This window comes from Ruegeria sp. HKCCD9138 (genome assembly GCF_057220975.1).
Genome location: NZ_JBWVAZ010000002.1, coordinates 396,319 through 453,148, shown reverse-complemented (window position 1 = coordinate 453,148; position 56,830 = coordinate 396,319). Strand labels below are relative to the sequence as shown.

At 58.5% G+C, this 56,830-nt stretch carries 54 protein-coding genes and 1 riboswitch (2 of these 55 running past the window's edge); of the genes, 19 read left to right on the top strand and 35 right to left on the bottom strand.

Annotated features, from left to right (window positions below):
- The 3 genes from AC2TEL_RS05475 to AC2TEL_RS05465 all read left to right on the top strand — a co-directional run.
- Window positions 1-894, top strand: the 3' portion of a protein-coding gene (locus AC2TEL_RS05475) for a glycosyltransferase family 4 protein (RefSeq protein WP_480902424.1). 144 nt of this gene lie to the left of the window's left edge; only the last 894 of its 1,038 coding nucleotides appear in the window; its start codon lies beyond the left edge, outside the window; it ends in the stop codon at window positions 892-894.
- Between the two features lie 112 nt (window positions 895-1,006).
- Window positions 1,007-2,029 carry an aspartate-semialdehyde dehydrogenase gene (locus AC2TEL_RS05470; RefSeq protein ID WP_480902423.1) on the top strand — a complete coding sequence of 341 codons (1,023 nt, stop codon included), beginning with the start codon at window positions 1,007-1,009 and terminating at the stop codon, window positions 2,027-2,029.
- Window positions 2,030-2,441: 412 nt separating this feature from the next.
- Window positions 2,442-3,359 carry an endonuclease/exonuclease/phosphatase family protein gene (locus AC2TEL_RS05465; protein WP_480902422.1) on the top strand — a complete coding sequence of 306 codons (918 nt, stop codon included), beginning with the start codon at window positions 2,442-2,444 and terminating at the stop codon, window positions 3,357-3,359.
- Window positions 3,360-3,389: 30 nt separating this feature from the next.
- Here the strand turns inward: AC2TEL_RS05465 and AC2TEL_RS05460 are convergent, their stop codons facing one another.
- Together AC2TEL_RS05460 and AC2TEL_RS05455 are read right to left on the bottom strand one after the other, a co-directional pair.
- On the bottom strand, window positions 3,390-3,926 hold the full coding sequence (locus AC2TEL_RS05460) for an SRPBCC family protein (RefSeq protein ID WP_480902421.1): 537 nt from the start codon (window positions 3,924-3,926) through the stop codon (window positions 3,390-3,392).
- A gap of 81 nt (window positions 3,927-4,007) precedes the next feature.
- Complete coding sequence (locus AC2TEL_RS05455) at window positions 4,008-4,658, bottom strand: carbonic anhydrase (protein WP_480902418.1); 651 nt, start codon at window positions 4,656-4,658, stop codon at window positions 4,008-4,010.
- Between the two features lie 144 nt (window positions 4,659-4,802).
- Here AC2TEL_RS05455 and AC2TEL_RS05450 point away from each other — a divergent pair, with 144 nt between their 5' ends.
- The 3 genes from AC2TEL_RS05450 (at window position 4,803) to AC2TEL_RS05440 (ending at window position 7,371) form a co-directional block, all read left to right on the top strand.
- Window positions 4,803-5,192 carry a hypothetical protein gene (locus AC2TEL_RS05450; RefSeq protein WP_480902416.1) on the top strand — a complete coding sequence of 130 codons (390 nt, stop codon included), beginning with the start codon at window positions 4,803-4,805 and terminating at the stop codon, window positions 5,190-5,192.
- Between the two features lie 62 nt (window positions 5,193-5,254).
- Window positions 5,255-6,637, top strand: a complete 1,383-nt coding sequence (locus AC2TEL_RS05445) for a leucyl aminopeptidase family protein (protein ID WP_480902414.1) — start codon at window positions 5,255-5,257, stop codon at window positions 6,635-6,637.
- On the top strand, window positions 6,634-7,371 hold the full coding sequence (locus AC2TEL_RS05440) for a C40 family peptidase (RefSeq protein ID WP_480861991.1): 738 nt from the start codon (window positions 6,634-6,636) through the stop codon (window positions 7,369-7,371). Before AC2TEL_RS05445 ends, AC2TEL_RS05440 begins: the two co-directional genes overlap by 4 nt.
- Here AC2TEL_RS05440 and AC2TEL_RS05435 read toward each other — a convergent pair.
- The 3 genes from AC2TEL_RS05435 to AC2TEL_RS05425 form a co-directional block, all read right to left on the bottom strand.
- Window positions 7,368-7,718 carry a DUF2794 domain-containing protein gene (locus AC2TEL_RS05435; RefSeq protein ID WP_480838752.1) on the bottom strand — a complete coding sequence of 117 codons (351 nt, stop codon included), beginning with the start codon at window positions 7,716-7,718 and terminating at the stop codon, window positions 7,368-7,370. The genes AC2TEL_RS05440 and AC2TEL_RS05435 overlap by 4 nt on opposite strands.
- Before the next feature lie 72 nt (window positions 7,719-7,790).
- Complete coding sequence (locus AC2TEL_RS05430) at window positions 7,791-9,455, bottom strand: ABC transporter permease (RefSeq protein ID WP_480861990.1); 1,665 nt, start codon at window positions 9,453-9,455, stop codon at window positions 7,791-7,793.
- A 116-nt stretch (window positions 9,456-9,571) separates the two neighbouring features.
- Window positions 9,572-10,792 (bottom strand): phenylacetate--CoA ligase family protein, encoded by a 1,221-nt coding sequence (locus AC2TEL_RS05425; protein WP_480861989.1) that lies wholly within the window; start codon window positions 10,790-10,792, stop codon window positions 9,572-9,574.
- 110 nt (window positions 10,793-10,902) lie between these two features.
- On the opposite strand from AC2TEL_RS05425, the gene AC2TEL_RS05420 reads away from it, so the two are divergent.
- Window positions 10,903-11,751, top strand: coding sequence for a hypothetical protein (locus AC2TEL_RS05420; RefSeq protein WP_480902412.1), 849 nt, complete (start codon window positions 10,903-10,905; stop codon window positions 11,749-11,751).
- A gap of 4 nt (window positions 11,752-11,755) precedes the next feature.
- Here the strand turns inward: AC2TEL_RS05420 and AC2TEL_RS05415 are convergent, their stop codons facing one another.
- From AC2TEL_RS05415 to AC2TEL_RS05385, 7 genes are all read right to left on the bottom strand, one after another.
- The gene (locus AC2TEL_RS05415; protein WP_480838745.1) at window positions 11,756-12,589 is read right to left on the bottom strand and encodes an ABC transporter ATP-binding protein; all 834 of its coding nucleotides are present in this window, start codon (window positions 12,587-12,589) and stop codon (window positions 11,756-11,758) included.
- A gap of 71 nt (window positions 12,590-12,660) precedes the next feature.
- Window positions 12,661-13,944 carry an ABC transporter substrate-binding protein gene (locus AC2TEL_RS05410; RefSeq protein WP_480838743.1) on the bottom strand — a complete coding sequence of 428 codons (1,284 nt, stop codon included), beginning with the start codon at window positions 13,942-13,944 and terminating at the stop codon, window positions 12,661-12,663.
- Between the two features lie 74 nt (window positions 13,945-14,018).
- Entirely contained in the window at window positions 14,019-15,095 is a 1,077-nt protein-coding gene (locus tag AC2TEL_RS05405; protein WP_480838741.1) for a branched-chain amino acid ABC transporter permease, read from the bottom strand.
- 4 nt (window positions 15,096-15,099) lie between these two features.
- Window positions 15,100-15,357, bottom strand: a complete 258-nt coding sequence (locus tag AC2TEL_RS05400; RefSeq protein WP_480838739.1) for a hypothetical protein — start codon at window positions 15,355-15,357, stop codon at window positions 15,100-15,102.
- A gap of 4 nt (window positions 15,358-15,361) precedes the next feature.
- Window positions 15,362-16,348, bottom strand: coding sequence for a branched-chain amino acid ABC transporter permease (locus AC2TEL_RS05395; RefSeq protein WP_480838737.1), 987 nt, complete (start codon window positions 16,346-16,348; stop codon window positions 15,362-15,364).
- 29 nt (window positions 16,349-16,377) lie between these two features.
- Window positions 16,378-17,196 (bottom strand): ABC transporter ATP-binding protein, encoded by an 819-nt coding sequence (locus AC2TEL_RS05390; protein WP_480838735.1) that lies wholly within the window; start codon window positions 17,194-17,196, stop codon window positions 16,378-16,380.
- 78 nt (window positions 17,197-17,274) lie between these two features.
- Complete coding sequence (locus AC2TEL_RS05385) at window positions 17,275-19,266, bottom strand: AMP-binding protein (protein WP_480902410.1); 1,992 nt, start codon at window positions 19,264-19,266, stop codon at window positions 17,275-17,277.
- A gap of 482 nt (window positions 19,267-19,748) precedes the next feature.
- On the opposite strand from AC2TEL_RS05385, the gene AC2TEL_RS05380 reads away from it, so the two are divergent.
- Window positions 19,749-20,531, top strand: a complete 783-nt coding sequence (locus AC2TEL_RS05380; RefSeq protein ID WP_480902407.1) for an FkbM family methyltransferase — start codon at window positions 19,749-19,751, stop codon at window positions 20,529-20,531.
- A 207-nt stretch (window positions 20,532-20,738) separates the two neighbouring features.
- Here AC2TEL_RS05380 and mutT read toward each other — a convergent pair whose 3' ends face one another.
- Genes mutT through AC2TEL_RS05365 form a run of 3 tightly spaced genes read right to left on the bottom strand, consistent with a single transcriptional unit; the run spans window position 20,739 to window position 23,215 of the window.
- Window positions 20,739-21,137, bottom strand: coding sequence for an 8-oxo-dGTP diphosphatase MutT (gene mutT / locus AC2TEL_RS05375; RefSeq protein ID WP_480838729.1), 399 nt, complete (start codon window positions 21,135-21,137; stop codon window positions 20,739-20,741).
- The gene (argJ, locus tag AC2TEL_RS05370; RefSeq protein WP_480902404.1) at window positions 21,134-22,360 is read right to left on the bottom strand and encodes a bifunctional glutamate N-acetyltransferase/amino-acid acetyltransferase ArgJ; all 1,227 of its coding nucleotides are present in this window, start codon (window positions 22,358-22,360) and stop codon (window positions 21,134-21,136) included. Before argJ ends, mutT begins: the two co-directional genes overlap by 4 nt.
- 6 nt (window positions 22,361-22,366) lie before the next feature.
- On the bottom strand, window positions 22,367-23,215 hold the full coding sequence (locus AC2TEL_RS05365; protein ID WP_480838725.1) for a peptidylprolyl isomerase: 849 nt from the start codon (window positions 23,213-23,215) through the stop codon (window positions 22,367-22,369).
- 176 nt (window positions 23,216-23,391) lie between these two features.
- On the opposite strand from AC2TEL_RS05365, the gene secA reads away from it, so the two are divergent.
- The 3 genes from secA to AC2TEL_RS05350 all read left to right on the top strand — a co-directional run bounded on the left by secA (window position 23,392) and on the right by AC2TEL_RS05350 (window position 28,714).
- Window positions 23,392-26,109 carry a preprotein translocase subunit SecA gene (secA, locus tag AC2TEL_RS05360; RefSeq protein ID WP_480902403.1) on the top strand — a complete coding sequence of 906 codons (2,718 nt, stop codon included), beginning with the start codon at window positions 23,392-23,394 and terminating at the stop codon, window positions 26,107-26,109.
- A gap of 100 nt (window positions 26,110-26,209) precedes the next feature.
- Window positions 26,210-27,133, top strand: a complete 924-nt coding sequence (locus AC2TEL_RS05355) for a hypothetical protein (RefSeq protein ID WP_480902401.1) — start codon at window positions 26,210-26,212, stop codon at window positions 27,131-27,133.
- Between the two features lie 24 nt (window positions 27,134-27,157).
- Window positions 27,158-28,714 carry a substrate-binding domain-containing protein gene (locus AC2TEL_RS05350; RefSeq protein WP_480902399.1) on the top strand — a complete coding sequence of 519 codons (1,557 nt, stop codon included), beginning with the start codon at window positions 27,158-27,160 and terminating at the stop codon, window positions 28,712-28,714.
- 3 nt (window positions 28,715-28,717) lie between these two features.
- On the opposite strand, the gene radC is transcribed toward AC2TEL_RS05350, so the two are convergent.
- The 14 genes from radC to dnaK form a co-directional block, all read right to left on the bottom strand.
- Complete coding sequence (gene radC, locus AC2TEL_RS05345; RefSeq protein ID WP_480902397.1) at window positions 28,718-29,473, bottom strand: RadC family protein; 756 nt, start codon at window positions 29,471-29,473, stop codon at window positions 28,718-28,720.
- Window positions 29,474-29,508: 35 nt separating this feature from the next.
- A complete protein-coding gene (locus AC2TEL_RS05340) occupies window positions 29,509-30,243 on the bottom strand; it encodes an ABC transporter permease (RefSeq protein ID WP_480902395.1) in 735 nt (244 codons plus the stop codon).
- Window positions 30,240-30,968: an ABC transporter ATP-binding protein gene (locus tag AC2TEL_RS05335; protein ID WP_480902394.1), complete on the bottom strand. Its 729-nt coding sequence runs from the start codon at window positions 30,966-30,968 to the stop codon at window positions 30,240-30,242. Before AC2TEL_RS05335 ends, AC2TEL_RS05340 begins: the two co-directional genes overlap by 4 nt.
- A complete protein-coding gene (tenA, locus tag AC2TEL_RS05330) occupies window positions 30,965-31,639 on the bottom strand; it encodes a thiaminase II (protein WP_480838711.1) in 675 nt (224 codons plus the stop codon). The genes AC2TEL_RS05335 and tenA overlap by 4 nt, the downstream gene beginning before the upstream one ends.
- Complete coding sequence (locus AC2TEL_RS05325; RefSeq protein ID WP_480902391.1) at window positions 31,636-32,571, bottom strand: ABC transporter substrate-binding protein; 936 nt, start codon at window positions 32,569-32,571, stop codon at window positions 31,636-31,638. Before AC2TEL_RS05325 ends, tenA begins: the two co-directional genes overlap by 4 nt.
- A gap of 19 nt (window positions 32,572-32,590) precedes the next feature.
- Window positions 32,591-33,556: a ThiF family adenylyltransferase gene (locus tag AC2TEL_RS05320; RefSeq protein ID WP_480902390.1), complete on the bottom strand. Its 966-nt coding sequence runs from the start codon at window positions 33,554-33,556 to the stop codon at window positions 32,591-32,593.
- Complete coding sequence (locus AC2TEL_RS05315) at window positions 33,553-34,149, bottom strand: thiamine phosphate synthase (protein ID WP_480902388.1); 597 nt, start codon at window positions 34,147-34,149, stop codon at window positions 33,553-33,555. The genes AC2TEL_RS05320 and AC2TEL_RS05315 overlap by 4 nt, the downstream gene beginning before the upstream one ends.
- Entirely contained in the window at window positions 34,146-34,910 is a 765-nt protein-coding gene (locus AC2TEL_RS05310) for a thiazole synthase (RefSeq protein ID WP_480902386.1), read from the bottom strand. Before AC2TEL_RS05310 ends, AC2TEL_RS05315 begins: the two co-directional genes overlap by 4 nt.
- 2 nt (window positions 34,911-34,912) lie before the next feature.
- A complete protein-coding gene (gene thiS, locus AC2TEL_RS05305; RefSeq protein ID WP_480902385.1) occupies window positions 34,913-35,107 on the bottom strand; it encodes a sulfur carrier protein ThiS in 195 nt (64 codons plus the stop codon).
- Complete coding sequence (locus tag AC2TEL_RS05300; protein ID WP_480902517.1) at window positions 35,091-36,068, bottom strand: FAD-dependent oxidoreductase; 978 nt, start codon at window positions 36,066-36,068, stop codon at window positions 35,091-35,093. Before AC2TEL_RS05300 ends, thiS begins: the two co-directional genes overlap by 17 nt.
- Window positions 36,065-36,868: a bifunctional hydroxymethylpyrimidine kinase/phosphomethylpyrimidine kinase gene (thiD, locus tag AC2TEL_RS05295; protein ID WP_480902384.1), complete on the bottom strand. Its 804-nt coding sequence runs from the start codon at window positions 36,866-36,868 to the stop codon at window positions 36,065-36,067. The genes AC2TEL_RS05300 and thiD overlap by 4 nt, the downstream gene beginning before the upstream one ends.
- Before the next feature lie 56 nt (window positions 36,869-36,924).
- Window positions 36,925-37,030: riboswitch (TPP riboswitch) on the bottom strand.
- A gap of 127 nt (window positions 37,031-37,157) precedes the next feature.
- Entirely contained in the window at window positions 37,158-38,306 is a 1,149-nt protein-coding gene (dnaJ, locus tag AC2TEL_RS05290; RefSeq protein WP_480902382.1) for a molecular chaperone DnaJ, read from the bottom strand.
- Window positions 38,307-38,309: 3 nt separating this feature from the next.
- Complete coding sequence (locus tag AC2TEL_RS05285; RefSeq protein WP_480902380.1) at window positions 38,310-39,035, bottom strand: FkbM family methyltransferase; 726 nt, start codon at window positions 39,033-39,035, stop codon at window positions 38,310-38,312.
- Between the two features lie 180 nt (window positions 39,036-39,215).
- Window positions 39,216-41,123: a molecular chaperone DnaK gene (gene dnaK, locus AC2TEL_RS05280; RefSeq protein ID WP_480902378.1), complete on the bottom strand. Its 1,908-nt coding sequence runs from the start codon at window positions 41,121-41,123 to the stop codon at window positions 39,216-39,218.
- 213 nt (window positions 41,124-41,336) lie between these two features.
- Between dnaK and AC2TEL_RS05275 the strand changes: the two genes are divergently transcribed.
- Entirely contained in the window at window positions 41,337-41,939 is a 603-nt protein-coding gene (locus AC2TEL_RS05275; protein WP_480902376.1) for an alpha-ketoglutarate-dependent dioxygenase AlkB family protein, read from the top strand.
- Here AC2TEL_RS05275 and AC2TEL_RS05270 read toward each other — a convergent pair.
- On the bottom strand, window positions 41,936-42,757 hold the full coding sequence (locus AC2TEL_RS05270) for an ABC transporter permease (RefSeq protein ID WP_480861988.1): 822 nt from the start codon (window positions 42,755-42,757) through the stop codon (window positions 41,936-41,938). The genes AC2TEL_RS05275 and AC2TEL_RS05270 overlap by 4 nt on opposite strands.
- A gap of 121 nt (window positions 42,758-42,878) precedes the next feature.
- Here AC2TEL_RS05270 and cysQ point away from each other — a divergent pair, with 121 nt between their 5' ends.
- The 7 genes from cysQ (at window position 42,879) to AC2TEL_RS05235 (ending at window position 50,814) form a co-directional block, all read left to right on the top strand.
- Entirely contained in the window at window positions 42,879-43,676 is a 798-nt protein-coding gene (cysQ, locus tag AC2TEL_RS05265) for a 3'(2'),5'-bisphosphate nucleotidase CysQ (RefSeq protein ID WP_480902514.1), read from the top strand.
- Window positions 43,676-44,476 carry a 3-deoxy-manno-octulosonate cytidylyltransferase gene (locus tag AC2TEL_RS05260; RefSeq protein WP_480838688.1) on the top strand — a complete coding sequence of 267 codons (801 nt, stop codon included), beginning with the start codon at window positions 43,676-43,678 and terminating at the stop codon, window positions 44,474-44,476. The genes cysQ and AC2TEL_RS05260 overlap by 1 nt, the downstream gene beginning before the upstream one ends.
- Complete coding sequence (gene galE / locus AC2TEL_RS05255) at window positions 44,473-45,456, top strand: UDP-glucose 4-epimerase GalE (RefSeq protein ID WP_480902374.1); 984 nt, start codon at window positions 44,473-44,475, stop codon at window positions 45,454-45,456. Before AC2TEL_RS05260 ends, galE begins: the two co-directional genes overlap by 4 nt.
- A gap of 7 nt (window positions 45,457-45,463) precedes the next feature.
- On the top strand, window positions 45,464-46,546 hold the full coding sequence (locus AC2TEL_RS05250) for a glycosyltransferase family 2 protein (protein ID WP_480902372.1): 1,083 nt from the start codon (window positions 45,464-45,466) through the stop codon (window positions 46,544-46,546).
- A gap of 144 nt (window positions 46,547-46,690) precedes the next feature.
- Window positions 46,691-47,677, top strand: coding sequence for a glycosyltransferase family 2 protein (locus AC2TEL_RS05245; protein WP_480902512.1), 987 nt, complete (start codon window positions 46,691-46,693; stop codon window positions 47,675-47,677).
- Window positions 47,674-49,374, top strand: coding sequence for a DUF5927 domain-containing protein (locus AC2TEL_RS05240; protein ID WP_480902370.1), 1,701 nt, complete (start codon window positions 47,674-47,676; stop codon window positions 49,372-49,374). The genes AC2TEL_RS05245 and AC2TEL_RS05240 overlap by 4 nt, the downstream gene beginning before the upstream one ends.
- 6 nt (window positions 49,375-49,380) lie before the next feature.
- Complete coding sequence (locus AC2TEL_RS05235; RefSeq protein WP_480902369.1) at window positions 49,381-50,814, top strand: nodulation protein NodH; 1,434 nt, start codon at window positions 49,381-49,383, stop codon at window positions 50,812-50,814.
- 6 nt (window positions 50,815-50,820) lie between these two features.
- On the opposite strand, the gene AC2TEL_RS05230 is transcribed toward AC2TEL_RS05235, so the two are convergent.
- The 5 genes in view from AC2TEL_RS05230 to AC2TEL_RS05210 are tightly spaced (at most 57 nt apart) and all read right to left on the bottom strand, a layout consistent with a single transcriptional unit that may run on beyond the window.
- Window positions 50,821-51,339, bottom strand: coding sequence for a L,D-transpeptidase family protein (locus AC2TEL_RS05230; RefSeq protein WP_480838679.1), 519 nt, complete (start codon window positions 51,337-51,339; stop codon window positions 50,821-50,823).
- A 57-nt stretch (window positions 51,340-51,396) separates the two neighbouring features.
- Entirely contained in the window at window positions 51,397-52,182 is a 786-nt protein-coding gene (locus AC2TEL_RS05225; protein WP_480902366.1) for an ion transporter, read from the bottom strand.
- A 23-nt stretch (window positions 52,183-52,205) separates the two neighbouring features.
- A complete protein-coding gene (locus AC2TEL_RS05220; RefSeq protein ID WP_480902364.1) occupies window positions 52,206-53,435 on the bottom strand; it encodes a class I SAM-dependent RNA methyltransferase in 1,230 nt (409 codons plus the stop codon).
- Window positions 53,436-53,474: 39 nt separating this feature from the next.
- The gene (locus AC2TEL_RS05215) at window positions 53,475-55,307 is read right to left on the bottom strand and encodes an ABC transporter ATP-binding protein (protein ID WP_480902362.1); all 1,833 of its coding nucleotides are present in this window, start codon (window positions 55,305-55,307) and stop codon (window positions 53,475-53,477) included.
- Window positions 55,304-56,830, bottom strand: the 3' portion of a protein-coding gene (locus tag AC2TEL_RS05210; RefSeq protein ID WP_480902360.1) for an ABC transporter ATP-binding protein. 324 nt of this gene lie beyond the right edge of the window; the window shows 1,527 of its 1,851 coding nt (coding positions 325-1,851); its start codon lies beyond the right edge, outside the window; its stop codon occupies window positions 55,304-55,306. Before AC2TEL_RS05210 ends, AC2TEL_RS05215 begins: the two co-directional genes overlap by 4 nt.

The following is a 56,830-nucleotide window of genomic DNA, read 5'->3' as shown; positions in this document are numbered from 1 at the left end:
GTCCGTTTGTGGAAGACGCTGTTTCTGCCGAACCGTAAGCCCATGGTCTGGCACGCCCGCCGGAACACGGAAATGCTGATGGGGCTTTTTCTGCGGACTGTACTGCGGCGGAACTACAGGCTGCTATTTACCTCGGCCGCCCAGCGCAATCATTCCGGTTTCACAAAAAGCCTTATCGCAAGAATGGACGCGGTGATCGCGACGACACCGCAGGCCGCATCATTCCTCGAACGGCCCTCCACGGTAATCATGCACGGCGTGAACACAGAGATCTTTCACCCAAGCGACGACAAGGCAGCGCTGCGCGAGAAGCTTGGATTGCCCTCGGGCGTTCTGATCGGCTGTTTCGGGCGTATTCGTCCGCAGAAGGGCGTCGACCTGCTGGTGGATGCCGCGATCAAGGTACTTCCTTCGTTTCCGGACGCGAAGATCATATTCACGGGCAACGCAACAAAAGAGTTCGAATCCTTTCAACACGAGCAGGAAGACAAGCTGAAACAGGCCGGATTGGCCGATCGCGTCAGTTTTCTGGGCGAACGCCCGTGGGAAGAGATCGTCGAAATCTATCGGGCTCTGGACCTGTTCGTTGCGCCCGCGCGTCACGAGGGGTTCGGACTGACACCGCTTGAGGCGATGGCCTCTGGTGTTCCCGCCATTGCCTGCCACGGTGTCGGCGCGTTCAGCGCACAGATTCAGGACGGTGTTACCGGGCGTCTGGTGGAAAAAGACAACGCCGCCGCGCTGGCCGAGGCTCTGACAGAGATGCTGACAGATCCGGCGAACATGGCCACTGCCGGAATTGCCGCCCGTCGCCATGTTGAAGAAAACTTTCGAATCGAGCGCGAGGCCGAAGAGATCGTCAAAGTCTACCGTTCTCTGCTGGACGAAAGCTGAGCGAAGGAAATTGCCTCAATTCGCCGTCATCGCAATATTATTGCCCAGAATCCCCTTTTTTCTTTGCTGCAACGCGGCTATGAACGCGCGTCCTTAACTTTGGAGACATGAAATGGGCTATCGCGTCGTTGTCGCCGGCGCCACGGGTAACGTGGGCCGCGAAATGCTGAACATCCTGGCGGAACGCCAGTTCCCGGTCGATGAAATTGCCGCACTGGCAAGCCGTCGTTCGCTGGGAACAGAAGTCAGCTTTGGCGACAAGACACTGACGACCCAGGACATCGACACCTTCGACTTCACCGGCTGGGACATGGCCCTGTTCGCCATCGGCTCGGACGCAACCAAGACCTATGGCCCCAAGGCGGCCGCGGCGGGTTGTGTGGTCATCGATAACTCGTCGCTCTATCGCTATGACCCGGACATTCCGCTGATTGTACCGGAATGCAACCCGCAGGCGATCCACGACTACAAGAACAAGAACATCATCGCCAACCCCAACTGCTCGACCGCGCAGATGGTTGTCGCGCTGAAGCCGCTGCATGACCGCGCCAAAATCAAGCGCGTTGTCGTGTCGACCTATCAGTCGGTCTCGGGCGCAGGCAAAGAAGGGATGGATGAGCTGTGGGATCAGACAAAGGCCATCTACAACCCGACGACCGAAGTTGAGCCGAAGAAGTTCCAGAAACAGATCGCCTTCAACGTCATTCCGCAGATCGACGTCTTCATGGAAGACGGCTCGACCAAGGAAGAGTGGAAGATGGTTGTCGAAACCAAGAAGATCGTCGATCCGTCGATCAAGGTCACAGCCACCTGCGTTCGCGTTCCGGTGTTCGTCGGTCATTCCGAGGCCGTGAATATCGAGTTCGAGGAATTCCTGGACGAAGACGAAGCCCGCGACATCCTGCGCGAGGCTCCGGGCATCATGGTGATCGACAAACGCGAGGCCGGTGGCTACGTCTCGCCTGTAGAATGTGCAGGCGATTTCGCCACCTTCATCAGCCGCATCCGTCAGGATTCGACGGTGGAAAACGGCATCAACCTGTGGTGCGTTTCCGATAACCTGCGCAAGGGTGCCGCCTTGAACGCGGTACAGATTGCCGAGCTGCTGGGCCGCGAGGTTCTGAAAAAGGGTTGAGTTTTTGCACAACGACCGCCCCGGACAACAGGCCCCGCCGTCTCAGGCGGGGTTTTTTGTGACAAACGCATTGTGCGGCAGTCGGTAAATAAGCCCGATCGTAGAACCTCGAACCCATTCCGAAGCGACCTTTCGACAATTGTCCGCGAGACGTTGCTGATACTGAATCCCATAGCATTGAAAATACAAGACGGAGTCCCGATAGCCCGCCCCTCGCTCGGGGACGTTGGGCGCGTTGTTCAAGCCTTTGTGTTGCCCAAGCAACTAAACGCCGAAGAGAATCCAGGTCCCTCGGAATGAGGGCGCATGTTGACAAAGCCGGTTGGGCTTGCCACCTGACAAATGACTATTCCCAATGGCGCGACAGCGCTGGCCGCGCTCAGCCTTCCCGGCGCGGCAATCGAGGCAGAGTATGCAGGTTCTGACCAACAAAAGGCTGGGGCGAACCCTGATCCGAGGATGCGCGGCCATCCTGATCGGGCTGGTTGTTTTTGGGTTCACCGGACATTATTTTGCCGCCGGGGACTCGATTGCACTGTTGCGACCGCAGGCCGGTGTCCTGCTTCTGGTCTTTGCGCTCATTCTCTTGCTCATGCGGTCCAAGTATCTTGCCCTGACTGCCCTGGCCTCTGCCACCATTGCCATCGGCTCAATCGCGGCGGGGTTTTCGGCGCCCGTGGACGATTGCAACGGAGCCTGCCTGACGCTGTATCAGAAGAACCTCATGAGCCGAGCCTGGCCCCGCAACACGCTGGCTGACGACATCATCGCATCAGATGCGGAAATCGTGACCTTGCAGGAAGTGTCCGCTCATAACCGCAAATTCATGAGCAACATGTACGACCACTATCCAACCAAGGTGTTCTGTACCTTTCGCCCGTATCAGGACGTGGCGGTCCTGACGCGATTGCCAATTGTCGAAGGGTCTGAATTCTGCATGCCCGGTTATGGGGTCACCGGTGTTCAGGTTGTCACGCCGGATGGTAACCCGGTCTGGGCCGTTTCGGTTCATTTGAATTGGCCATTCCCGTTCGATCAATCCGAACAAAGCAGCAAAATCGCTGCGCGTATTGCAGAACTCGACGGGCCGGTTCTGATCGGCGGCGATTTCAACATGGTACCGTGGGGTGCCAGCGTAAGCCGGATCGGCGCGGCAGCAGGTAACGAGGTGTTCGGGACCGCCGAGAACACGCATTCGCTGGGCAGCTGGACTTTGCCCTTATCGATCGACAATCTCCTGTTTCCCAAAGGTACGACGGGAACGGTCGAGCTGCGGCCCTATTTAGGGTCTGATCACTTGGGCAAACTCGCCCGTTTCCAGCTTCAATAAACGGTTCCGAACCGCAACGTGCGATGACGACTAACTTGCGTTCTCGACCAGAGACTTCAGGTTGTCCAATCCCCGCTCATAGTCTCCGCCGACCCAATCATCCATCATCAACCCCATCCAGCGCGACATGGGGTTCAGGCCCAGATCGGATTCGAACCCCCAGGTGACCTTCGTTTCCGATCCCTCTGGTTGCAGAACAAATGACGCCGTCGCCGTACCCATGGGGCCGAAATCAAGCGCTGTTTTCACGATCTGGTTTTCGACGCTTTCGACGATTTCCTGCGACCCCGAACCAACTTGCGGATGCTCCGAGCTCCAATTCAGCGTGTTCCCGACCCCGGCCTCCGGGCCGCTATAGGCCAGTTTGGTTTCCGGATCGCGTGACAGCCAGGGCGACCACTTCTCGGTTTCCTGCATCGAGTTCACGTATGGGAAAACCGCCTCAGCCGGTGCATTGATCGTGATGCTGCGGGATACTTCTGCCTTGCCCGGCAGCAGGTAGGAAATGCCGACCAGCGTCACGATGACAATCAGTAACGCTACGAATATTCGTTTAATCAATCTCATGATACGCTCCGACTCCCGATTGGATGTCGTCAGCTTATCAAAAAATGGCGCGAAATCAGAGCACTGTTCCGCACCACATCATCAGATCGCGGTGAACACCTTATCCTTGGGGTCATAGCATTCCAGACCGCCTTCGCCGATATCGGTCCACAGGCCGTGCAGGCTTAGCGTACCGTCTTTGACCGCCGTCTCGATGAAAGGGAAAGTCATCAGGTTTTCCAACGAAGCCACAACAGCCTGCCGTTCAAACTGCCTTGCCTGTTCCGCGCTGTCTTCCACATCAGCGACCAGTTCGAATTTCGGCTTGAGGATACCCATCCATCGACCGACAAAGCTGTCCTTGGCTTCAAGCTGCGGCGCGTTGCCCTTGCACATGTCTATGCATCCCTGAACGCCGCCGCATTGGGAATGGCCCAGTACGATCAGATGCGCCACTTTCAAAGCGGTGACGGCATATTCGATGGCTGCGCTGGTACCGTGAAGATCACCATCCGGCTGATACGGCGGCACGAGGTTGGCGATGTTGCGATGAATAAAAAAATCGCCCTGATCCGCGCCAAACATCGAAGTCACGTGCACCCTGCTGTCGCAGCACGAAATGACCATTGCCCGCGGTCTCTGACCTTCTGTCGCCAGCCGCTTGTACCAAACCTGATTTTCGGCATAGGTTGTCGCTTTCCACCCGTGATACCGTTTGACCAGATAGGTCGGCAGAGGTTTGGCAAAGTCCATTCTTCAAGTCCCTGTCTTGTCGTTTGATGGATGCTGTAACCCGAATTCGCACAAAATTCGAGACATTATCCTGTTTGCGGGCAAGGATTTGCAAAGAGAATTCGCCTCAGTATCGGCCCACGCCGTGGGGGCGTACTGAATGGGGTGAATGTGGTGGATAAAATAATCACACTGGAACAAAAGGAATCCGTGCGCCTGGATTCGGACCGTCTGAGCGGTCTGTGCGGCCAGTTGGGCGATACCAATGCGATTGACGTGTTGTGCCGAACTGTCGAGGAACTGGCATTGCGACTGTCAAACTGCGAACGCTTCTGGCGGCAGCGCGACTGGGCGGGCCTTCGCAAATGTGCCAAATCCCTGGTGGCAATCTCGGATCAGGTCGGAATGACGGGATTGGCCCGCGTGGCCGATGATGTTGCGCAAACGGTCGATGCGGGGGATGCCGTGGCCACCAGTGCTACGCTCAGTCGACTGATCCGCGTCGGAGAACGGTCTTTGACCGCCGTCTGGGATCAGCAGGATCTTTCGGTTTGACGGGGGTTGCGGGCCGGGTGTGGGCGGATAGTCTGGGCGCAACAGAACCAGCCGAGACGTCCATGACCCTGTCCTTTGCTTCCCCCGCCGATCCGGCCCTTGCCCTTCACGTTGTTGCCCAACCGGATTTGGAGGGCTGGCTGCAAGATCAACCCGGGCAGGTACAGTCCTGGGTCGTGTCCAACGGGTTTTCCGGTGCTCTGGGACAGGTTTTGCTGGTCCCCGGAGCGGACGGTTCGCCGGACTTCGCGCTGGCAGGATATGGCACCGAAGCGAAACGTGCGCGAAAGCGGTTTCCGCTGGCCGCGGCAGCCGAGGCGTTGCCAAAGGGCACCTATCGCATTGCTTCAGGACTACCCGCCGCAGTCGCACAAATGGAATGCCTGGGCTGGCTTCTGACAGGCTACGCGTTTGACCGCTATGCCACGCAAAGCGCTGCCAAAGCGAGGCTGATCCCGCCGGATGGGGTCGATGCGGCACGCATCGAGGTCATGGCCAACGCCGAAACTCTGACCCGCGATCTGGTAAATACACCTGCGTCAGATATGGGGCCCGCTCAGCTACAGGCAGCGTCTGAGGCGCTGGCGCGCGCATTTGAAGCCTCCTGCGATGTTATCAGCGGCGAGGCACTTTTGCAGAAGAATTTCCCCATGATTCACGCCGTTGGCCGGGCGGCGGAACAAACGCCACGCCTGATCGAAATGAACTGGGGCAGCGCCGGGCCAAAGCTGACTCTTGTCGGGAAAGGAGTTTGCTTCGACACAGGCGGATTGGATCTGAAACCGGCTTCGGCCATGGGGCTGATGAAAAAGGATATGGGCGGGGCTGCCAATGTTCTGGGTCTGGCCCGAATGATCATGGCGTTGCGCTTGCCGCTGCAACTGCGGGTGCTGATCCCGGCAGTCGAGAATTCGGTCGCGGGCAACGCATTCCGCCCGGGTGATATCCTGACCGCGCGCAACGGTCTGACGGTTGAAATCAACAACACCGATGCCGAAGGACGCCTGGTTCTGGCAGATGCGTTGGCCTTGGCGCATGAAGGCGATCCGGATCTGGTGGTCTCGATGGCGACGCTGACGGGTGCGGCGCGCGTTGCAGTGGGGGCCGATCTGGCGCCTTACTTTACTGATGACGATCAGGCGGCGGCAGCTCTGGCAAGCGCGGCACGACAGGCTGCCGATCCCGTGTGGCGGATGCCGTTCCACGACCCTTACGAGGCACTGATCGAACCCGGGATCGCTGATCTGGACAATGCGCCTTCGGGCGGTTTTGCCGGATCGATCACCGCCGCGCTGTTCCTGCGTCGCTTTGTTGGCGACAGTCGCTATGTGCATTTCGATATCTATTCCTGGCAACGCAGCAAGGAGCCAGGGCGCAGCAAAGGCGGACTGGGACAAGGCCCACGCGCCCTGCTGACCGCCCTGCCGGAGATTTTGGACCTGTGACCCAGATGCGCGTGATCCAACCTGTCGTCGACCTGTTACGCCACCCGGACGGCGCGCGGGATCGGCAATTGCTGTACGGGGATACGGTGGCCATTGCCGACACATTCGAAGGATACAGCAGGGTCACGGCAGACAAGGATGGATATACCGGATGGGTGGCCTCGGACCAGCTGGGACAGATTGAGCCGCAGACTCATTGGATCGTGGCCGCCGCAACACATGCCTACGCGCATGCCGATATGAAAAGTGCGGATCAAACCTCGCTGAGTTTTGGCAGCAAAATACGCGCATTGTCGGAGAAGGGCGGATTTCTGGAAACTTCCCTTGGGTTCATACCTGCCGTTCATGCGGTGCCTGCCTATTCCCGCCTGACCGATCCGGTCGCAGCCGCCGAGCTGTTTTTGGGCACGCCTTACCTATGGGGTGGCAACAGCCGGTTCGGGCTGGACTGTTCCGGGTTGGTGCAAACCTGCTTGCTGGCTTGCGGCATTCCCTGCCCGGGCGACAGCGGAGATCAGGAGCGAATGTTAGGTAAGCCGGTTCCAGAAGGGGCCCAAGTAAAACGTGGTGACCTGATATTCTGGAAAGGGCACGTCGCCTGGGTTGCGGCGGATAATCTGCTGTTGCACGCCAATGCCTACCATATGGCCGTGGCGCTGGAGCCAATGGATCAGGCCATCACCCGAATCGCCGATCAGGGCGGTGGACCGGTTACCGCCCGAAAAAGGCTCTAATCCGGGTCAACCGATCGAATAAGCTTGCGTTCCAGCACGCGAAGAACCGCACGCAGATCGTGCCCGCGTTTCAGGATGCGCCCATCCATGCCAACCACCGAATACATGCCCTGCCTCACACGCAGGCGCGGATGCTTTTCCACACGATAGATCGGGTGTTCCGCAGACCTTCGGAAAATTGAAAACACGGCTGTCTCTCGCAGGTTGGAAATACCGTAGTCTCGCCATTCTCCGGCGGCGACCATCCGGCCATAGACGGACAGGATCTGAGACATCTCTCGCCGGTCAAAGGCCACCGGCATCTGCGCCGATTGTGAGGGAAACCGGCTGGGAGGCTGCATGTTCATAAGACCAGCCTTGCCGGAAATCGCATGTGAATCAAGCCCGAAGCAAACCGGTGTGGCACTTTTGAAGCACCTTTATCGGCGTCCAACCTGCCGGCAGATCAGAATAACCGGCAGCAAACCCACGGCCAGAATGACCAGCGAGGGGACTGCCGCGCCCTCAAGCCGTTCGTCCGAGGCCAACCGGAACGCCTGCACAGCCAGCGTGTCGAAATTGAAGGGCCGCATGATCAGGGTCGCGGGCAATTCCTTCATGACATCGACAAATACGATCAGCAGCGCGGTCAGCAGGGATGGTGTCAAAATCGGCAAATGCACCCGGCGCAAAGTTCCCAACGGCGTCTGACCCAGGGACCGGGCTGCGGCATCCATATTGGCATGCACTGTGCTTTGCCCGCCTTCATATGCGCTCAGTGCGGCGGCCAGAAACCGGACCATATAGGCTGCAACCAGCAGCCAGATCGAACCGGTGACCAGCAGGCCGGTCGAGATGTCGAAATTATCCCGCATCCAGGCGTCCAGAGCATTGTCGAAGCCGGCAAACGGCACGATCAACCCCACTGCTATCACGCCGCCCGGTACGGCATATCCCAACCTGGCCAGATAAGCGGCAGTGGCAGAGACGCGCCCGGGTCTGAGGCGCTGATAGAAACCAACGGAAATGGCGGCGCAGACCGTCAACACGGCCGCTGTTCCGGCCAAAGTCAGCGAGTTTTGGATAAAACCGACATAGCGGCGCGACAGCAGGTTTTGCTCTGATTCCAGCCCCATCTGAACAAGGATCACCACTGGCAGCAGAAATCCGAACAGAACCGGAATTGCGCATAGCAGGAACGCGGCAAGGGATTGCCAGCCCTTCAGCTTGGCAGCGGGCATAACGGTATGCCGTTTCCCGGCCTGATAGTATTTTGCCTTACCGCGCTGCGTGCGCTCACTCACGGCCATGACAAGGGCAAATGCCAGCAGGCACAGCGCAAGCTGTGCGGCGGCTGCCCTGTCGGCCATGGAAAACCAGCTAGTGTAGATCCCGGTGGCAAACGTCTGCACGCCAAAATAGGCGACGGTGCCAAAATCGGCGATCGTCTCCATCACCGCCAACAGTACACCGCCCGCAATTGCAGGCCGCGCCATTGGCAGCGAGACGCGCCAAAAGGCCGACCAAGGGCCGTTACCCAGCGCGCGCGCGGCCAAAAAGGCCGTAGCGCTTTGTTGCAGGAACGCGGCGCGGGCCAGAAGATAGACGTAAGGATACAGAACAAGGACAAGCATCAATGCAGCGCCCTCGGTCGAGCGGATCTCGGGGAACCAGTAATCGCGCGGACCCCATCCGGTCACATCCCGCAGCGTTGATTGCACGATACCGGGATGATCCAGAATGAACGTATAGGCATAGGCCAGAACGTAGGCCGGAAAGGCCAGGGGCAGCACAAGAGCGATTTCCAGCACCCGAACACCGGGAAAACGGGTCATCGTGACCAGCCAGGCGGCCCCTACACCGATTGAGAATGTGCCGATCGACACCAGGATGACAAGGATGGCTGTTGTCACCATGTATCCGGGTAGAACAGTCTCTAACAAGTGGGATATTGTATCCGTCCCACCGGTTACCGCCGCCAAGATCACGGCCACCATCGGCAACAGACAAGCCGCCGCGACGGCATAGGCGATCCCGCCGACCAGCCGGGTGCCCAGCACGCCACGATTGCGCGTTCCGTGTTCTGAGTATTCGATTTCGGCCATGGCTTGTGACTGACAATCCCGAAGGTTCTGCCTTTAATCGACCAAATTGCTCGGAAACACCAGTGCGGAGGCTTACAAATCTGCGGCACAAACTGCCGCAGACGCCAATCGGCACGTTATTCGTAGACGCGCTGGTCCTCGATCACCAACCCGTCTTTGGGCAGGGATCCCGGGGCTACCACCTCAATAGCGCCCTTCAGCTTCAGAACTTCGACCACTGATTTAGCATATGCATCGCCATTGCTGCAGGGGCTTTCGATCTGAACGGTCATTGTATCCATCTCACCCTGTCGTGCGGCGATGACCCGGGCCTTGACGATCTCGTCATGTTTTTCGACCAGCGCGGCCACCTGTTCGGGGCGGACGAACATGCCCTTGATCTTGGTGGTTTGGTCTGCGCGCCCCATCCAGCCCTTGATTCGCATATTGGTACGACCACAGGGTGATACGCCGGGCATGATCGCAGACAGGTCGCCGGTGGCAAACCGGATCAGCGGATAATCGGGATTGAGGGTGGTTACCACGACCTCGCCCACCTCGCCCGGCGCCACCGGGGTGCCAGTACCGGGCGTGACAATTTCGACGATTACATGCTCGTCGATGATCATCCCCTCCATCGCCGGGCTTTCGTAGGCGATATTGCCCAGATCCGCGGTGGCGTAACATTGCAGACATGCGATTCCACGATCGGCATAATCCTGACGCAGGCTGGGGAACAACGCTCCGCCGCCGACAACCGCCTTCGAGAAGTTCAGCGCGACGCCCATCTCCTCGGCCTTGTCCAGAATGACCTTCAGATAATCGGGTGTCCCGGCATAGGCCGTGCACCCAACGTCGCGTGCGGCGGTAACCTGCAATTCCGTCTGGCCGGTTCCGGCTGGCAAAACGGCAGCGCCGACAGCACGCGCGCCATTCTCAAAGATCATTCCAGCCGGTGTCAGATGGTAGCCAAAGCAGTTATGGACAATATCACCGGGTCCGACCCCTGCTGCATGAATGAACCGACCCATGCGCCACCAGTCGTGATCGGTGCCGCCGGGTTCGTATATCGGTCCTGGCGATTGGAACACATGATGGAAATGTCGTGCTGGTTTTACCGTAAAACCGCCGAAAGGGGGTCGTGATGCCTGAGCCCGGGTCAGGTCGGATTTGCGCAGCACGGGCAGCATTGGCAGGTCGGCAATCGAGGCGACCGTATCCGTATCGACGCCAGTCAGATGTGCGACAAACCCGGGCGCGGATTTTGCCCGCTCGATCTGGATACGCAGCGCCTTGGCCTGGTCGGCAGCACGCTGGTCGGCCGAGCGCGTTTCAAGCGCATCAAAATGCTGAGTCATGGAACGGTCCTCCATGCGCCGCGCAAGGCGCGACAGCTTGACTGATTGAGATTGGACTCACAAACGGGCACAAGTCTGCATGCAATTGCATACCGAACGATGCTGCTGTCATGAGAAAGGATGCAACCGTGGCCGAATTCGAAACCGCTGAACTGGATCGCAGGATCACGTTTCACGATGAAATCCAGACGATGGAAGCCGATTTTTCCGGGTTTCATTTCGACGATACCGAAACGGTCAACCGGTTCTACGACAGGCTTGAGGAACGCATCGCGCAAACCGGTGAAGAAAAATGGTTTTTCCTTGTGAACCTGAACGGTACGCGCATCGACCCCGAGGCGTGGGTGGCCTATTCCCGGCGGGGCAAGGCGCTCAACCTGTCTCATTCGATGGGATCGGTTCGCTTTGACGCTTCTGACGAGACCAAGGCCCAGATCAAGCGCGCGGCCAACACCGAATCGTTCGACCCGAATCTGTTCGCCACCCGCGACGAAGCGCTGAAACGAATCGCCCAGTTGCCCAGCAAACGCCGCAAGCGCGTGCAGTACGATCCGAACTATGTTCTGGCCGACTTTGTGCGCCGCATCCGCTTTGACGACGAAACCAAGGTCATGGAGGCGGATTTTTCGCATTTCGTGTTTTATAACTCGCGCGATGTGAATGAATTTTACGACCATATCGAAGAGCGGATCGAGGCAACCGGTCGCAAATGGTACTTTCTGGTCAACCTCAACAGCTGCCAGATTCTGCCAGCTGCCTGGGTGCAATACGCCGCGCGCGGCAAAAGGCTGAACAAGACGCATTCGCTGGGCTCGGTCCGTTACGCCGCCGGGTCTGAAACCGAAGCGGACATCCGCATGCGGGCCGAAACGCAGGGGTTTCGCCCCAATATCCGCAACACGCGCGAAGAGGCGCTGGAGCGGATCGCCGAGATGAAAGCGGAAACCGAGCACGTCTGAGACCTCACAGCCACCTCTTGCGGCGGCGATAAGAGCGCACGTCGCGGAAACTTTTGCGGCCTTCTTCCGACATACCAAGGTAGAATTCCTTGACGTCCGGATTCTCGCGCAGATCGGCGGCGGGGCCGTCCATCACCACCCGGCCCGATTCAAGGATGTAGCCGTAATGCGCAAACCTTAGAGCCACATTCGTATTTTGCTCGGCCAACAGGAACGACACGCCTTCCTGTTCGTTCAGGTCCTTCACGATGCCGAAAATCTCTTCCACCAGTTGCGGTGCCAGACCCATCGAAGGTTCGTCCAGCAAGATCGTTTCGGGCCGCGACATCAATGCGCGCCCCATTGCCACCATCTGCTGTTCACCGCCCGAGGTATAACCGGCCTGAGAACGGCGGCGTTCTTTCAGGCGGGGGAAATAATTGTAAACCAGTTCAAGATCCTGCTGGATCGCACCCTTGCCGTCCTTGCGGGTATAAGCGCCGGTCAGAAGGTTTTCCTCGACCGTCAGATGTTCGAAGCAATGGCGGCCTTCCATCACCTGGATGACGCCCTTTTCAACCAGATCGGCCGGATCGCGTTCATGCACGCTTTCGCCCCGGTACTTTATCGAGCCCTTGGTAACCTCTCCGCGTTCCGAATGAAGCAGGTTCGACACCGCCTTGAGCGTGGTCGTCTTGCCAGCGCCATTGCCGCCCAGCAACGCAGTGATCCCGCCTTTGGGCACGGTCAGGCTGACGCCTTTCAGCACGAGGATAACGTGATTGTAAATCACTTCGATATTATTGACCTCAAGCAGGGTTTCCGCCTGAACTTCAGTGGTTTGAGCCGCATCCAGCATCTGCGCGTGTCCTCGTGCGAGTGTGGGGTTCGGGACGGCGTCGGACCGCCGCCCCGGTGTGTCAAAGCGCCTTAGTTACAGCGCGGATCGATATTGTTTTCCGACGCGTAGGCGGTCGAGTCAGCTTCGATCAGCGGTCCGATCACATCGCCATCGGTGGGTTTGAATTCGGAAATCAGGCTCCAGGTCTTGCTTGCCGCATCCCACTGGGTCACACCCACCAGGGCGTCACCGCCATGGTTACCGCAGGAAACCGAGAAGGTCGGACCAAAGTTCGGAAGGCCCAGCGAGGCCATCTTTTCTTCTGTCATTTCAAGTGCTTCCATACCGTCGCGCATCATCGCGGGGGTGATATCGGCTGTGCCGTGGATTTCCTGTGCTGTCTTGATGGCTTCGGCTGCCAGAACCGCCGCATAGAGACCACGGTTGTACAGAACAGTACCAACCTGATCGCCTGCACCGGCGGCCTTACCTGCATCAACAACATACTTCTGAATGTCGTCGAAAACCGGGAAATCCGTGCCCACATTGTGGAAGGTCAGCGCCTTGTAACCGTTGGCAGCTTCGCCGGCGGGCATCACGTCATGCTCAGCGCCGGACCACCAGATCCCAATGAAGTTCTCCATCGGGAAGCGGATGTTGGCGGCCTCTTGCACCGCGACCTGGTTCATCACGCCCCAGCCCCACATCAGGACATAATCCGGGCGATCACGACGGATCTGCAGCCACTGCGACTTCTGCTCCTGTCCCGGGTGATCAACCGGCAGGGCGACCAGTTCGAAGCCGTGTTTCTTGGACAGTTCCTCCAGCGTGCGGATCGGTTCCTTACCATAGGCCGAGTTGTGATAGACCAGCGCGATTTTCTTGCCGCTCAGATCGCCGCCGTTTTCCTCAAGCAGATAGTTGATCGCACCCGAGGCACCATCCCAGTAGTTGGCTGGGTAGTTGAACGTATGGCTGAACACGTTGCCGTTTTTGGCCGAGGTCCGGCCATATCCCATCGTGTGCATGGGAATGTCGTCCGCGGTGGTTTTGGGAATCAGCTGATACGTGATGCCGGTTGACAGTGGCTGATAGACCAATGCGCCTTCGCCCTTGGTCGATTCATAGCATTCAACACCTTTCTCGGTGTTATAGCCGGTTTCGCATTCGACCATCCGGACAGGAACGCCACCGATACCACCGTCGCGCTCGTTCAGCAGTGTGAAATAGTCGTTATAGCCGTCCGAGAACGGGATTCCGCCAGCAGCATATGGCCCGGTACGATAGCTGAGATCGGGGATCACCAGATCCGCCAGTGCCGGTCCTGCGGCCATCAGGGCTCCCAGCGCCAGGGTTGCGATTTTCTTGTTCATCGGGTGTCTCCTCCCTTGATTGATCCGATGGTGAATTCGGGCTTTGCACCCGTCTTTTTGATTGGGCCTGCCCCTTAGTGCGGGAACGGCCAGAGTCTGAGTTTCTCCTTTGCCACGCGCCAAAGCTGCGCAAGGCCATGTGGTTCGAGGATCAGGAACATAATGATCAGCGCGCCCACGATCACCAACTGCAGATGCGCCACGATATCCGTGGGCCAGTCCAGCACATCAACGCCGACGACTTTCAGAACAACGGGCAGTAGGACAAGAAAAGCAGCACCGGCAAAGGAGCCAAAAATCGAGCCTAATCCGCCGATAATGACCATGAACAGCACCAGGAACGATTTTTGGATACCGAACACCTCGCCCACTTCCACGGCGCCCAGATAGACGGCAAAGAACAGCGCGCCGGCGATGCCGACAAAGAACGAGCTGACGGCAAACGCGGTCAGTTTCGCCTTGAGCGGGTTAACTCCTATGATCTCGGCTGCGATATCCATGTCACGGATCGCCATCCATGTTCGTCCGGTAGTGCCGCGCGTCAGGTTGCGCGCGATCAGCGCGCAAACCGTCAGGAAGATCAGGCAGAACAGGTAGGTCGCCCAGGCCGGCGCGTTCGGTCCGGTGATGATGATACCGAACACATCCCGCTCGGGCGCGTTGATCTGGCCCGAGGCCGAGTAGTTGTAGAACCACGGCACCCGGTTGAAGAGCCAGACCAGAAAGAACTGCGCCGCCAGTGTCGCCACCGCCAGATAAAAGCCTTTGATCCGAAGGGACGGCAGGCCGAACAGGACGCCGACAATAGCCGTAATCCCACCGGCCAGGATCACATGGATGAACATGCTGACATCGGGAAAGGCGGTCATCAGCTTGTAGCAGGCGTAGGCCCCTACGGCCATGAAGCCGCCGGTTCCCAAAGATACCTGACCGCAATAGCCGACCAGAATGTTCAGCCCGATTGCAGCAATTGCATAGATCAGGAACGGCAACAGCAGTGCGTTAGCCCAGTAGTCGTTGATGATGAACGGGATGATCCCGAACGCCACCAACAGAACGGCATAGTATCGATACCGGTCGAACTTGATCGGGAAAGTCTGGCTGTCATCCACGTAAGAGACTTTGAAATCTCCGGCCTCACGATAGAACATCGTCTTACCTTCCCCATTCTTCCTGTGCCCGGTTGCGGGTCGCCGCATCCAGTTGTTTCGACGATTTGGCGTAACCGCTTTGCTCGGTTACGCGCACCAGTTTCATGTAGGCCACAACCCCCGTCACCAGCCCGGCAAATGCCAGGATCGCAGCGATCGTCAATTGGCCTTTGGTCAAACCTTCGGCCGTCAGCGCGAGATAGCCAAAAGCCCAGAACCCGGCCCACGCGATCACGTTGATGATGGCGATCAGCTTGGTCATCGGGCTACACCCTCTCGATGATCTTCTCACCGAACAGGCCCTGCGGCCGGAACACGAGGAAGATCAGCGCCAGCACATAGGCGAACCAGTTTTCGGTCGCGCCGCCGACCAGTGGACCGATGGCAAACTCGAACAGTTTCTCACCGACGCCGATGATCAACCCGCCTACGATGGCGCCCGGGATCGAGGTGAACCCTCCCAGCATCAGCACCGGCAGAGCCTTGAGCGCGATCAGCGACAGCGAGAACTGCACACCCGACTTGGTGCCCCACATGATGCCGGCGACCAGCGCCACGAAGCCTGCAACCGACCAGACCATGATCCAGATGAAGTTCAGCGAGATACCAACAGACAGCGCGGCCTGATGGTCATCCGCCACGGCCCGCATGGCGCGACCTTGCTTGGTGTACTGGCTGAACGCGACCAGAGCCGCCACCAACAGCGCCGCGATAATTGTCGCCACGATATCAAGGTTGTCGATAAAGAAGCCGTAGTCGAAGATCTTGAACGTCGCCTCATCAATCCACAGGTTGATGCCCTGCGGCAGGCCCACGTCCAATGTCTTGATCTCGGACCCCCACATCAGGTCCGCCACGCCTTCAAGGAAATAGGCCAGACCGATGGTGGCCATGAACAGGATGATCGGCTCCTGCCCCACCAGATGCCGCATAACAAAGCGCTGCACCGCCCAGGCCAGCAAGACCATAACTCCCATCGTCAGAATGATCGCCAGCAGGGCGGGGACATTCCAACCGAAATAGTGCACATGAGTTCCGAAAGTCGCGTTTATCAGATGTGCAAACGGCACCTGCCCGTTCATGATCCCGACCAGCGTCATCGCCGCGAACAGCGCCATAACCCCTTGCGCGTAGTTGAAAATACCAGACGCCTTGTAGATCAGCACAAAGCCCAGCGCGACCAGCGCATAAAGCACCCCGGCCATCAGACCGTTGAGGATGACCTCCATCGCAAATACGAGTTGTTCCGGCATGTCAGCCCCTCCCCAGTTCGACCAAAGGCTCAGTCATGGCTGACCCCCAGATAGGCATCGATCACTTCCTGATTGCTGCGCACCTCGTCCGGAGTGCCGTCACCGATCTTCTTGCCGTAATCCATCACGACCACCCGGTCGCTCAGATCCATCACCACGCCCATATCGTGCTCGATCAGCGCGATGGTGGTTCCGAATTCGTCATTCACGTCGAGGATAAAGCGGCTCATGTCCTCTTTCTCTTCGACATTCATACCCGCCATTGGTTCATCCAGCAGCAGCAGCTTGGGTTCCGCCGCCAGTGCGCGGGCCAATTCGACCCGCTTCTTCAACCCGTAAGGCAGACGAGACACAGGTGTCTTGCGGATGTGCTGAATTTCAAGGAAATCGATGATCTTTTCCACGGCCTCGCGGTTTTCAACCTCTTCAGCTTCGGCCTTGCCCTTCCAAATCGCCTGCTGCAGGATGTTGGTTTTCATGAAACTCAACCGCCCGGTCATGACGTTGTCGAGCACACTCATCCCCTCGAACAGCGCGATATTCTGGAACGTCCGGGCTATTCCCTGCTGCGCCACCTCAAAGGGACGCATCGGCGGGCGCTTGGCGCCATGGAACCAGACCTCGCCCTCCTGCGGGACATAGAAGCCCGAGATCACGTTCAGCATCGAGGATTTGCCTGCCCCGTTCGGGCCAATGATCGCGCGTATCTCACCTTCGCGAATATCGAACGAGATATCCTTGATAGCCACCACACCGCCAAAGCGCAGGGTGATGTTCTTCATCTCCATCACCACGCCGCCGATCTTGCGACCGTCTTCGGTGACATATCCTTCGGAACTATCCAGCATCAGTCACTCCCTGACTTGCGCAAATACGGGACGGCGGGCGGGGCGATGACCGCAGGTCGAGCGGCGCACGACCGGCCCTCATTCCGCTGCCACCTTGTGCTGCGCGACCGGCACAACCGGAGCATCCACAATCTCAAGCGTCGCCGAAATCGAACCCTTGCGACCATCCTCGTAGGTCACTTCGGTCGTGGTCGAAACGGTTTTGGACCCGTCATAAAGCGCTGCGATGATGTCGTGGAACTTCTCCTCGACAAACCCGCGTCGCACCTTGCGTGTCCGGGTCATCTCACCGTCATCGGCATCCAGTTCCTTGTGCAGAACGATAAAGCGGTGCACCTGGCAGCCTGACAGCATCTCATCTGCGGCCACCGACTTGTTCACCTCTTCCACATGACCACGAATCGTCTCTAACACACGCGGATGACCCGCCAGTTCCTGATAAGACGCATAGGCCACATTGTTGCGTTCCGCCCAATTTCCCACCGCGGTCAGGTCGATATTGATGAAGGCCACGCAGCGGTCCTTGCCGTTGCCGAACAGCACGACCTCAAGAATATCGGGATAGAATTTCAGCTTGTTCTCGACATATTTCGGCGCAAACATCGACCCGTCGGCCATCTTGCCCACATCCTTGGCGCGGTCGATGATCCGCAGATGGCCCGAGCTTTCCTCGATGAATCCGGCGTCCCCCGTGGCCACCCAACCCTCGGCGTCCTTGGTCGAGGCGGTCGAGTCAGGGTTGTTGTAATACTCGACGAACACGCCAGGCGAGCGGTAGTGAATCTCGCCTTTGTCGTCAATTTTCAGCTCAACATCCGGGGCAGGCACGCCGACGGTATCGGCGCGCACCTCGCCATCCGGCTGCACGGTGATGAAAACGGTTGCTTCGGTCTGACCATAGAGTTGCTTCAGGTTGATACCCAAAGAGCGATAAAAATCGAAAATTTCCGGTCCGATGGCCTCGCCTGCCGTATAGCCAACGCGGAACCGGCCATAACCCAGCGTGTCCTTTAGCGGCCCGTAGACCAGCAGATTACCCAGCGCGTATTTCAGACGATCACCCAAACCAACGGGCTTGCCGTCCAGCAGCAGGCCGCCGACTTTTTTGGCGTGCGCCATGAAGTGATGGAACATGCGCTGCTTCAGTTTGCCTGCATCCTCCATCCGGATCATCACATTGGTCAGCTGCGTCTCGAACACGCGCGGGGGGGCAAAGAAATAGGTCGGCCCGATCTCGCGCAGGTCGGTCATCATCGTGTCGGCGCTTTCGGGGCAGTTCACGCAGAAGCCGCACCAATAGGCCTGACCGATGGAAAATATGAAATCGCCCACCCAGGCCATCGGCAGATAGGACAGGATGTCCTCATTCCGGGTCAGATGGTCGAATTCTGCCGAGTTCTTGGCGCTTTCGATGACATTCCGGTTCGAAAGCACCACGCCCTTGGGCTTTCCCGTGGTGCCCGATGTGTAGAGCATCACGCAAGTGTCGTCATAAGTGATATCCGCGATACGACGATCCAGCTCGGCATCAAAGCGGGCGTGGCCGGCGCTGCCCTCGGCCATCAGGTCTGCCAACGCGTTCATCTGTGAATGGTCGTATTTCCGCATCCCCCGCTTGTCGGTGTAGAGGATGTGTTTGACCTGATGCAGGTTCTCCTGAATCTCGATGACCTTGTCGACCTGTTCCTGATCGCCGCAGACCACGTATTTCGCGCCGCAGTGCTCCAGAACGTAGGCCATCTCTTCGGCGACCGAATCCTGATAGAGCGGGACAGGAACCGCGCCTACCATCTGCGCCGCCACCATCGACCAGTAATGTGCCGGACGGTTACGCCCGATCACCGCGATGTGATCGCCCTTCTCAACACCAAGCTCCAGAAAACCCAGCGCGATGGCGCGGATTTCCCTGGCCGCCTCGGCCCAGGTCCAGCATTGCCAGATGCCGAATTCCTTTTCCCGATACGCCGGAGCATCCCCGAACTGTGCGACATTGCGGTGTAGCAGCGCCGGAAGGGAATGTAACCCTTCGGCGCCCGACTGCGTCTGAGCCAATCTTTCTCTCCTCCCCATCCGACCCCTCCTTCGGGTCGGAAATGGCGGGTCCGGGATGGTACCCGGACGCCCATGCCCCGATTAGGGGCAGGACAACGATCAGCGTCAACTTTTTCCTGATGTTTTCTAAATTCTTACGAATTGTAACAGGGGTGGAGGAGTGGTCTTGCGACTTGCACAATATGTTTGTGCCGCGAATTGGGACGGTTCAGTTGTGCATCAGACCGCACTGCCCTTGACTTCACTGATCCATCGCGGAGTTATGGAAATGTAAAGACTGGCGATAATACGAAGCATTGAGGGTGGCAGCATTTGAGCCCCGAACGGACGCTAGGATGTCCTCCTGTAGCCTTGGTACAGGCTTGAGAACGAGCACAACTCGGAGTACGGCTTTGTTCAGTGATTGGTTCGTTCGAAGCTAGCTGCAAAACTGCGTTCTTTTCTATGTCAGCCGATTGAGTGCATGTTTTTGATGCGCTTTTTTGCGAGGAAACTGGAATATGAATGACGACATCGTAGATACGGTGAAACTTGCAAGACCCTGGAAAGCCCAACCTGCACTACGCTCGTTTTTTTTGTCAGCGGTGGATCAATCAGCAGGCGAAACAGTGCGCTTCGCGCAAGTCGGGGCGAATGATGGCAAACTCGCTGATCCAATTCGTCACTTCATCGAACTAGGGCATTGGCAGGGCATAATGGTTGAGCCTCATCCGTCATACTTCGCGGAGCTGGAGGCGCTGCATGGTAGCCGGAAGAACATCCGTCTAATCAATTGCGCCGTTGCAGAAAGTCCTGGGGCTATGTTGTTGCATCATCTTGCGGAGGAAGAACGAACAAACTTCCCCCCTTGGGCCAGGGGGTGTGCATCCCTAAAGAAAGAACGTTTGGAACATGTCCTGTCCGGAAGACGTCGCGATAACAAACCGTTCGACTCGCATCGAGACATATCCTCGGTCTCGGTGGAAGTGAGACGCCTTGATGATATTCTCAAGGAAGAAGGTTTTGGCTCACTGGACATTCTTGTGGCCGACGTGGAGGGTTTTGAGATGCAAGTACTGAATTCCGTAGACATTTCTGCCTTGAACCTTCGCGCTGCGATGGTCGAGTGCAACGGCCTCGACAGAAAGGCGGAAGGTGCTTTGGCCGCACGATTGAGAGAAGCTGAATTGGTCACGTTTCGCCTTCGTGACGACCTATGTGCAATACACCCGGAGCGCTGTAACATTGGACTTTCACAAGTATTTTCATTTCTCGGGATTTCCCCAATTCGCTTGTCAGACTAGCAGGTAATGCAGGCTCCAAATCGTTACGTACGTTGATGTCGATCAGGCAACCAATCTGAGTTGGCCCAACGACATACTTGAAATATGGAGACTAACAGTGGCGGCTTTGATCGTTTTGCACCGGTCATCAGCCACCTGACAAACGACTGCTTCGTCCGCCTAGCCGCCGTCCAAACGGATTGCTGAAATGTCAGTAGTGTTCTTGACCTAAAGCCAATCCCTGAGAATCGGGATCAAGGGCACATCCGCCGCGGGCATGGGATAATTCCGCAGATCGTTCGCCCTCACCCATTTCAGCGCCTGCCCTTCTTTCGAATGCGGAATGCCCTCCCACTTGCGACAGGCAAACAGCGGCATCAGCAGGTGAAAGTCGTCATAGTTGTGGCTGGCAAATGTCAGCGGCGCGAGGCACGAGGCCCAGGTGTCAATGCCCAGTTCCTCGTGCAACTCGCGGATCAGGGCGGCCTCTGGGGTCTCGCCGGGCTCGATTTTGCCGCCCGGAAACTCCCACAGCCCGGCCATGGATTTGCCCTCGGGGCGTTGGGCCAGCAGCACCCGGCCCTCGATGTCGATCAGGGCTACCGCAGAGACTAATATGGTCTTCACGAGCGATAATCCGCGTTGATCTCGATATAGCCATGGGTCAGGTCGCAGGTCCAAACGGTGGATTTACCCTCACCCAGACCCAGATCGACCGAGATCACCAAATCCTGCCCTTTCATGTAAGCAGCGGCGCTATCTTCATTGTAGGCGGGGCTGACCCAGCCCTTTTCAGCAACCAGAATATCTCCGAATGAAATGCTCAGCAGATCGCGATCTGCGGCTGCACCAGATTTGCCAATGGCCATCACCACGCGGCCCCAGTTCGGGTCCTCACCCGCAATGGCAGTCTTCACCAGCGGCGAGTTGGCGATGGCCAGCCCGTGCACTTTGGCATCCGTATCCGAGGCAGCCCCGGTCACTCGGATTTCCACGAATTTCGTCGCACCCTCGCCATCGCGCACCACTTGTTGCGCCAGGTCCAGCATGACACCTTCCAACGCTTCGGCAAAGGTGGCGTCGCCCGTTGCATCGACACCCGAAGCACCGGTTGCGCATAACAGCAGGCTGTCCGAGGTTGAGGTATCGCTGTCCACCGTGATGCAGTTGAACGTCCGATCCGTCTGCGCACCCAGCATCGCCTGCAACGCCGATTGCTCGACCTTTGCGTCAGTGAAGATGTAAACCAGCATCGTCGCCATATCCGGCGCGATCATGCCAGATCCCTTCGCGATACCCGCAATAGAGACTGTTTTGCCTGAGATTTCGACCTGCGCCGAAGCGCCTTTCGGGAACGTGTCCGTCGTCATGATGGCACACGCAGCGTCTTCGACGGCATGGCGGCTGAGACCCGCCTTCAAAGTCTCAAGCTGGGCGACGATGCGTTCATGAGGCAGCGGCTCGCCAATCACTCCGGTCGATGAGGTAAAGACCCGCTCGACCGGCACTCCGGTCGCTGCAGAAACGGCACGTGTGACCTCGGCGACCGAGATTTGCCCGTAATGGCCGGTGAATGCATTGGCATTGCCCGAGTTCACCAGAATGGCCGCCGGCCCGTCGCTGGGCCCGCCGATCTTGTCCTGACAGTCCAGAACCGGTGCGGCGCGTGTGGCCGATCGGGTAAAGACTCCGGCCACGGATGTGCCCGGATCCAGCACGGCCAGCATGACGTCGGTCCGGCCCTGATAACGCACGCCCGCCTCGACCGTAGCAAATCGCACCCCGTCAATTGCAGGCAATTCGGGAAAGGCCGCCGGGGCCAACGGGGAAACCTTGGTGATCTTCGCCACGGGCGGTTACTCCTGAATCAGGTCCAGCTGGCGCATGACTTCAGGCCCGACACCGTCCAGCGACGGGCGATCAATCTGGGCCTGCTGAGTCAGTTCGTCAATGCGCGCCTGAACGGCCTCCTGTTGAAGGGTCTGGGCCAGTTCGCCTCGCACGGCCTCCAGTTCAGGGGCTTCGGTTTTGCGCTTGTCGTTCAGAATGACGACATGCCAGCCGAATTGAGTCTGAACCGGGTCGGAAACCTGCTCTTTTTCCAGCCCGACAACGGCCTCTTCGAATTCCGGCACCATTCGGCCCTTGCCGAACCAGCCCAGGGCACCGCCATTTGGGCCCGAGGGGCCGGTGGATTTCTCTTTTGCCAGCTCGGCAAAATCGGCTCCGTCGTCTAGCTGGGATTTTATGGCCTTGGCCTCATCTTCGGTCTCGACCAGAATGTGGCTGGCGTTGTACTCGTCTTCACCTTCGAAATCGGCGAACTGCGCATCATAAGCCGCCTGGATCGCGTCATCGGTAACCTGCGCCTCTGAAACGGCATTGATCGTCTGCACCGCAAGCAGCGACCGCGTTTCATTTTCTAGCGTCAGTTCATTCTGCGCGGACAGACCATCTTGCTGCTGGCTCAGCAACTGCTGTTGCACCAACTGTTCCACGATGAAGTCATAAAGCACTTCATCTTCCAGTTGCTGATACTGCGCCGGCAGGGTCGCAACAGTGGCGATAACGTGACCCAAAGTGATTTCATCCCCGTTCACGCGCGCGACAACCGTAGCGGCATCCGGTTCGGTTTCGGCGGCCAGTGGCAGCGCCATCACGGCAGCAAGCGCCAGCGATGGCAGAAAAGTGAGGCCTTTGGGCATGGAATCATCCTATTTCTTTGCCGCGACAGGGCGCAGCGTTGACACTCTGGAACCTGCCGCTTACATCGCTTTGAAGCCTTGGACAGGGCCGCCTTTCACCCCCCGTATCTATGGGTTGCGCGCAAGGTGGGCAAGCCTGTCGCAACCAAGACAAGAACAGATCCGCTGGAGTGAACATGCTGGGACTCGGAACGCTCGCCAAAAAGGTGTTCGGAACACCGAACGACCGCAAGATCAAGGCGACCCGCCCCCTGATCGACAAGATCAACGCGCTTGAGCCAGAGTTCGAAAAACTGTCGGATGAGGGTCTGATTGAGAAGACTGCCGAACTGCGCAAACGCGCGCTGGACGGTGAAAGCCTGGATGACCTGCTGATTGAGGCCTTTGCCAATGTCCGCGAAGGCGCCAAACGCGCGCTGGGTCTGCGCGCCTTTGACGTTCAGTTGATGGGCGGCGCTTTTCTGCATCAGGGCAACATCTCGGAAATGAAAACGGGCGAGGGCAAGACGCTGGTCGCGACCCTCCCCGCCTATCTGAATGCGCTGACGGGCAAGGGCGTTCACGTGGTGACCGTCAACGAGTATCTGGCCAAGCGCGATGCGGAATGGATGGGCAAAGTGTTCAGCGCGGTGGGCATGACCACGGGCGTGATCTGGTCGGGCCAGCCGGATGCCGAAAAAAAGGCCGCCTACGCGTGTGACATTACTTATGCGACCAATAACGAGCTAGGATTCGACTATCTGCGCGACAATATGAAGGCGGATCTGAACGAGGTTTATCAGAAATACCACAACTACGCGATTGTCGATGAGGTCGACTCGATCCTGATCGACGAGGCGCGGACACCGCTTATCATCTCGGGTCCGTCGCAGGACCGGTCCGAGTTGTACACGACCATCGATGCGTTGATCCCCTCGTTGGGCGAGGATCACTACACGCTGGACGAAAAATCCCGCAACGTGACCTTCACGGATGAGGGAAACGAATTTCTGGAAGCTCAGTTGCTGGATGCCGGTCTGATCCCCGAGGGCCATTCGCTCTATGACCCGGAAAGCACTACCGTTGTGCACCACGTCAACCAGGGCCTGCGCGCGCATAAACTGTTTCAGCGCGACAAGGATTACATCGTCCGCGACGGCAACGTGGTTCTGATCGACGAATTCACCGGCCGCATGATGCCCGGCCGTCGCCTGTCCGAAGGTCTGCATCAGGCCATCGAAGCCAAGGAAGGCGTGCAGATCCAGCCCGAGAACGTAACGCTGGCCAGTGTGACCTTCCAGAATTACTTCCGCCTGTACGACAAGCTGGGCGGCATGACCGGCACGGCCCTGACCGAGGCCGAGGAATTTCAGGAAATCTACGGTCTGGGCGTCGTCGAGGTGCCGACCAACAAGCCGATTGCCCGTATCGACGAGGATGATCAGGTCTATCGCACGGCCATCGAGAAATACGGCGCGATGATCAAAGAGACCAAGAAGGCGCAGGAAAAGGGCCAGCCGGTTCTGATGGGAACCACCTCGATCGAGAAGTCTGAACTGCTCAGCCAGTTGCTGACCAAAGAAGGCATCCAGCACAACGTTCTGAACGCGCGTCAACACGAACAAGAGGCGCAGATCGTTGCCGATGCGGGCCGGTTTGGCGCGGTGACCATCGCCACCAACATGGCAGGTCGCGGCACTGACATTCAACTGGGCGGCAATGTCGAGATGAAGGTTCTGAAGGCACTGGCCGAAAACCCCGAAGCCGATCCGGTTCAGCTGCGCGCCGAAGAGGAAGCCCGCCACGCCGAGGAGAAGCAGAAAGTGCTTGAGGCCGGCGGTCTTTATGTGATGGCCTCGGAACGCCATGAAAGCCGCCGCATCGACAACCAGCTGCGCGGCCGTTCCGGCCGTCAGGGTGACCCGGGTCGCACTGTATTCTACCTAAGTCTCGAAGACGACCTGATGCGCATCTTCGGCTCGGAACGACTGGACAAGGTGCTGACCACGCTTGGCATGAAAGAGGGCGAAGCGATCATCCACCCCTGGGTAAACAAGTCGCTGGAACGGGCACAATCCAAGGTCGAAGGCCGCAACTTCGACATGCGCAAGAACGTTCTGAAATTCGACGACGTCATGAACGATCAGCGTCGGGTAATCTTCAGCCAGCGACGCGAGATCATGTCGGCAGACGATCTGTCCGAGATCGTTTCGGACATGCGCGAACAGGTGATCGACGATCTGATCGACGAATACATGCCTCCGAAATCCTACGCCGATCAGTGGGATACGGACGGTCTGCACGAAGCGGTCAAAGACAAGCTGTCCATCGACGTTCCCGTTCAGGACTGGGCTGCCGAAGAAGGCGTGGACGACGAACAGATCCGAGAGCGTCTGGTCAAGGCAGCGGACGAAATGATGGCCCAGAAGGCTGTCGCCTTTGGTCCTGAAAACATGCGCAACATCGAAAAACAGGTACTGCTGCAAACCATCGACAGCAAATGGCGCGAGCATCTTCTGACGTTGGAACACCTGCGTTCGGTTGTTGGATTTCGTGGCTACGCCCAGCGCGACCCATTGAACGAATACAAGAATGAAAGCTTCCAATTGTTCGAAAGCATGCTGGACAGCCTGCGCGAGACCGTCACGCAGCAGCTGTCACGCGTGCGCCCTCTGACAGAGGACGAACAGAAAGAGATGCTGGCGCAGATGGCAGCGCAGCAGGCTCAGGCACAACAGGCTGTTGATCAGGCGACAAACCGCGCCGAAGCCATGGCCGAGGCCGACGCTTCGGGCGATCCGCTGCCCGGATTTGTCGAGGACGATCCTTCGACCTGGGGAAACCCGTCACGCAATGACAAATGCCCCTGCGGGTCCGGAAAGAAATTCAAGCATTGTCATGGCCGCCTGACCTGAGGCGGCCTGCATTGGAACACAATGACTCCGCCTGTCTGCCACAATTAAGCCGCGATTGTTAACGAAAGTCCGACTCGCTCCTTCAACTGGGGAGGGTGTCTTGTTTGTCGTAAGAAACTACGTGACCATGGGCGGTACTGTTGCCTGCGCCCTGGCCATCGGATATTTGATGCAATACGGCCCGGCGGCGCAGCGGAATGCTGCTCAGGGGTCCGAACAGGTGGCCAACGTCACCGGGCAAGCGTCGACCTTGGGCGCGATCGAAGCTATCGTGCTGACCTCTTCCCCCAGTCCGGGCAAAACCGCCACTGATTTTCCGAGGACGACTTTCATACCATCCCGCGTAGAACCGCTGGCCCGGACGAGTTGCCAGGTCAGTGCGCGGGCGTCCGCTGCGCCCGATGCCAACGCGCGGCTGAAGATCAAGGCCCCCTGCCACGAAAACTCGGCGATCGAAATCCATCACAGCGGTCTGACCTTTACTGCCATGACCGACGCACGCGGCGCCGTTGACCTGACTGTTCCCGCACTATCCGAATACGCCATTTTTCTGATTTCTCTTGAAGACAAGAACGGCACGGTCGCCACCACTCACGTCCCTGATATCAGGGAATTCGACCGGGTCGCCTTGCAATGGCAAGGCCGGACCGACCTTCAGCTGCATGCGTTGGAGTTTGGCGCAAGCTATGGGCAGACCGGGCATGTCTGGGCGAACTCCGACGCCGATGGTGCCGGAACAATGGTTCAACTGGGTCAGGCGGAAATTGCAACGGCCCGCAACGTGCAGGTCTATTCCTTCCCCAAAACATCCTCGGAAGATGCCGGCACAATCGAACTGAGCGTCGAGGCCGAAGTGACCGAGGCCAATTGCGGTCGCAATCTGAGCGTACAGGCGCTGGAGCTGCGCGGCGACGCCGCACTCAAGTCGCGTGACCTGTCGCTGACACTCCCGGACTGTTCCCGCGCCGGTGAGTTTCTGGTGTTGAATAATCTGCTGGAAGACCTGACAATCGCGGCCAAATAAACGGCAGGCAGGCTCGGCTTTCGAATGACATTTTCCCGATTGGCGGCGACCGCGCTGTTTTGCGTGGCCTTTGCAGGCGGCGCACAGGCGCAGGATATCACCCTGACCTCGCATGACGGCAAGGTCGAGATCACCGGAAATCTCCTTGGATATGATGGCGAATTCTACCGCGTCGACACGCAATTCGGAGAGCTGACGGTCGATGGCTCGGGCGTTACATGCGATGGTCTCGCCTGTCCGAACCTTATTGATTTCGTGGCCGAGGTCACATTCTCAGGATCATCGGTCATGGCCGAAACCATTCTGCCCGCGTTGGTCGTTGGCTTTGCACGACAGGAAGGTCTGACCGCGACTCCGATCCACGAACCGCCGGCAGGATTCGTGTATGAGTTGCACCAGCCCGACCGAAAAGCCCCATTGGCGCGCCTGCGGTTTCGTGTCGGCAACACGGATCAGGGCTTTGCCGAACTGATTGCAAATGAGGCCGACATCGTCATGGCTTTGCGCGAGATCCGGCAGGAAGAGAGCGAGGCAGCGCATGCAGCCGGCCATGGCGATCTGAGGCAGGTGCGCCGGTCGCGCGTCGTCGCCCTGGACGCCATGGTACCGATTGTGGCTGCGGACAATCCTGTCCGGCAGATTTCGCTGGTCGATCTGGCACGCGTTCTGTCGGGTGAGATCAGCAACTGGTCTGAACTGGGTGGACCGGATGCGCCGATTACCCTGCATGTGCCGAATGCCGGGTCAGGGTTGGCACAGGGGATCGAGGCGCAGCTACTGGCGCAGGCGGATGTTCCCCTGGCCGAAGCCGCAACGCGACACGAACGATACGGGGCGCTGGTGCGCAATGTCGCTGACGATCCCTTCGGCATCGGTATCGCCAGCCGGGCCGATATTGGCGGCGGGCGAGCATTACCTCTAACCGGCGGATGCGGACACGCAATGGCAGCGACACGACAGTCGATCAAGACCGAGGATTACCCGCTGACATCACCGATGTTTCTGTATCTGCCTGCGCGCCGGTTGCCGAAGATTGCGCGCCAGTTTCTGGCCTATGCCCAGAGTTCTCGGGCGCAATCGGTTATTCGCCAGGCCGGATTCGTGGATCAGGCACCGGAAACCGAGGGCCTTGGCGTGCAGGGGAATCGTCTGGCCAACGCCATCGCGTCGGGCGGGCCCGAGGTTGGCCTTGACGAGTTGCAGCGCATGATCGAAACGCTGCGGCCCATGGCGCGCCTGTCCTTGTCTTTCCGGTTCGAACCTGGCTCATCAAGACCGGACGCGCAGTCGCGGTCGAATATCCTGCAACTGGCGCAGGCGCTGGAATCCGGTGCCTTCGACGCGCGCAAGTTGACCTTTGTTGGCTTTAGCGATGGTCATGGTGCAGCCGCCGCAAACCAGCGGATTTCCCAACTCCGCGCGAAAACGGTGCGAAATGCAGTTCTTGCGGCAATTGAAACCTCTGTTCCCGATACGGTCGAGATCGCTGTCGACGGGTTTGGTGAAGCCATGCCGATGGCCTGCGATGACACGGAATGGGGTCGGAAGGCCAATCGCAGGGTCGAAGTCTGGGTTCAATAGCCGTCAGAGATACCCCTGCGATCGGAAGCTGAGCTCGGTCGATTTCCCGATGATCAGGTGATCGTGCAACGTCAATCCCAATGCCGTGCAGGCATCCTGAATGCGGATGGTCATATCGATATCCGATTGCGACGGCGTCGGATCACCTGATGGGTGGTTATGCACCAGAATCAGGGCAGACGCGTTCAGCTCAAGCGCGCGTTTTGCAACTTCGCGCGGGTAGACGGGAACGTGATCCACTGTGCCCTTGGCCTGTTCCTCATCCGCAATCAGCACGTTCTTACGGTCCAGGTAAAAGACCCGGAACTGCTCAATCTCTCGATGTGCCATCGTCGTGTGGCAATAATCCAGAAGGGCATCCCAGCCCGAGATCACATGCCGCTGCATCACCCGCGCGCGCGCCATCCGATGCGCGCAGGCCTCGAGAATCTTGAGGTCGGTGATCACCGTGTCTCCAACGCCCTTGATCTGCCGCAACCGTTCCTCGGGCGCAGTCAGAACACGGTTGAAATCGCCGAACGCATCCATCAATGCCCGCGCCAGCGGCTTCACATCCTGACGCGGGATCGAGCGGAACAGGACAAGCTCCAGCAATTCGTAATCCGGCATCGCCGCAGACCCGCCCGCCATGAACCGTTCGCGCAGCCGCCGCCGGTGGTCTTTGATGTAGGAGGGTAACCGACCCGACGGCAGCGGCTGCGCCGGAGCTTCGTCCGTGTCAAACAGCATGGGGGCTTCGGCAAAGGCATCCTGTGTCATGGCCATATCCTGACGCAGAATCGGTTTCTGAATGGTTAACGGTTTTCACCAGCCATCCCCGCCGTCGCGCTCCGAACGATCATGTGCAGCAAGATGGAAAATACACCCAGCGTCAGCATCGCGGCAAACATCAGATCGGTCTTGGCGCGGCCATTTGCCAGCAGCATCAGATAACCCAAACCCTGTGAGGACCCGACCCATTCGCCGATCACCGCCCCAATCGGCGCGTATACCGCTGCAAGCCGCATCCCCGAAGCCAGCGAAGGCAAGGCGGCGGGAATGCGGATGTGCCACAGAACCGTGCGGCGGCTGGCCTGCATCGTGCGTGCCAGATCCAGATAGCCCGGCGGCGTTCGCATCAGCCCGTCAAAGAAGGACGAGGTGATCGGGAAGTAGATTATCAGGACAGCCATCGCAACCTTGGACCACAACCCGTAACCCAGCCAAAGCGTCAACAACGGCGCAAGAGCAAACACAGGAAGGGCCTGCGTGAACACCAGCATCGGTTGAACCAGCACCCGCGCGGCCCGCGAACTGGCCAGCTGCAGGGCTGTGATCACGCCCAGAACAGTACCGCAGGCCAGACCGACCACCACTTCGACCGCGGTGATCCATGTATGTTCGGCAATGACCCAGCGGTTCTGCCACCAGGTCTCGGCCACAACCCCCGGTCCCGGCAGGATGAATTTGGGCAGGCCGGTCAGGGTGGCGACGCCCTGCCAGATGGCGAGCGCGAAGAGCGTCGCGGCAAGACCGGACAAGTGCCTCATTCCGCAGTCGCCCGCAGTAGTCGCAAAAGCGATCCCTGTGTTTCCAACGTTTCAAGGTCGTCAACCTTGCGCGGCGCAGGTGCGCGCGGAGACCGGCAGGACGTCAGCCCGCCCGGTGTCATGACAACGATGGTCTGGCCCAGACGCGCGGCCTCGCCGGGATCATGCGTCACCAGCAAAACGGTGCGGCCCCGCAGGAGCTCGGCCGCCAGATCCTGCATGTCCGCGCGGGTACGTGCATCGAGGGCCGAGAATGGTTCGTCCAGCAAAACGATCGGGCGATCTTCCATCAGAGTACGGGCCAGGGCCACGCGCTGTCGCTGACCACCTGAAAGCTCGGCCGGTTTCTTGTTCATGTGGTCGCGCAATCGCATCCGCCCGATCAGAAGATCGCGCCGTTCAAGATCAATCGGTTCGCCTCGCAGTCTCGCCCCCAGCGAAATATTCTGTGCCACAGTCGCCCATGGCAGCAGCAGATCGTCCTGCGCCATATAAGCGACGCGTTTCGCAATCGGTTGCCGGTCATTCGCGGCAATGGTTCCGGTGAATCGCGCACCGGTTTCCAACCCGGCGATCAATCGTAAAACAGTGGTTTTCCCGACGCCCGAACCACCCAGCAAGCATGTCCACTCCCCTGCGCCGATCGTCAGGGTCAACGGCGCGAACAATGGCGCGCATTCGATTTTGGCCTGGCCGCTGATCGTCAGTTCGGGCGCCGTGGTCAAGGTGTCAGACCCATTTGCCAGAAATTGACCTCGAGCTCTGTTGCGGTGCGAAAGGTCTGGCACAGGCGGTCCCAACGCGGCGCCGTCCGGAAATCCGCCCCAATCCGCCGCGATAGAGCCGAATCCAGCAAGCGCCCCACGGAACGACACGCGTCCTGATAGTCTTTGCTGGCATAGGCGTCGATCCAGTCGCGATAGGTCTCGGACGTAGATTCAGCAGACAGACGCTTTCCGATTTCTCCATATCCCATGACGCAGGGGACAAGGGCCGCCAGCAGGTTCAGCAAATCACCGCTATAGCCTGCTTCGAGCACATATCGCGTATAGGCCAGATTCTCAGCCCGTTCCGGGGTGGCGAACAATTGTTCCTGTGCGATACCCTCTGCCTCGCAAATACCGATATGCAGCTTCATCTCTTCGCTGATCAGCCCGTTCACCGTGCGCGAGGCAGCCAACATCTCTTCATGCGTTTCCGATTTCACCACAGCGAGCGCCCAGGCACGTGAAAAGTGGATCAGGAACACATAGTCTTGTCGCAGATAGTGCAGAAACGCCGCGCGCGGCAACGAGCCATCCTTCATACCTTCGACAAAAGCGTGGCGGGTATACTCCCGCCACGGGCCCTGCGCCGCATCGCGCATCAGCGCGAAGGCTTTGCCGTATTCACTCATTGCGCGGTCACGTCTACTGTAATGGCGCTGACCGGGTTGATACTGTCGATCATGCCGCTGTCCTTGAGGAATTCTTCGAACCGCGCATATCGACCTGCATCAAACCCCGCCGGGCGCAACGCAAAACGCGGCAAAGTGTCGACCCAGGCGCGCGCGTTCAGCTCATCCTGCAGTTCCGGAGAGGTGGCCGAGAAGATCTCCCAGCTTTTATCCGGGTTGTTTACCATGAATTGGGTGGCTTTCTCGGTCGCGGCCAGAAATCTTGCGATCTTGTCCGTGTCCATCCTGTCGGAATTGGCGACATAGATCAGCTCGTCATAGGGCGGCACGCCTTCTTCCTCGACATAGAAACAACGACCCGCAACACCTTCAATATCCATCTGGTTCAGTTCGAAATTGCGAAATGCTCCGATCACGGCATCCACCTGACCGGTCATCAGCGACGGCGACAACGAGAAGTTGACGTTGATCATCTCGATATCGTCTAGCGCCACATCATGCGTGTTCAGCATTGCGGTCAGGACAGCCTCTTCAACACCCGCAACCGAAAAGCCTACTTTTTTGCTCTTGAGATCCGCCAATGTTTGGATCGGCCCATCTTCCAGCACCAGCAGGCAATTCAAAGGCGTGGCCACCAGCGTGCCCACACGTTTCAATGGCAAGCCTTCGTGGATTTGCAGGTGCAACTGCGGCTGGTAGGAAACCGCCAGATCAGCCTGTCCCGCAGCAACCAGGCGCGGTGGCGCGGACGGATCGGCGGGCGGGACGATTTCCACCTCCAGCCCCTCATCCGCGAAGTACCCGTTTTCCTGCGCGATGATGATCGGACCATGATCGGGATTGACGAACCAGTCCAGAAGCACGGTCATCTTGTCGTCGGCCGAGGCCGGCACGGCGGCCAGCAAGGCAAGGGTTGTGATCAGTTTTCTCATTGCTCGCGTTTCCTTCTGTTCACGAGGTTGAAGCCGCAACGAGGACGATCTCGCCCGGCCAATCCGGTTGAATGCGTTCGGCCGCTCGCCACGCGCGCAGACCCGTAGCGCAGCACAGCACCAGTCTTTCGCCCTGATTAGGGTCCAGTTCTTTGAGGTGTTCCTGCGATACCCGTTTGGCATCCGGATGGGCCGGGATTGGCGCCTCGTCTGTGCCGCGCAACTCGATAATCTGGTCCGTTTCGGTCAGTTGGTTGGCAGACAGGAAGCGAAAACAACTGTCCGGTTCTGGTGCGTTGTCAAACCGGAATCCATTACTACGCAGGGTGCGGGCATCATATTGAATCAACTGGCCCAGTGGTGATGGCTCCACCTTAAGGATAAGGTTCAAAGCCATCTGTGCCTGCGTCGCGCCGATCACGGCCACGACGGGGCCAAGCACACCTGCGGAAGCGCAGCTGGAATTGTTGTCCGGCGCGTCCGGAAACAAGGCCCGCAACGACGGGGCGCTGCCGCAGAAGCCGCCCGCATAACCCGACAACCCAAGAACCGACGCGCTGATCAGCGGTTTGTCCTGTTCCAGGCACGTGTCCGAGAGAATGTAACTGGCGGCATAGCTGTCCGCGCAGTCGAGGATCACGTCCGACCTTGTGACCAATGTGCGGGCATTTTCACTCGTTAGAGCCTGATTTCGGTCAACAACCTCGATCTCACCATTCATCGCACGGCAACGATCAGCGGCAACTTCGGCCTTGAAGCGACCACAATCCGCCTCAGTAAACAACGTTTGGCGGTGCAGGTTCGACACATCGACAGTATCATTGTCCACAATCGTGATCCGACCAATACCGGCACCGGCTAGCAATGGCAGAACCGACGAGGCCAGCCCCCCTGCACCAACCACCAGAACGCAGGCGGAAGACAGTCGCGCCTGTCCCGCGACCCCCACCTCGGGCAGCAATAACTGACGAGCGTAACGGCTCATCGCGTTACCTCGATCCATTGCCGCACTCGGGCTTCTGGCTCCGGGCTTAGCGTGATGTCGGTCACGACCGATACGATGTCCGCCCCGGCGGCAAGCACATCCGCAACACGTTCAACACTCATACCGCCGATTCCGACCAGTGGGATATCGCCGATACGCGCCTTCCACTCCGTCACGCGTGGCAAGCCTTGTTCGTGCCATTTCATCTTTTTCAGGATCGTCGGATAGACCGGCCCCAAGGCGACATAATCCGGATCCAAGGAAAGCGCGCGCTCAAGCTCTTCGTTGTCGTGAGTGGAAACGCCCATATTTAGACCCGCTTTTCGAATGGCTTTCAGGTCGGCGTCGTCCAGATCCTCCTGCCCCAGGTGGATCCAGTCGCACCCCAGATCAATGGCTAGTTGCCAGTGGTCGTTCACCACCAGAACGGCGCCGTGCCAGCGACACAGATCGCGTGAAATGGCGATTTGTTCGCGTACCAAGTCCTCGGGCTGGTCCTTTACACGCAACTGCACAAGTTTGATGCCCAGCGGCAACATCCGCCGCAGCCAGTCGGAGTGATCGAAGATCGGATAAAACCGGTCAAGGGTCATGACAGGAACGCCTTCCCGATGACCGGAGTGGATGCCACGGCCATATCGCGCTGTTCGATCGGGTCGGCGCGATAGGCCAGTTTCCCGGCTTCAATAGCCTTGACCATCGCCTGTGCCATAACCACCGGATCACCGGCCCGTGCGACCGCTGTGTTCAGAAGAACTGCGTCAAATCCCAGCTCCATCGCGTGGGCAGCGTGACTCGGCAGACCGATCCCCGCGTCGATGACCAGAGGTGTATCGGGGAATTCCGCCCTCATCGCGCGCAGTGCATATTCGTTGCTCAGACCGCGCCCCGATCCGATTGGCGCGCCCCAGGGCATCAGAACCTCGCATCCGGCCTCAAGCAGGCGTTCGCCAACGATCAGGTCATCGGTTGTGTAGGGAAACACCTGAAACCCATCCTCGGTCAGGATGTGTGCGGCCTCGACCAGTTGAAACACGTCCGGTTGCAGGCTGTCGGAGTGGCCGATCAGTTCGAGTTTTATCCACGGCGTTTCAAAAACCTCACGCGCCATTTGGGCTGTGGTGACAGCTTCCTTCACCGTGTGGCACCCAGCCGTGTTTGGCAGAATGCGGACACCCAAGTCGCGGATCATGCGCCAGAAAGTCTGGCCTCCGCCTGATTCCCGGCGCAGGGACACGGTCGCAACGGCGGCCCCGCTTTCGCGAAACGCGCGCTCAAGGATGGCCGGGCTCGGGTATTGCGCGGTGCCCAGCATCAACGGGTTGGGCAGTTCGACACCGAAGAAGGGTTTCATCCTCACCCCCCCTGCATCGGCGCGACAATCTCGACCCGATCCCCTTCGGCAAGCTTTTGAGCGATGCGCAGACTGGACGGCACGAATTCCTCGTTCACAGCTGTCGCCACGCGGCCAGAGAACCCGTATTCCGTAAGCAGATCCGAAAGAGTCCCGGCCTGAACATCCCTGGGTTCTCCGTTAAGCACGATCTTCATCGACAAACTCCGAATAATTGTTTTCCAGTGCCAGATCGGCCACACCCTGAGCCAACGCCGGGGCAAGAAGGTAGCCATGGCGATAAAGCCCGTTTGCGTAGATTGTTCGCCCCAACCGCCGGATGCGTGGCAGGTTGTCGGGGAATGCGGGGCGCAGATCGACGCCGATTTCCAGCACTTCGGCCTCTCCGAAAGCGGGATTGAGCGCATAGGCCGCACTGAGTAGCTCCAGCATGGAGCGGGCTGTGATACGGCTGCTGTCCTCGGCTTCGACCATCGTCGCGCCCAGCATGAAGACGCCGTCCGCGCGCGGTACGACATAAAGAGGTATGCGCGGATGCAGCAATCGCACCGGCCTGTTCAAGGTCACATCCTTGCAACGGATCACCAGCATCTCGCCCTTTACGCCGCGCAGATCGTGCAGCGTGTCCCGCGCGTGCAGACCGCGGCAATCAATTGCGTTCTCCAACCGAGCCGGGGCAGGTTTGCAGTGAAAACTAACACCCAGAGCCTCGAGCCGTCGATAGACATCCAAAAGGGCCCGCCGGGGATTCAGGTGCGCTTCACCATCGAAAAACAGACCTTTGTTGAATCCATGCAAATCAGGCTCTAACTGGGCAAGTTTTTCTCGATCGATCTCGGAATACCCTTCCGTACGGCGTGCAAATCGACGCAAATCGGGCAGGTCACGGGCATTGGCCACAACCAACGTGCCGCGCCGCTGAACCTGCGTGCGCGCGGCCCACCAGCCAATTGCAGCCTGACCCAACCGCAGAACGGGTTCCTCGGCGGTCTCGTTTTCGCACCACGGCGCCAACATCCCTCCGGCCCACCAGGAACAGCCGTGCGCCGCCGGAGGTCCTGCGGGGTCAAACACCTGAACCTTGGCGCCGCGCGAGACCAGCTCGGATGCGACCGCAAGACCGGCGACACCGGACCCTATGACCGACCAGACCGTCACGCGGACCATACCTGATGAAAGTGGTGAACCGGCCCCTGACCCTGACCCACCTGCAACTCGTCCGCACGCACAATGGCCGTCTGCAAATAGGCATGAGCATCCGCAACTGCATCGGTCACGCAGTGCCCCTTAGCGAGACCTGCGGCAATGGAGGACGACAAAGTGCAGCCCGTGCCGTGCGTGTTTTTGGTGACGTGACGCGGCGCCCGGTATTCCGTCACCGAGCCCGACTGGTCGACGAGAAGATCGTGGCAGAAATCACCCGCCCCGTGCCCGCCTTTCATAAGAACGGACCGAGGCCCCATCCCGCACAACGCCTTACCTTGATCGATCATCTCGGCGACGGACTCAGCTGGGTGACTGTTCAGCAAGCGGGCGGCCTCTGGCAGGTTGGGCGTCAGAACCGTGGCCATCGGCAGCAGCACGTCCCGAAGCGTTGAAACAGCGGCATCCGCCAGCAGTGCATCGCCGGATTTGGCAACCATTACGGGGTCGATCACGACCGGTCCCGGGAAACTGGCCAAAGACGCTGCCACAGTTTGGATGATTTCGGGTGTGGCAAGCATCCCGATCTTGACCGCGCGCACGTCCAAATCGCTCAGTACGGCCGCGATCTGATCTGCGACCATATCCAGCGGTATGCTGTGCACAGCGGTCACTGCCTGCGTGTTCTGAGCCGTTACGGCAGTGATGACGCTAGCGCCGTAAACGCCCAGTGCAGACATCGCCTTTAGATCGGCCTGTATGCCGGCCCCTCCGCCGCTGTCCGATCCTGCAATTGTCAGCGCGATTGGCACCATGTCGTTGCTCCAACATCTTTTGGGCAACGGGCATGGAAAACGTCGGTATGCCGTCAGCATACTGTAAGACCGTTCCCTACGCCGGTATTGCCCGGATCAGGTTCGATGGGTTAGCGCATTCGCGCCTCTCAGCCCCCAGACGGGGCACCCCAACGGTTCACGTGCAAAATTTCAGGGGTCTCATCCGGATTCAAGGGCCAATTTGGCGCAGCCGACAAAAAACTGGACTTATGAAATGAAAAGAGCCGGTCCACGGGACCGGCTCTTTGTTGTGCAATTGAGTGCTGGGTCAGCCTTTCATACCGTCCCAAAAGGACTTGACGGACGAGAAAAAGCTTTTTGATTCCGGATGGTTATCTTCGCCCAGATCGTCAAACTCGCGAAGCAACTCTTTCTGACGGCTTGTCAGATTGACCGGAGTTTCCACCGCCAATTCGATGAACATGTCCCCGACACCACCACCGCGCAGGGCAGGCATGCCCTTGCCGCGCAGCCGCATTTGGCGCCCGGACTGGCTGCCTGCCGGGATTTGAACACGGCCTCGGCCGCCATCAATGGTCGGCACCTCGATCGACCCGCCCAGCGCGGCCTTGGCCATGCTGACCGGCACGCGGCAATAGAGGTTTACACTGTCACGTTCGAACAGCTTGTGCTCGGACACCTCGACAAAGATGTACAGATCACCCGGAGGGCCACCGCGCATCCCGGCCTCGCCCTCGCCCGCAAGGCGAATGCGGGTACCGGTTTCGACACCGGCGGGAATGTTCACGGACAGCGCACGCTCTTTCTCGACACGGCCTGCACCCTTGCAGGATTTGCACGGATTCTTGATGATCTGCCCCAGGCCCGAACAGGTTGGGCAGGTGCGTTCCACGGTGAAAAAGCCCTGTTGCGCCCGGACCTTACCCATGCCCGAACAGGTCGGACAAGCCGTGGGTTCCACGCCGCCTTCAGCCCCGGTTCCTTCGCACGAGGAACAGGCCACAGCCGTAGGAACATTTATGGTCTTCTGAAGGCCGGCATATGCCTCTTCCAGTGTCACCCGCAGGTTATAGCGCAGGTCGGACCCACGCGCGGCCCGGCGTCCGCCACCGCCGCGCTGACCCCCCATGAAGTCGCCGAACAGGTCGTCAAACACATCCGAAAACGCGCTGGAGAAGTCACCGTGACCGAATCCGCCGCCCGGTCGTCCTCCACCTCCGCCCATGCCGTTCTCGAACGCGGCATGGCCGAAGCGGTCATAGGCAGCCTTCTTGTCCGCGTCGCGCAGCACGTCATAGGCTTCGTTCGCTTCCTTGAACTGAGCCTCTGCATCCGGGTTGTCCTTGTTGCGGTCCGGATGCAATTCCTTGGCCTTCCTGCGAAAGCCCTTTTTTATTTCATCCGACGAAGCGCCCTTGGACACGCCGAGCACTTCGTAATAGTCGCGCTTTGACATTTGTTATTCCTTCGTGCCGCCGGGTGCGTTGCTTTCACTGAGCCTGTACACGCCATTGGTGTTGTTTGCAAAGCTGGCCACGTAACCCGCCTTATTCAAGACCTGGGCAAGCCCATCATCCGAGTGCTTGATTTCAACCAGCAGCAGATCTGGCCAGATCTCGCCCGGTGCGTCTTCGAAAAAGGCCTGTAAAACGCGGGTTTCCTGACCCTCAATATCCATCTTCATTGCATCGACTCTGGTCAAACCCGCGTCATGCATTGCGTCCAGCAAGGGGACGGCGTTCACGCTCAGGTCCCCGGCATCGGCAACTTTGGCATGTCCTCTGTCCCCCAGGTTCGAGGACTCGAACCAAACCTCACCCGGTTTGTCAGACAAGGCCTGATCGCAATGGGTCACCTCGGTGGCAGCGTTTGCAGCCAGATTGGTCGCAAGCCTTGCCTTGTTGACCGGGTCCGGTTCCACGGCCAAAGCTCTGAGATTGCGCCCCAACCCTTGCACGACCGATCTGACCCATAGCGTATAAAGACCGACATTCGCTCCGGCATCGACAAAGACATAGTCGCCCGAGCTTTGCGATACATGATCAGCCAGCAGTCGTCGTTCATCGGGATCAAAGAACTGAGTGCCCGTGATAACGCGCCTCTCTGCCCAGTTGTCCGAAGGGTACAGGCGGCATTTCTGCCCTCCGAACACTTCGACGTCGTAAGGCTCGTTCCGACTCGCCATTATGAGCCTGCGAATACCGGACGACATCCATTGACGCGGCATGACTTCTGACCACCGGCGCAATGTTTCCATCCGATGTGAAAGAGCGTAAGTGCCAAAGGGAGGTTCAAGGACCGCGGACTGCATGGTGAATGCTGTCCCGGCGGGACCTGTCTGGACCCGCCGGAAACCGTGTTCGCGTTAGGCGCGCTTGTCGTCGTCGAGGTCTTCGAACTCGGCGTCGACAATGTCGTCATCACCAGGTGCTGCATCCGCCGCTGCCGGCTCATCTTCGGCCTCTTCGGCTTGCGCCTTATAGATGGCCTCGCCCAGCTTCATCGCGGCTTCGGTGACGTTCTGGATGCCCGACTTGATCTTGTCGGCATTCTCGGTTTCCAGCTCGTCCTTCAGCGCGGCAATCGCCAGCTCGATGGCTTCGATGGTGGTCGGGTCGACTTTGTCGGCATGCTCTTCCATCGACTTTTCGGTCGAGTGGATAAGGCTTTCCGCCTGGTTCTTGGCTTCGACCAGCTCTTTGCGCTGCTTGTCGGCCTCGGCGTTTTCCTCGGCGTCCTTGACCATCTTTTCGATGTCCTCGTCCGACAGACCGCCCGATGCCTGGATGGTGATCTTCTGCTCTTTGCCGGTGCCTTTGTCCTTGGCCGAAACCGAGACAATGCCGTTGGCGTCGATGTCAAAAGTCACCTCGATCTGAGGCATACCGCGCGGTGCCGGCGGAATGTCCTCGAGGTTGAACTGACCCAGGATCTTGTTGTCCGAGGCCATTTCACGCTCACCCTGGAACACGCGGATGGTCACGGCGTTCTGGTTGTCCTCGGCGGTCGAGAAGACCTGAGACTTCTTGGTCGGGATCGTGGTGTTGCGGTCGATCAGACGGGTGAACACGCCACCCAGTGTCTCGATGCCCAACGACAGCGGGGTTACGTCCAGCAGAACCACGTCCTTGACGTCGCCCTGCAGAACACCGGCCTGAATCGCGGCGCCCATGGCAACCACTTCGTCCGGGTTCACGCCTTTGTGCGGCTCTTTGCCGAAGAACTTGGTGACCTCTTCGATCACTTTCGGCATCCGGGTCATACCACCGACCAAAACAACCTCATCCACGTCCGAAGGCGACAGACCAGCGTCTTTCAAAGCGGCCTGGCACGGCTTCATCGATTTCTTGATCAGGTCACCAACCAGCGATTCCAGCTTGGCACGGGTCAGCTTCATGACCATGTGCAGCGGCTGACCGTTGGCACCCATCGAGATGAACGGCTGGTTGATTTCGGTCTGCGAGGTCGAGGACAGCTCGATCTTGGCTTTCTCAGCGGCTTCTTTCAGACGCTGCAGAGCCATCTTGTCGCTGGACAGATCGACACCGTGTTCCTTTTTGAACTCATCCGCCAGGTAGTTGACGATGCGCATGTCAAAGTCTTCACCACCCAGGAAGGTGTCGCCGTTGGTCGATTTGACCTCGAACAGGCCGTCGTCGATTTCCAGAATGGTCACGTCGAAGGTGCCACCACCAAGGTCATAAACCGCGATGGTTTGGGTGTCTTCCTTGTCCAGACCATATGCCAGCGCAGCAGCTGTCGGTTCGTTGATGATCCGCAGCACTTCCAAACCGGCGATTTTACCGGCGTCTTTAGTGGCCTGACGCTGAGCGTCGTTGAAGTATGCCGGAACGGTGATGACCGCCTGCGTGACTTCCTCACCCAGATAGCTCTCGGCGGTTTCCTTCATCTTACCCAGAGTGAAGGCCGAGATCTGGCTTGGGGAGTATTTTTCACCGCGGGCTTCGACCCACGCGTCGCCGTTGCCGCCATCGACGATGGCATACGGCACCATTTTCTTGTCTTTTTCGACTTCTGCATCATCCACGCGACGACCGATCAGGCGCTTGACGCCAAAGATGGTGTTGTCGGGGTTGGTGACCGCCTGACGTTTTGCAGGCTGACCGACCAGTCGCTCATCTTCGGTGAAGGCGACGATCGAGGGCGTGGTCCGCGCCCCTTCGGCGTTTTCGATGACCTTCGGCTGCGAGCCGTCCATGATGGCCACACACGAGTTGGTGGTTCCGAGGTCAATCCCGATAACTTTTCCCATTTTTGCAATCCCTTTCTCTTCAAGGCGATGTCCCGAGGCCGGGACCCGTTATGGCATCCATGCCCCGATCTGATGTGCGCGACGGCACTACACCATCGCGCGTCCCGGCGTATATAAGGGCGGGACCAGAAGCCTGCAAGCGTTCAGAAACGCAGGTTTTCGGGAATCTGAAGCCTTTTTTGCAAGGATTTGGCAACGAATGGGGAATCCGGAATGGCGCGGCTGATTTTGCGGGGGTTCGACATCAGGAAAGGACACCTGAACGTTGCCGCTCAGACGGCGCTGATCGAAGAGCTGCGCCCGATTCTGAGGGCCGCACCTTTGTTCCGGCCTACAACGTCGACTGGCAAGACGATGTCCGTCCGCATGACATCGGCCGGAGAACTGGGCTGGGTGTCGGACAGCGCGGGCTACCGGTATCAGACCAATCATCCCAAGGGCATGACGTGGCCAGAAATTCCCCGCGCTATCCTGAACATCTGGCAGGACGTGACCGAAGCGAACCGGCTGCCGGATTGTTGCCTGATCAATTATTACGGTGAAGGAGCCCGGATGGGGATGCATCAGGACAAGGATGAAGAGGATTTTTCCTGGCCCGTTGTCTCGGTTTCGCTGGGCGACGATGCGCTGTTCCGCATCGGAAACACAACTCGGGGCGGAAAGACCGAGTCAGTCTGGCTGAACTCGGGTGATGTAGTGATCATGGGCGGCCCCGCGCGGCTGACGTATCACGGGGTGGATCGCATCCGATTCGGATCATCCCGGCTGTTGCCCAAGGGGGGTCGGATCAACCTCACCCTGCGCGTGGCGACCTAACGGCGCGCGTCCCAGCTTTGCGAGACCTGTTTGCGCGTATAGAACTCGGCCAGCAATCCGATCATCAGCAACACAATCCCGACCCAAAGCGCGTATTCCCAGTTCGAATTGCGGGGAAAGTAGTTCCGAAAGACAAAACCGCGGCACTGATCAATCAGGTGAAACAAAGGATTCCAGGCGAACATGCCCAGCATGAAGCCGCCCAGCGCGTTGCCGACAAACATCTTGCCCGAAAACACCATGTTCATGCGGCGGTATATGTTTGTGAGGATGGTTACTGCTTTGGGAAACCAGGGCTTCAGCGCCAGAAAAATCACTCCGACCGCGCAACCTGTGAACCAGGCCAACACCAGCATCGCAAAGGCCCCCCCGGGTTCCTGAATTTCAAGCGGGGCGACAGCGACGCTGTAGATGAACAGGATCACCAGGATCGAGACAAGTTGTGTGTACAGAGTTCCAAATGCCGCGGCCAGCAACGTAACCGCCATATTCATCGGTGAATGCAACATCATCGGGTTGTTTCCGCTGCCGACCCCGGACATGGCGCTGACCGATTTGACGTGGGTCATGTAGAGGAAAACACCCGAAAGGATGTAAAGTATGAACTCGCCCCTGATCTTGGCGATCCGTGCGCCCATGAAAGACATGATCAGGTAAAAGACCGAGGCCACAAGAACGATCTGAACGATGTTCAGCAATATCGCCAGAACCGCATTCGAATGCTGTGCGCGAATGCTGCGCACCACCGCATGGAATACCAGCTCTGCCGTAGTAAATGCGCCGCCCAACAGCGTCTGATTGCGCTTGTAGTGAAACACTCGACCGCTCTTTCCTGCTTTGTGACCTTCAAACTGGCACGAAATTCTTGCTGTTCCGTATCCATCACAGCATAAGTCCGTCAGGATTTCGGATCAACAAACCATGAAAACGGAGCATTTTGTGACCTACGACGCCCTTATCCCTGTCATCCGCCGCCTCGCCCTGGAGGCCGGGGACAAGATCATGCAGATCTATGAGGCAGACGATTTCGACGTAAAGGTCAAATCCGATTCAAGCCCGGTGACCGAAGCGGACGAAGCGGCAGATGCCCTGATCTCGGCCGGGTTGCGTGCAGCCTTCCCTGACATTCTTCTGGTGACCGAAGAACAGGCAGCATCGCATTCCGAAAAAGGCGACACGTTTTTGATCGTGGACCCTTTGGACGGCACGAAAGAATTCATCAACCGGCGCGGTGATTTCACAGTGAATATTGCATTAGTCGAAAAAGGCGTTCCGACCCGAGGTGTGGTTTACGCCCCCGCCCGCGGGCGCATGTTCTATACGCAAGCCGATGGCAAATCGGTGGAAGAAACTGGCACATTGGATAAAGACACGCCCGGTGTTCTGACGCCGATATCAGTCTCTAACCCGGACAATTCCGCACTTATGATCGTTGCGTCCAAGTCCCATCGGGACCAGGCGACCGAGGATTATATTAACAAATACAGCATTCGCGACAGCAAGAGCGCAGGCTCGTCGCTCAAGTTCTGCCTTGTCGCCACGGGAGAGGCTGACCTCTACCCCCGCGTCGGCCGCACGATGGAGTGGGACACGGCCGCGGGCCATGCCGTTCTGGCCGGCGCAGGCGGCCATGTGGTGCGGTTCGACGATCACAGCCCGCTGACATATGGCAAAGACGGTTACGCCAACCCGTTCTTCATCGCCTATGCTCCCGGTGTTGGATTGAAGGAGGCCTGATGTCTGTTCTGATCGCCATTCCTGCCCGATACGCCTCGACCCGCTATCCCGGCAAACCGCTGGTGCCGCTGACCGGTGCCAGGGGAACCTCGATGACCCTGATCGAACGCAGTTGGCGCGCCGCAATGTCAGTCGCCGGTGTTGATCGGGTCGTTGTGGCCACAGACGACGACCGAATCCGCGACGTGTGCGAAGAATTCGGGGCCGAGGTCGTCATGACCTCGGAAACCTGTGCGAACGGTACAGAGCGCTGCGCCGAGGCGCACGCAGCCCTTGGCGGCGCTTACGACATCGTGGTGAACCTGCAGGGCGATGCTCCTTTGACGCCGCATTGGTTTGTCGAGGACCTTATCAAAGGCCTGCACAAGGCACCGGGGGCCGAGATCGCCACACCCGTCTTGCGCTGTGACGGGTATGCGCTGAACGGGCTTTTGAACGATCGGCGCCACGGTCGTGTTGGTGGAACAACTGCCGTATTCGGGGCGGACAACAGCGCGCTTTATTTTTCGAAAGAAGTGATTCCATTCACGTCCGAAACTTATTCCAGCGCCGATCAAACGCCTGTTTTTCATCATGTCGGCGTCTATGCCTACCGTCCCGACGCCCTTGCCGCCTATCCCGGCTGGCCAACTGGGCCATTGGAGACGCTCGAAGGCTTGGAGCAATTGCGCTTCATGGAAAACGGTCGCAAGGTTCTTTGCGTCGAGGTTGAGGCCAAGGGACGCCAGTTCTGGGAGCTCAACAACCCGCAGGACGTGGCAAAGATCGAAGAGATGATGACCGCGATGGGGTTGGAATGACGAACATACTTGTTACGGGCGGGGCCGGTTATATCGGATCGCACGCCTGCAAGGCCTTGGCGCGCGCAGGCTATGTACCGGTCACTTTCGACAACCTGAACACAGGTTGGCAGGACGCGGTGAAATTCGGCCCGTTCGAACGGGGCGACCTTCTGGACCGGGAACGCCTGAATGAGGTTTTTGCCAAGTACCAACCGGCCGCCGTGATGCATTTCGCCGCGCTCAGCCAGGTGGGCGAGGCCATGGCCGAGCCGGGCAGATACTGGTCGAACAATGTTTCAGGTTCCTTGAACCTGATCGAAGCGACCGTGGCATCCGGGTGCCGGAACTTCGTGTTCTCATCCACATGCGCCACCTATGGCGATCAGGACAACGTGGTTCTGAACGAAGAGTCCCTGCAACTGCCGCTGAACGCCTATGGTGCCTCGAAACGCGCGATCGAGGACATCCTGCGCGACTTTGAGGCGGCGCACGATCTCAATCACGTGATTTTCCGCTACTTCAACGTCGCAGGTGCCGATCCCGAAGGAGAAATCGGTGAGTTTCATCGCCCCGAAACGCATCTTGTTCCGCTGATGCTGGATGCGATAGACGGCAAGCGCGACGGCTTGACGGTATTCGGAACCGATTACGACACGCCGGACGGAACCTGCATTCGCGACTACGTGCATGTCTGCGATCTGGTGGACGCGCATGTTCTGGGCCTCGAATGGTTGAAAAGCGGTAAGGAAAGCCGGGTCTTCAATCTGGGCACAGGTTCTGGGTTTTCGGTGATGGAAGTAATCGAACATTCCAAATCCGTGACAAACCGCCCCGTCCCTTACACCATAGGTCCGCGCCGCGCGGGTGACTGCACCAAACTGGTATCGGGGTCGGACCGCGCCGAATCCGAACTGGGTTGGAAGGCGAAACGGTCAACGTTAGAGACGATGATCGCCGATGCCTGGCGCTGGCATCAAAACGGCCACTACGAGAAATGAATAGCCGATGACGGCAGGCGGTGAACAGGCGCGACCGGGTTTTGGCTGGTTGCAAAAATACAGCCTGCGTCTGAAACGCAAACGTTTGCTGTGGCGTTCATTCCGCAGTCGGCATGATCTGATCGGCTTATCGGACAAGACCCGACTGATCGCACCGGGTTGCATTCTGGCCTTCACCACGGTGCGAAATGAAATCACGCGATTGCCCTGGTTCTTTCGGCATTACCGCGCCATGGGTGTCGATCATTTTCTGATGGTTGACAATGACAGTGACGATGGCACGGCCGAATTCCTTCTGAACCAACCTGATGTGTCACTTTGGCAAACCCGGTCCAGTTACCGCTCCTCAAGGTTTGGAGTGGATTGGTTGACCTGGCTGCAAATGCGGTACGGGAACGGGCATTGGACCCTCACTGTGGATGCGGACGAGCTGTTGATCTATGCCCATCACGACACCCGATCCCTGCATGATCTGACCATGTGGCTGGACAATCAGGACCGCCGGGTTTTTGGCGCGCTTATGCTGGACCTCTATCCAAAAGGACCATTGGGTGACCTGACGTATGACCCGGGATCGGATCCCTGCGACAAGCTGCGCTGGTTTGATCGCGGCCCCTACCGTGCCCAGCGTCAGAACCCGATGGGCAATCTGTGGGTTCAGGGCGGCGTGCGCGAGAGAGTTTTCTTTTCCGACAGGCCGCATCGGTCGCCGACTTTGAACAAGATGCCCCTGATACGATGGTCCCGTCGCTATGCCTATGTAAACTCAAGTCATTCTGCTCTGCCGAGGCAGCTTAACTTTGGCTATGACGGACCTGGAACCGATGCTCCGTCAGGTGTTTTGCTGCATACGAAATTTCTGCCTGAAGTCGTTGAAAAATCACGTATCGAAAAACAGCGGGGACAGCATTTTCACGACCCGGCCGAGTTTGGGAGCTATTACGATAGAGTCGCGAGCAACCCGAACCTGTGGACAGGTCAGTCAGAACAGTTTGAAGGCTGGATGCAACTCGAACGTCTCGGGCTGATGAATTCCGACGGATTTGGCGGCAGGGGGAAAACGCCCCAAGGAAAAACCGTGTCACCATAACGACATATAAATACGTTGCCTGACAAAGTTCTAAAATGTCATAATGCGGCAATTGCCCGGCTCCACTCTGGCTCAGGCCGCCCCGGGCATGCTCGCGTATAAAAAAGGTTGGGCAGTCGCGTGAGCCTGTTGGATTCCTATCGCATGAGATTGCGGCGCAAGCGCCGCCTGTTGCGGTGTCTGCGAAAGCGGCACGAGTTGAAACCCGTCCGCGACAACACCTCGGCCATCCGGCCCGACGATGTGCTGTTGGTCAGTGTCGTGCGGAACGAAAAGATCCGGTTGCCCTATTTCCTGAGCTATTACAGAACGTTAGGCGTCAACCATTTTCTGTTTGTTGAAAACAGCAGCGACGATGGCACGCGAGAGTATCTGTGCGACCAACCCGATGTCTCGGTCTGGCGTGCCAATGCAAGCTATAAGAAAGCAACATTCGGGGTGGACTGGTCCAACTATCTGCTGCGCACCTACGCGCACGGGCACTGGGTCCTGACGGTCGATCCGGACGAGTTCTTCATCTACCCGTTCTGCGACACCAGACCGATCAGGGCGCTGACTGACTGGTTGGACGGTTCGTGCATTCGCAGTTTCGGGACAATGCTGATCGATATGTATCCCGAAGGCCCGATCGAGGACGCGAAGTACCAATCCGGGCAGAACCCGTTCGAAATCGCACCCTGGTTTGACCCCGGAAACTATATGATCACGCGCAACCCGACCTATGGCAATCTGTGGATACAGGGCGGTCCGCGCGCGCGGGTATTCTTCCGGGACAACCCTTCGAAGGCGCCGGCGCTGAACAAAATCCCACTGGTCAAGTGGAACAGACGTTATGTCTATGTCAGTTCGACCCACTCGCTGCTGCCACGCGGGTTGAATCAGGTCTACGATGAACAAGGCGGTGAAAAAGCCAGCGGTGCCCTGCTGCATGCCAAACTCATTGACACGTTGGGCGAAAAAGCCCGCGAGGAACTGAACCGCGGTGAACATTATCGCGCATCTGGAGAATATCGGGCATACGCGGAACAACTGGAAGAAAAGCCCGTTTTCCGGAATGCATGGTCCGAGAAATACCTGAACTGGCGTCAGCTTGAGATTCTGGGCCTGATGTCCAAGGGAAACTGGGCATGAGTAGCCTTGGCATCGTCATGCTGGTCCATACCGCGCTGGACCGGGCAGAACAGGTTGCCCGCCACTGGACCGCCGCGGGGTGCCCGGTTGTCATTCATGTCGACCGCAAGGTCAGCAACTCCGTTTATTCGGAATTAGTCTCAGCCTGCGCCGATGATCCGCTGATCCTGTTTTCCGACCGTCACGTGTGCGAATGGGGCGGATGGGGTATTGTTGCGGCGTCGCAATCCGCTTCTACCCTGTTGCTGGAACGATTTGCGGACGTCCGGCACGTATTCCTGTCCTCGGGCGCCTGCCTGCCATTACGCCCGGTCGAGGAGCTGATCGACTATCTGGCCGACCGCCCCCGCGTGGATTTCATAGAAAGTGCCACTACGCGGGACGTCATCTGGACCGTTGGCGGGCTGGATCTTGAGCGATTCACGCTGCGTTTCCCGTTTTCGTGGCGCAAACAACGCAAGCTGTTTGACCTCTACGTACGTCTGCAAAGACGGCTGGGGATGCGCCGCAGAATTCCGGATGGGCTGATACCCCACATGGGCAGCCAGTGGTGGTGCCTGACAAGGCAAACCCTGTCAGCGATCCTGCAGGATCCGAGACGCAAGGTTTATGACGCGTATTTTCGCCGGGTCTGGATACCGGATGAAAGCTATTTTCAGACTCTGACACGGTTGTATTCCACACATATCGAAAGCCGTTCACTGACCTTGTCAAAGTTCGACTATCAGGGTCGTCCGCATGTGTTCTACGACGATCACCTGCAATTGCTGCGCCGTTCCGATTGCTTTGTCGCCCGGAAAATTTGGCCACAGGCGGATCGGCTCTATCAGACTTTCCTCACAGATCGGACCGGCGCATTGAAGCCCGCCGAACCGAACCCGGGCAAAATCGACCGGGTCTTCGCCAAGGCGGTTGAGCGACGGGTTCGGGGCCGCGACGGTTTATACATGGCAAGCCGCTTTCCCCGCCATGGGACCGCGCGTGGTCTGACGGCATACCCCTATTCCGTATTTCAGGGCTTTTCCGAAGTATTCGAGGAGTTCGATACCTGGCTGGCCAACGCAACCGGTGCACGGGTACATGGGCATCTGTTCCACCCCGATCGCGCCCAGTTCGCGAATGATGAATGCATGACCAACGGTGCGCTGACGGATTGCGCCACGTTGCGGGATTACAATCCGACGGCGTTTCTGTCGAACCTGATCTGGAACACCAGGGGTGAACGCCAGTGTTTTCAATTCGGCCCCGCCGACAGACAAAAGATAGTCGAGTTTCTGGCGCGGGACAGACATGCACAGATCTCGATCATATCCGGTGCCTGGGCGGTGCCCTTGTTTCGGTCGAACATGAATTTCGCCGACATCCGGGCCGAGGCCGCCCGCCTGCAACAGATCGAAACCGGGCAGCTCAAAACACTTGCGGCTGTCGGCGCCACAGCGCGAATTAACGTCTGGTCGATGGCAGATTTCGTGGAAGCGCCCATGGAGCCGCTGCAAACGGCGTTGGATGAGATCTTGACCCAGCAGCATAGCCACCTGTCCGAGGCGCCGAAGATGGTCGATCTGACAGGCTTCGGCAAATTCCTGCAAAACCTCAAGAACCAGGGAATGCATCCTTATCTGATGGGCGATTTTCCTGTCGATGACGTATTCGGGTCACAGGCGAAACCGTTCCGCAAACCTTATCTGGTGCAGTAAACAGTGATGGGTTCCCGGTTCGACTATTTCATCGTGCTGGCCGACATGCGCACCGGGTCCAATCTGCTGGAGTCGCAACTGAACGCGATGGAGGGTGTCACCTGCCACGGTGAAGCTTTTAACCCCTATTTTGTGGGCTTGCCCAAACTGTCTGATCTGATGGGCTTTTCGGTCGAAAAGCGTGACAGGAATCCTTTGGCATTGCTGGACGCCATCCGGTCGGCTCCCGGAGAAATGAACGGGTTTCGGTTTTTCAGCGACCACGATCCGCGCGCCCTGTTGCCTGCACTGGATGACCCGCGCTGCGCCAAGATCATTCTGACGCGAAACCCGCTGGACAGTTATATCTCGTGGAAAATCGCCGTTGAGACAAAGCAGTGGAAGCTGGTGAACATCAAACAACGGCGCGAGGCCCGGATAACCTTCGACGCAGAAGAGTTTTCTGACCAGCTGGAGCAGCGACAGACGTTTCAGCAGACTGTCCTCAATCATCTGCAGAAAACCGGGCAAAGCGCGTTTTATGTCGGCTATGACGACCTGAACGACATCGAGGTTCTGAATGGCCTGGCGGACTGGCTCGGTGTCGGCGCGCGGCTGGACGGACCCAGCGACCACCTGAAACGCCAAAACCCTTCCGGAGCTTTATCCAAAGTGACCAATCCGGAAGAGATGGAGCAGGCGGTTTCCAAGCTGGATATGTTCAATCTTCACCGGACGCCGAACTTCGAACCGCGCCGCGGGCCGGCAGTGTCGCGCTATGTTGGTGCGCCGAAAACACCCCTGTTGTATCTGCCGGTACGCGGCGGGCCGGAATCTGTTGTGGCGCGGTGGCTGGCTGATCTGGATAGCGCAACGACGGACGACCTGATGACTGGCCGAAACCAAAAGCAGATGCGCCAATGGATGCAGTCCAATCCGGGTCATCGAAAGTTCACGGTGTTACGTCATCCTCTGGCCCGGGCGCATACGGTCTTTTGCGACCGAATTCTCAGTACCGGCACGGAGGCGTACGTGAGTATCCGCAATATGCTGCGCAACCGGTACAAATTGCCGCTGCCCGCACGGAACGAGGCCGGGTCCTATTCACTGGACCAGCACTATGCCGCATTTTCGGGTTTTTTGACGATGCTGGGCCATATCCTTGCTGGCCAAACCCCCATCCGGGTGGATGGCTTGTGGTGTAGCCAGGTGCAAACACTGGAAGGGATTGCAGCCTTTGCAATTCCAGATCTGATTCTGCGAGAAGAGGACCTTGTGACGGAGCTGCCCGACCTGGCGCGGCGGGTCGGTCACCGGAACCCGCCTGATCCGGGTGTGTCCGAACCAGACGCGCCTTTCACATTGTCCCAGATTTACGACGCAGAGCTTGAGGCAAAAGCCGCCAAGGTCTATCAGCGCGACTACCTGCAATTCGGATTTGAAGACTGGAAGTCGCCCTAGGCAGGATCACGGGCGCAGAGTGATAACGGTGCCTTCGTTGACCATGGCATAGATCTCTTCGATCTCTTCATTCTTGACCGCGATGCAACCCGCCGTCCAATCCGCCGTCTTTTTCGCACGCTTCCGTTCGGATCGCTTGTTAGGCTGACCGTGAATAAAAATGTCACCTCCCGGGTCAACGCCAGCGGCCTTGGCCTGCGCAATATCCTTTGAGTTCGGATAAGAAATCCCCAACGACAAATGATACCGGCTTCTTGGGTTGCGGCGATCGATCAGATAGGTCCCTTCGGGCGTGCGGCCATCGCCCTTTTTGGTCTTTGTCCCATTCGGGGCAAACCCCAAATCGACTTTGTATTCCTTCAGGATTTGCTCGTTATGCAAAAGATACAGTTTGCGCGCGCCCTTGTTGATGACCAGAGAAGTCACTTCGGGCCCGTTGTAAGAAAGATATCTGGGATTGGCTGAGGCACATGCCGAAAGGCTCAGCGTGGCCATCGCCCCCAATCCAAATGCTCGACGATCCATTGTTTCACTGCCTGCTGTTTTTTTTGAGCATTATGCCAAAATTTCAAAAAACTGAAATCACTTTTTGCTGTTCGCCTGCTCGATCAGGCGGCGCTCGATGCTTTCCAGCCGCTCCAGCACTTCGTCCCGGTAAGCGTCGGTCTTGACCTCATCCTCGGCATGGTGCGCATCCTGCATCGAGTTCACGATCAGACCGACCAGCAGGTTTACCACCGCAAAGGTCGTGACCATGATGAAAGGCACAAAGAACAACCAGGCGTATGGATAAACCTGCATCACCGGGCGGACGATGCCCATGGACCAGCTCTCCAGCGTCATGATCTGGAACAGCGTGTATGCCGACAGACCCAGATCGCCGAACCATTCCGGGAAACTCTGCGAGAACAGCTTGGTCGAGATGACAGCGCCGATATAGAACAGGATCGCCATCAGAAGGAAAACGCTGGCCATGCCCGGCAGGGCCGAGATGAACCCTTCGACCACGCGGCGCAGGCGCGGTGCGACCGAGATAACCCTGAGCACCCGCAAGATCCGCAAAGCCCGCAGCACGGACAACCCCGCGCCACCGGGCACCAAGGCAATACCAACGATCAGGAAATCAAAGATATTCCAGCCACTTTGAAAGAACCGCCGCCCCGTGGCCACCAGTTTCATCGAAATCTCGGCAACAAAGATCGACAGACAGATCATGTCCAGTGTCACGATCAGAGAACCTGCATGCTCCATCAGGGTTGGCGATGTTTCCATCCCCAGCAGCATCGCATTAAAGATGATAACGCCCGTGATAAAGCGGCCAAAAGCCGGAGCTTCGATGATTGTCAGCAAGGGTTGGGTGATCCCCATGTCTGGCGGTCTCCTATCTCTGATCACGTTGCGGGGTTCAGGGAAAACCGCGCGGCAAGTTCCGTGTGCGACGACCATCGAAATTGGTCAACCACCTGTACCCATTCAAGGGTGTAACCCGCGTTAACCAAAGATTTTGCATCTCGGGCAAAAGTCACGGGGTTGCAGGACACATAGGCTATGACCGAAGGTTTCGCCTGCGCCAGCTCGCTTACTTGCGCTTCGGCACCTGCGCGGGGCGGATCCAGAACCACGGCATCAAAGTGCTTCAGCTCGTCTGGCATCAGCGGGCGGCGGAACAGATCACGTGCCTCTGTTGTGACCCGCTTAAGTCCCTTGGCCTTGCGCCAACCCAGATCCAGGGCCCGGGTCATTTCAACCTCGCCTTCGACCGCATGGATTTCCGCGTATTGCGCGAGTGGCAATGAAAAGGTGCCGCATCCGGCAAACAGATCGACAATCCGCTTTGCGCCGCCAGTCGCCTCGGAAACAGCCTGTATTAGAGCCTGTTCGCCGTCTTTTGTGGCCTGAAGAAACGCACCCGCGGGCGGAACAACCTCAGCTGATCCAAAGCGCTGCACCGGCGGTCGCCGCATGGCGATGACTTCGCCATTCCAGCTCAGGCGGGCGAGCCCGTGTTTCTCGGTCGCCTGCGCAAGCGTAAGCTCAAGCGGGCCGTCCAACGGTTTGCCGCCTTTGACAGAAACGTCCAGCCCACCCTCGGAAACCGTAAGGGTCACCGCCAGAACAGCTTTTCGACTGCCCCCCAGAACGGCCAGTGCCTCGGCCACGGGAATTGCGGCGATCAGGGCCGGGTCAAGCAGGTGACAATCCGGGATTTCCGTGATCGTGTCCGATGCGCGACCGTGAAACCCGGCCAAGGTCCCTTTCTTCGTGCGGCGCACGGCAACCGTGGCACGGCGACGTGAACGCTCGGGCGATGTGTGAATCGGGCGCATCGGGGCGTCCAGGCCCTGTGCAGACAACGCGTTTCGAACGATTTCGACCTTCCACTGCGCCACAAACCCAACAGCAGCATGTTGCAACTGGCATCCGCCGCAGGATTTGTAATGGCGGCATGGCGCCTTGACCCGATGCTCAGATGGGGTGAGGACACGGATATCCGTCAGTACGCTGTCCGCAAGTACGCCACGCACCACCTCACCCGGCAGGGTGCGCGGGGCGAAGACGGGTCCTTCGGCGATGCCGTCGCCCTGATGTCCAAGACGAAGAATGGTATATTCCTGTGCCATCGCAGGCCTGATAGCCGGACGGGGTCGGTAACAAAACCCTTATTCCGCAGCCTCAGTCTGAATGAAGCCGCCGGACTGACGGTGCCAGAATCGCGCGTAGAGACCATTTTGCGCCAGCAACACGTCATGAGTCCCGATTTCGACAATCCGCCCGTGATCCAGCACGATAATCCGATCCATTTCGCTGAGGGTGGACAGCCGGTGCGCAATGGCAAGAACGGTCTTTCCCTCCATCACCCGGTGCAGGGCCGTCTGGATCGAAGCTTCGACCTCGGAATCCAGCGCCGAGGTCGCCTCGTCCAGAACAAGAATCGGTGCATCCTTCAGGATCGCGCGCGCCAGTGCGATCCGCTGACGCTGACCGCCGCTCAGCTTGACGCCCCGTTCACCCAGATGCGCCTCATACCCCGTGCGCCCCTGTGCATCTTGCAGGCCGAGAATGAACTCGTGCGCCTCTGCCTTTCGGGCGGCGGCCATCAGGGCATCTTCCGAGGCAGCAGGATTGCCGTACAGAATGTTGTCACGGGCCGAGCGATTGAACATCGCGGTTTCCTGCGTAACCATCCCGATCTGCCGGCGCAGACTGTCCTGTGTCACCGCCGCGATATCCTGACCATCGATCAACACGGCGCCCTGTTCCCTGTCATAGAGCCTGAGCAGAAGCGAAACGAGAGTGGACTTGCCCGCGCCGGACGCGCCGACGATACCCAGTTTTTCGCCCGGTTCTATGGTCAGGTTCAGGTGCGAAACGCCACCGATGTCCCGACCGTAGGCAAAACTGACGTCCTGAAAGTCGATCCGGCCATCGACCACGCGCAGCTCCTGCGCTCCCGTCGCATCCTCGACACGATCCCGCTTGGTCAGGGTTTTCATGCCGTTTTCGATTTCGCCGACATTGGCGTAGAGGCCCATCAGCGTGAAGCTGACCCACCCTGTCATCTGTGCAATTCGAATGGATACCGCCCCAGCTGCCACAATGTCGCCTGTCGTAGCGGCGCCTGCCTGCCAAAGAAACAGGGTTGCCCCCAGCAGCAGAACCGGCAGAACGCCTGCCAGTGTCATCAGGACAAAGCGGAAGCTGGCGGAAAGCTTGCCGAAATCCAGCGATTTTTCCCGCAACTCGACCATCGAGTTTCTGGCCGCCTGATCCTCGAACGCGGAATGCGCGAACAGTTTGACTGTTTTGACATTCGTGATCGTGTCCACCACCTGCCCGGTCACCATGGCCCGAGCCCCGGCCCGCGCAGCGGACCGCTTGCGAATACGCGGCAGATACCAGCGAATCAGCAGGAAATAGATCGCGAGCCACGCGGCGAAAGGCAGCATCACCAGCGGATGGATAGACCCTAACAAAAGCAAAGAGCCTACCAGCGAGGCCAGCGCAAAAACGATGGCGCTGATCGTTTCGGACACGACTGCGGTTAGCGCCGTCGAGGTTTGCATCTGCTTCTGCGCGATCCGTCCGGCAAAATCGTCATCGAAATAGGTTACCGACTGTCCCAACGTCCAGCGATTCAGCTTGGCCAGTACCAGAGGCGGCAGATTTGGCATGACGATATAGTTGTTCGAAATCGACGACAGGCCGAACAACATCGGCCGCAGCAACATGAAAAATGCAACGGCACCCGCGATCATCCAGATATTGCGGGCGGTCACAAAGTCCTCGGGCCCGCTTGTGGTGGCCATATCCACGACAAGCCCCAGAATCCAGGCTGTGCCGGCCTCCATCGCGCCCGCCGCGGCCGAGAAAAAAGCAGCCAGAAACAGCATGGGCCAGGCCCCGGACAGGCACCAATGAATGAACGCCCCCAGTGTTTGCGGTGGGGGCGTTTCAGTTGTCCTGAACGGCTGAATCAGATCGGCAATTCTCATTCCGCTGCCTCTTCTGCGGCTTCCGGGTTCATGAAGCCGCCAGACTGCCGTGCCCAGAACTGCGCGTAAAGCCCGCCCTTGGCCAGAAGATCGGCATGCGCGCCTTCCTCGACGATCCGTCCGGCATCCATCACCAGAATACGGTCCATCTGTGCGATGGTGCTGAGCCGGTGGGCGATGGCAATCACGGTCTTGCCTTGCATCATTCCGTAGAGCGTCTCCTGAATCGAGGCTTCGACCTCGGAATCTAGGGCGGATGTCGCTTCGTCCAGCAAAAGAATTGGCGCGTCCTTGAGGATCACCCGCGCAAGCGTCACGCGCTGACGCTGACCGCCACTGAGCTTGACACCCCGCTCGCCCACATGTGCGTCATACCCGGTGCGCCCCTGCGGGTCCTGCAGATCGAGGATGAACTCATGCGCCTCCGCTTGCTTGGCGGCTGCAATCATCTGCTCTTCGGTCGCGTCCGGCCTGCCATAAAGGATGTTGTCCCGCACCGAACGGTGCAGCAAGGCGCTGTCCTGTTGGACCATCCCGATATGGCGGCGCAAGCTGTCCTGCGTCACCTTTGCAATGTTCTGGCCGTCGATCAGGGTCGCCCCGCGCTCCACGTCATAGAACCGCAAAAGCAGCTTAACCAGCGTCGATTTTCCTGCGCCCGAGCGGCCGATCAGACCGATTTTCTCCCCGGGATGGATGGTCAGGTTTATGTGATCGAGACCACCTGTTCGCCGCCCATAATGGTGCGACAGATCGCGAACCTCGACCCGACCGTCGGTCAATTGCAGCGGCCTGGACCCTGGTGCGTCCAACAGATCGACGGGCTGGGCGATGGTCTCCATCCCTTCGGCCACCACACCAAGCTGGCGGAAAAAACTGGTCAGCGCCCACATGATCCAACCTGTCATCGCGTTCAGCCGCAAGGTCAGTGCCGTGGCCGCAGCTACGACGCCCACGGAGGCGCTGCCCTGCATCCACAACGCAATCGCCCAGCCAACAACACCCACGATCAGCAAGCCGTTCAGGGTAACCAGAACCGCGTCCATGATGGTGAAGATGCGCATCTCGACCTGGAAGGTCCGGCGCGTTTCCTCAATCGCTTCGCGGGCATAGTCCAGCTCCTGCTCGGCATGTGCGAACATCTTGACCGAGTGGATGTTGGTGTATGAATCCACGACACGCCCTGTGACCGTCGACCGGGCATCGGACGCCGCCTGCGACGCCGGGCCAACCCTTTGTACCGTCCAGCGCACCAAAAATCCGTAAAGGACAAACCAGATCAGCAACGGTATCAGCAACCGAGGATCAGCGGCCATCAGCAGGATCGCGGCCCCGATCAGGTAAGCCAGCGAAAAGGAAATCGCGTCAAAGACCTGAAACACGACTTCGCCAGCAGCCGGTGGGGTTTGCATGATGCGGTTGGCGATGCGTCCGGCAAAGTCGTTTTCGAACCAGCCAACCGATTGACGCAAAACGTGCTTATGTGCCCGCCAGCGGATCAGCGTGCCGAAATTCGGCAGGAT

What these genes read in the sequence shown, in the direction of transcription:
- AC2TEL_RS05390 (WP_480838735.1), bottom strand. Translation starts at nt 17,196, where the DNA reads ATGCTGGATAGTTCCGAAGGATATGTCACCGAAGACGGTCGCAAGATC.
- AC2TEL_RS05230 (WP_480838679.1), bottom strand. Translation starts at nt 51,339, where the DNA reads ATGGATCGTCGAGCATTTGGATTGGGGGCGATGGCCACGCTGAGCCTT.
- AC2TEL_RS05415 (WP_480838745.1), bottom strand. Translation starts at nt 12,589, where the DNA reads ATGCTGGATGCGGCTCAAACCACTGAAGTTCAGGCGGAAACCCTGCTT.
- AC2TEL_RS05425 (WP_480861989.1), bottom strand. Translation starts at nt 10,792, where the DNA reads ATGACTCAGCATTTTGATGCGCTTGAAACGCGCTCGGCCGACCAGCGT.
- AC2TEL_RS05365 (WP_480838725.1), bottom strand. Translation starts at nt 23,215, where the DNA reads ATGCCCAAAGGCCTCACTTTTCTGCCATCGCTGGCGCTTGCTGCCGTG.
- AC2TEL_RS05405 (WP_480838741.1), bottom strand. Translation starts at nt 15,095, where the DNA reads ATGTTCTATCGTGAGGCCGGAGATTTCAAAGTCTCTTACGTGGATGAC.
- tenA (WP_480838711.1), bottom strand. Translation starts at nt 31,639, where the DNA reads ATGAGTGAATACGGCAAAGCCTTCGCGCTGATGCGCGATGCGGCGCAG.
- secA (WP_480902403.1), top strand. Translation starts at nt 23,392, where the DNA reads ATGCTGGGACTCGGAACGCTCGCCAAAAAGGTGTTCGGAACACCGAAC.
- AC2TEL_RS05250 (WP_480902372.1), top strand. Translation starts at nt 45,464, where the DNA reads ATGACGGCAGGCGGTGAACAGGCGCGACCGGGTTTTGGCTGGTTGCAA.
- AC2TEL_RS05235 (WP_480902369.1), top strand. Translation starts at nt 49,381, where the DNA reads ATGGGTTCCCGGTTCGACTATTTCATCGTGCTGGCCGACATGCGCACC.
- dnaK (WP_480902378.1), bottom strand. Translation starts at nt 41,123, where the DNA reads ATGGGAAAAGTTATCGGGATTGACCTCGGAACCACCAACTCGTGTGTG.
- AC2TEL_RS05310 (WP_480902386.1), bottom strand. Translation starts at nt 34,910, where the DNA reads ATGAAACCCTTCTTCGGTGTCGAACTGCCCAACCCGTTGATGCTGGGC.
- AC2TEL_RS05275 (WP_480902376.1), top strand. Translation starts at nt 41,337, where the DNA reads ATGGCGCGGCTGATTTTGCGGGGGTTCGACATCAGGAAAGGACACCTG.
- AC2TEL_RS05215 (WP_480902362.1), bottom strand. Translation starts at nt 55,307, where the DNA reads ATGAGAATTGCCGATCTGATTCAGCCGTTCAGGACAACTGAAACGCCC.
- radC (WP_480902397.1), bottom strand. Translation starts at nt 29,473, where the DNA reads ATGACACAGGATGCCTTTGCCGAAGCCCCCATGCTGTTTGACACGGAC.
- thiS (WP_480902385.1), bottom strand. Translation starts at nt 35,107, where the DNA reads ATGAAGATCGTGCTTAACGGAGAACCCAGGGATGTTCAGGCCGGGACT.
- AC2TEL_RS05470 (WP_480902423.1), top strand. Translation starts at nt 1,007, where the DNA reads ATGGGCTATCGCGTCGTTGTCGCCGGCGCCACGGGTAACGTGGGCCGC.
- thiD (WP_480902384.1), bottom strand. Translation starts at nt 36,868, where the DNA reads ATGGTGCCAATCGCGCTGACAATTGCAGGATCGGACAGCGGCGGAGGG.
- AC2TEL_RS05315 (WP_480902388.1), bottom strand. Translation starts at nt 34,149, where the DNA reads ATGACCCTTGACCGGTTTTATCCGATCTTCGATCACTCCGACTGGCTG.
- AC2TEL_RS05435 (WP_480838752.1), bottom strand. Translation starts at nt 7,718, where the DNA reads ATGAACATGCAGCCTCCCAGCCGGTTTCCCTCACAATCGGCGCAGATG.
- AC2TEL_RS05325 (WP_480902391.1), bottom strand. Translation starts at nt 32,571, where the DNA reads ATGAGAAAACTGATCACAACCCTTGCCTTGCTGGCCGCCGTGCCGGCC.
- AC2TEL_RS05340 (WP_480902395.1), bottom strand. Translation starts at nt 30,243, where the DNA reads ATGAGGCACTTGTCCGGTCTTGCCGCGACGCTCTTCGCGCTCGCCATC.
- dnaJ (WP_480902382.1), bottom strand. Translation starts at nt 38,306, where the DNA reads ATGTCAAAGCGCGACTATTACGAAGTGCTCGGCGTGTCCAAGGGCGCT.
- AC2TEL_RS05260 (WP_480838688.1), top strand. Translation starts at nt 43,676, where the DNA reads ATGTCTGTTCTGATCGCCATTCCTGCCCGATACGCCTCGACCCGCTAT.
- AC2TEL_RS05225 (WP_480902366.1), bottom strand. Translation starts at nt 52,182, where the DNA reads ATGGGGATCACCCAACCCTTGCTGACAATCATCGAAGCTCCGGCTTTT.
- AC2TEL_RS05285 (WP_480902380.1), bottom strand. Translation starts at nt 39,035, where the DNA reads ATGGCGAGTCGGAACGAGCCTTACGACGTCGAAGTGTTCGGAGGGCAG.
- AC2TEL_RS05395 (WP_480838737.1), bottom strand. Translation starts at nt 16,348, where the DNA reads ATGCCGGAACAACTCGTATTTGCGATGGAGGTCATCCTCAACGGTCTG.
- AC2TEL_RS05460 (WP_480902421.1), bottom strand. Translation starts at nt 3,926, where the DNA reads ATGAGATTGATTAAACGAATATTCGTAGCGTTACTGATTGTCATCGTG.
- AC2TEL_RS05350 (WP_480902399.1), top strand. Translation starts at nt 27,158, where the DNA reads ATGACATTTTCCCGATTGGCGGCGACCGCGCTGTTTTGCGTGGCCTTT.
- AC2TEL_RS05320 (WP_480902390.1), bottom strand. Translation starts at nt 33,556, where the DNA reads ATGAGCCGTTACGCTCGTCAGTTATTGCTGCCCGAGGTGGGGGTCGCG.
- AC2TEL_RS05455 (WP_480902418.1), bottom strand. Translation starts at nt 4,658, where the DNA reads ATGGACTTTGCCAAACCTCTGCCGACCTATCTGGTCAAACGGTATCAC.
- AC2TEL_RS05385 (WP_480902410.1), bottom strand. Translation starts at nt 19,266, where the DNA reads ATGGGGAGGAGAGAAAGATTGGCTCAGACGCAGTCGGGCGCCGAAGGG.
- galE (WP_480902374.1), top strand. Translation starts at nt 44,473, where the DNA reads ATGACGAACATACTTGTTACGGGCGGGGCCGGTTATATCGGATCGCAC.
- AC2TEL_RS05420 (WP_480902412.1), top strand. Translation starts at nt 10,903, where the DNA reads ATGAGAAAGGATGCAACCGTGGCCGAATTCGAAACCGCTGAACTGGAT.
- AC2TEL_RS05220 (WP_480902364.1), bottom strand. Translation starts at nt 53,435, where the DNA reads ATGGCACAGGAATATACCATTCTTCGTCTTGGACATCAGGGCGACGGC.
- AC2TEL_RS05445 (WP_480902414.1), top strand. Translation starts at nt 5,255, where the DNA reads ATGACCCTGTCCTTTGCTTCCCCCGCCGATCCGGCCCTTGCCCTTCAC.
- AC2TEL_RS05245 (WP_480902512.1), top strand. Translation starts at nt 46,691, where the DNA reads ATGAGATTGCGGCGCAAGCGCCGCCTGTTGCGGTGTCTGCGAAAGCGG.
- AC2TEL_RS05380 (WP_480902407.1), top strand. Translation starts at nt 19,749, where the DNA reads ATGAATGACGACATCGTAGATACGGTGAAACTTGCAAGACCCTGGAAA.
- AC2TEL_RS05400 (WP_480838739.1), bottom strand. Translation starts at nt 15,357, where the DNA reads ATGACCAAGCTGATCGCCATCATCAACGTGATCGCGTGGGCCGGGTTC.
- AC2TEL_RS05465 (WP_480902422.1), top strand. Translation starts at nt 2,442, where the DNA reads ATGCAGGTTCTGACCAACAAAAGGCTGGGGCGAACCCTGATCCGAGGA.
- AC2TEL_RS05430 (WP_480861990.1), bottom strand. Translation starts at nt 9,455, where the DNA reads ATGGCCGAAATCGAATACTCAGAACACGGAACGCGCAATCGTGGCGTG.
- AC2TEL_RS05410 (WP_480838743.1), bottom strand. Translation starts at nt 13,944, where the DNA reads ATGAACAAGAAAATCGCAACCCTGGCGCTGGGAGCCCTGATGGCCGCA.
- AC2TEL_RS05240 (WP_480902370.1), top strand. Translation starts at nt 47,674, where the DNA reads ATGAGTAGCCTTGGCATCGTCATGCTGGTCCATACCGCGCTGGACCGG.